At 74.8% G+C, this 55,405-nt stretch carries 56 protein-coding genes and 2 tRNA genes (2 of these 58 only partly in view); 33 read left to right on the top strand and 25 right to left on the bottom strand.

All coding sequences use genetic code 11. The features are described 5' to 3' along the window. Positions 1-243: the end of an MFS transporter gene (locus tag GA0070558_RS07075; RefSeq protein ID WP_091277007.1), read on the top strand. Its footprint begins 1,026 nt before the window's first position; only the last 243 of its 1,269 coding nucleotides appear in the window; its start codon lies beyond the left edge, outside the window; it ends in the stop codon at positions 241-243. A gap of 60 nt (positions 244-303) precedes the next feature. On the opposite strand, the gene GA0070558_RS07070 is transcribed toward GA0070558_RS07075, so the two are convergent. Next, complete coding sequence (locus GA0070558_RS07070) at positions 304-546, bottom strand: mycoredoxin (RefSeq protein WP_043965836.1); 243 nt, start codon at positions 544-546, stop codon at positions 304-306. Between the two features lie 88 nt (positions 547-634). Between GA0070558_RS07070 and GA0070558_RS07065 the strand changes: the two genes are divergently transcribed. The 3 genes from GA0070558_RS07065 (at position 635) to GA0070558_RS07055 (ending at position 3,676) form a co-directional block, all read left to right on the top strand. Then, positions 635-2,797 (top strand): ATP-dependent DNA helicase UvrD2, encoded by a 2,163-nt coding sequence (locus GA0070558_RS07065; protein WP_091277004.1) that lies wholly within the window; start codon positions 635-637, stop codon positions 2,795-2,797. 126 nt (positions 2,798-2,923) lie between these two features. Next, positions 2,924-3,178, top strand: a complete 255-nt coding sequence (locus tag GA0070558_RS07060; RefSeq protein ID WP_091277001.1) for a hypothetical protein — start codon at positions 2,924-2,926, stop codon at positions 3,176-3,178. A gap of 132 nt (positions 3,179-3,310) precedes the next feature. Next, complete coding sequence (locus tag GA0070558_RS07055) at positions 3,311-3,676, top strand: WhiB family transcriptional regulator (RefSeq protein WP_043965842.1); 366 nt, start codon at positions 3,311-3,313, stop codon at positions 3,674-3,676. A gap of 403 nt (positions 3,677-4,079) precedes the next feature. Here the strand turns inward: GA0070558_RS07055 and GA0070558_RS07045 are convergent, their stop codons facing one another. The 3 genes from GA0070558_RS07045 to GA0070558_RS33290 all read right to left on the bottom strand — a co-directional run bounded on the left by GA0070558_RS07045 (position 4,080) and on the right by GA0070558_RS33290 (position 7,121). After that, a complete protein-coding gene (locus GA0070558_RS07045; protein WP_091276997.1) occupies positions 4,080-5,411 on the bottom strand; it encodes an ABC1 kinase family protein in 1,332 nt (443 codons plus the stop codon). Positions 5,412-5,695: 284 nt separating this feature from the next. After that, positions 5,696-6,748, bottom strand: coding sequence for a ThiF family adenylyltransferase (locus tag GA0070558_RS07040; RefSeq protein WP_091276995.1), 1,053 nt, complete (start codon positions 6,746-6,748; stop codon positions 5,696-5,698). A gap of 205 nt (positions 6,749-6,953) precedes the next feature. Beyond that, positions 6,954-7,121 carry a DUF5679 domain-containing protein gene (locus GA0070558_RS33290; RefSeq protein ID WP_007464795.1) on the bottom strand — a complete coding sequence of 56 codons (168 nt, stop codon included), beginning with the start codon at positions 7,119-7,121 and terminating at the stop codon, positions 6,954-6,956. A 514-nt stretch (positions 7,122-7,635) separates the two neighbouring features. Here GA0070558_RS33290 and GA0070558_RS07035 point away from each other — a divergent pair. Both GA0070558_RS07035 and GA0070558_RS07030 read left to right on the top strand, forming a co-directional pair. Next, on the top strand, positions 7,636-8,166 hold the full coding sequence (locus tag GA0070558_RS07035) for a M48 metallopeptidase family protein (RefSeq protein ID WP_043965850.1): 531 nt from the start codon (positions 7,636-7,638) through the stop codon (positions 8,164-8,166). A 290-nt stretch (positions 8,167-8,456) separates the two neighbouring features. Further along, positions 8,457-9,065 (top strand): hypothetical protein, encoded by a 609-nt coding sequence (locus tag GA0070558_RS07030; protein WP_091276992.1) that lies wholly within the window; start codon positions 8,457-8,459, stop codon positions 9,063-9,065. 221 nt (positions 9,066-9,286) lie between these two features. Here GA0070558_RS07030 and GA0070558_RS07025 read toward each other — a convergent pair whose 3' ends face one another. Continuing rightward, positions 9,287-10,522 (bottom strand): zinc-dependent metalloprotease, encoded by a 1,236-nt coding sequence (locus GA0070558_RS07025; protein ID WP_052503872.1) that lies wholly within the window; start codon positions 10,520-10,522, stop codon positions 9,287-9,289. A 181-nt stretch (positions 10,523-10,703) separates the two neighbouring features. Between GA0070558_RS07025 and GA0070558_RS07020 the strand changes: the two genes are divergently transcribed. The 5 genes from GA0070558_RS07020 (at position 10,704) to GA0070558_RS07000 (ending at position 15,706) form a co-directional block, all read left to right on the top strand. Continuing rightward, positions 10,704-11,717 (top strand): YlbL family protein, encoded by a 1,014-nt coding sequence (locus GA0070558_RS07020; protein ID WP_176734128.1) that lies wholly within the window; start codon positions 10,704-10,706, stop codon positions 11,715-11,717. Between the two features lie 122 nt (positions 11,718-11,839). Continuing rightward, on the top strand, positions 11,840-14,830 hold the full coding sequence (locus GA0070558_RS07015; protein WP_256091796.1) for a UPF0182 family membrane protein: 2,991 nt from the start codon (positions 11,840-11,842) through the stop codon (positions 14,828-14,830). Positions 14,831-14,902: 72 nt separating this feature from the next. Further along, positions 14,903-14,976 (top strand) — tRNA-Met (locus GA0070558_RS07010). 171 nt (positions 14,977-15,147) lie between these two features. After that, positions 15,148-15,221: transfer RNA gene (locus tag GA0070558_RS07005), tRNA-Met, on the top strand. A gap of 233 nt (positions 15,222-15,454) precedes the next feature. Next, complete coding sequence (locus GA0070558_RS07000) at positions 15,455-15,706, top strand: hypothetical protein (RefSeq protein ID WP_043965858.1); 252 nt, start codon at positions 15,455-15,457, stop codon at positions 15,704-15,706. Between the two features lie 43 nt (positions 15,707-15,749). On the opposite strand, the gene GA0070558_RS06995 is transcribed toward GA0070558_RS07000, so the two are convergent. Next, entirely contained in the window at positions 15,750-17,081 is a 1,332-nt protein-coding gene (locus GA0070558_RS06995) for an ABC transporter substrate-binding protein (RefSeq protein WP_256091795.1), read from the bottom strand. A 129-nt stretch (positions 17,082-17,210) separates the two neighbouring features. Between GA0070558_RS06995 and GA0070558_RS06990 the strand changes: the two genes are divergently transcribed. Further along, entirely contained in the window at positions 17,211-18,044 is an 834-nt protein-coding gene (locus GA0070558_RS06990; RefSeq protein ID WP_077938440.1) for a phosphoribosylaminoimidazolesuccinocarboxamide synthase, read from the top strand. A gap of 48 nt (positions 18,045-18,092) precedes the next feature. Here GA0070558_RS06990 and glpK read toward each other — a convergent pair whose 3' ends face one another. Then, positions 18,093-19,580 carry a glycerol kinase GlpK gene (gene glpK / locus GA0070558_RS06985; RefSeq protein ID WP_091276985.1) on the bottom strand — a complete coding sequence of 496 codons (1,488 nt, stop codon included), beginning with the start codon at positions 19,578-19,580 and terminating at the stop codon, positions 18,093-18,095. A 65-nt stretch (positions 19,581-19,645) separates the two neighbouring features. Continuing rightward, positions 19,646-20,104 (bottom strand): ATP-binding protein, encoded by a 459-nt coding sequence (locus tag GA0070558_RS06980; RefSeq protein ID WP_077938442.1) that lies wholly within the window; start codon positions 20,102-20,104, stop codon positions 19,646-19,648. Positions 20,105-20,184: 80 nt separating this feature from the next. On the opposite strand from GA0070558_RS06980, the gene macS reads away from it, so the two are divergent. Further along, a complete protein-coding gene (gene macS / locus GA0070558_RS06975) occupies positions 20,185-21,336 on the top strand; it encodes a MacS family sensor histidine kinase (protein WP_369523370.1) in 1,152 nt (383 codons plus the stop codon). Positions 21,337-21,431: 95 nt separating this feature from the next. Next, positions 21,432-22,097, top strand: a complete 666-nt coding sequence (locus GA0070558_RS06970) for a response regulator (protein ID WP_077938462.1) — start codon at positions 21,432-21,434, stop codon at positions 22,095-22,097. A 67-nt stretch (positions 22,098-22,164) separates the two neighbouring features. Here GA0070558_RS06970 and GA0070558_RS06965 read toward each other — a convergent pair whose 3' ends face one another. The 3 genes from GA0070558_RS06965 to GA0070558_RS06955 form a co-directional block, all read right to left on the bottom strand. Next, the gene (locus tag GA0070558_RS06965) at positions 22,165-22,737 is read right to left on the bottom strand and encodes a DUF5709 domain-containing protein (RefSeq protein WP_091276982.1); all 573 of its coding nucleotides are present in this window, start codon (positions 22,735-22,737) and stop codon (positions 22,165-22,167) included. A 95-nt stretch (positions 22,738-22,832) separates the two neighbouring features. After that, entirely contained in the window at positions 22,833-23,612 is a 780-nt protein-coding gene (locus tag GA0070558_RS06960; protein WP_091276978.1) for an ATP-binding protein, read from the bottom strand. Then, positions 23,612-24,610 carry an SDR family oxidoreductase gene (locus GA0070558_RS06955; protein ID WP_091276974.1) on the bottom strand — a complete coding sequence of 333 codons (999 nt, stop codon included), beginning with the start codon at positions 24,608-24,610 and terminating at the stop codon, positions 23,612-23,614. The genes GA0070558_RS06960 and GA0070558_RS06955 overlap by 1 nt, the downstream gene beginning before the upstream one ends. A 174-nt stretch (positions 24,611-24,784) precedes the next feature. Here GA0070558_RS06955 and GA0070558_RS06950 point away from each other — a divergent pair, with 174 nt between their 5' ends. Continuing rightward, positions 24,785-25,987 (top strand): glycosyltransferase, encoded by a 1,203-nt coding sequence (locus GA0070558_RS06950; RefSeq protein WP_091276970.1) that lies wholly within the window; start codon positions 24,785-24,787, stop codon positions 25,985-25,987. 118 nt (positions 25,988-26,105) lie between these two features. Here GA0070558_RS06950 and GA0070558_RS06945 read toward each other — a convergent pair whose 3' ends face one another. The 4 genes from GA0070558_RS06945 to aroA form a co-directional block, all read right to left on the bottom strand. Then, complete coding sequence (locus tag GA0070558_RS06945; RefSeq protein ID WP_176734134.1) at positions 26,106-26,975, bottom strand: hypothetical protein; 870 nt, start codon at positions 26,973-26,975, stop codon at positions 26,106-26,108. A gap of 59 nt (positions 26,976-27,034) precedes the next feature. Then, complete coding sequence (hisN, locus tag GA0070558_RS06940; RefSeq protein WP_091276964.1) at positions 27,035-27,853, bottom strand: histidinol-phosphatase; 819 nt, start codon at positions 27,851-27,853, stop codon at positions 27,035-27,037. A gap of 51 nt (positions 27,854-27,904) precedes the next feature. Continuing rightward, positions 27,905-28,843 carry a ribosome small subunit-dependent GTPase A gene (gene rsgA / locus GA0070558_RS06935; RefSeq protein WP_091277194.1) on the bottom strand — a complete coding sequence of 313 codons (939 nt, stop codon included), beginning with the start codon at positions 28,841-28,843 and terminating at the stop codon, positions 27,905-27,907. Positions 28,844-29,006: 163 nt separating this feature from the next. Beyond that, entirely contained in the window at positions 29,007-30,308 is a 1,302-nt protein-coding gene (aroA, locus tag GA0070558_RS06930; protein ID WP_091276960.1) for a 3-phosphoshikimate 1-carboxyvinyltransferase, read from the bottom strand. Between the two features lie 148 nt (positions 30,309-30,456). Between aroA and GA0070558_RS06925 the strand changes: the two genes are divergently transcribed. From GA0070558_RS06925 to rsrA, 5 genes are all read left to right on the top strand, one after another. Further along, the gene (locus tag GA0070558_RS06925; RefSeq protein ID WP_091276956.1) at positions 30,457-31,164 is read left to right on the top strand and encodes an SOS response-associated peptidase; all 708 of its coding nucleotides are present in this window, start codon (positions 30,457-30,459) and stop codon (positions 31,162-31,164) included. A 199-nt stretch (positions 31,165-31,363) separates the two neighbouring features. After that, on the top strand, positions 31,364-31,756 hold the full coding sequence (locus GA0070558_RS06920; protein WP_077938451.1) for a WhiB family transcriptional regulator: 393 nt from the start codon (positions 31,364-31,366) through the stop codon (positions 31,754-31,756). A gap of 156 nt (positions 31,757-31,912) precedes the next feature. Further along, positions 31,913-32,530, top strand: coding sequence for an alpha/beta hydrolase family protein (locus GA0070558_RS06915; protein WP_091276952.1), 618 nt, complete (start codon positions 31,913-31,915; stop codon positions 32,528-32,530). Positions 32,531-32,759: 229 nt separating this feature from the next. Next, the gene (locus GA0070558_RS06910; RefSeq protein WP_091276949.1) at positions 32,760-33,593 is read left to right on the top strand and encodes a sigma-70 family RNA polymerase sigma factor; all 834 of its coding nucleotides are present in this window, start codon (positions 32,760-32,762) and stop codon (positions 33,591-33,593) included. 1 nt (position 33,594) lies between these two features. Continuing rightward, on the top strand, positions 33,595-33,882 hold the full coding sequence (rsrA, locus tag GA0070558_RS06905) for a mycothiol system anti-sigma-R factor (RefSeq protein WP_074472685.1): 288 nt from the start codon (positions 33,595-33,597) through the stop codon (positions 33,880-33,882). Positions 33,883-33,999: 117 nt separating this feature from the next. Here rsrA and GA0070558_RS35160 read toward each other — a convergent pair whose 3' ends face one another. Continuing rightward, positions 34,000-34,074, bottom strand: coding sequence for a 50S ribosomal protein bL37 (locus GA0070558_RS35160; RefSeq protein WP_369752275.1), 75 nt, complete (start codon positions 34,072-34,074; stop codon positions 34,000-34,002). Positions 34,075-34,360: 286 nt separating this feature from the next. Between GA0070558_RS35160 and GA0070558_RS06900 the strand changes: the two genes are divergently transcribed. Together GA0070558_RS06900 and GA0070558_RS06895 are read left to right on the top strand one after the other, a co-directional pair. After that, entirely contained in the window at positions 34,361-34,576 is a 216-nt protein-coding gene (locus GA0070558_RS06900) for a biotin/lipoyl-binding carrier protein (RefSeq protein ID WP_077938454.1), read from the top strand. Further along, positions 34,573-35,085 carry a GNAT family N-acetyltransferase gene (locus tag GA0070558_RS06895; RefSeq protein ID WP_091276946.1) on the top strand — a complete coding sequence of 171 codons (513 nt, stop codon included), beginning with the start codon at positions 34,573-34,575 and terminating at the stop codon, positions 35,083-35,085. The genes GA0070558_RS06900 and GA0070558_RS06895 overlap by 4 nt, the downstream gene beginning before the upstream one ends. Positions 35,086-35,214: 129 nt before the next feature. Here the strand turns inward: GA0070558_RS06895 and GA0070558_RS06890 are convergent, their stop codons facing one another. Next, positions 35,215-35,778: a TetR/AcrR family transcriptional regulator gene (locus tag GA0070558_RS06890; protein WP_091276944.1), complete on the bottom strand. Its 564-nt coding sequence runs from the start codon at positions 35,776-35,778 to the stop codon at positions 35,215-35,217. 112 nt (positions 35,779-35,890) lie between these two features. On the opposite strand from GA0070558_RS06890, the gene GA0070558_RS06885 reads away from it, so the two are divergent. After that, positions 35,891-37,480, top strand: coding sequence for an MDR family MFS transporter (locus tag GA0070558_RS06885; protein ID WP_091276941.1), 1,590 nt, complete (start codon positions 35,891-35,893; stop codon positions 37,478-37,480). 66 nt (positions 37,481-37,546) lie between these two features. Here GA0070558_RS06885 and GA0070558_RS06880 read toward each other — a convergent pair whose 3' ends face one another. Then, positions 37,547-39,376, bottom strand: a complete 1,830-nt coding sequence (locus tag GA0070558_RS06880) for a tetratricopeptide repeat protein (RefSeq protein WP_091276939.1) — start codon at positions 39,374-39,376, stop codon at positions 37,547-37,549. A 225-nt stretch (positions 39,377-39,601) separates the two neighbouring features. Between GA0070558_RS06880 and GA0070558_RS06875 the strand changes: the two genes are divergently transcribed. Then, positions 39,602-40,633 carry an SIS domain-containing protein gene (locus GA0070558_RS06875; protein ID WP_091276937.1) on the top strand — a complete coding sequence of 344 codons (1,032 nt, stop codon included), beginning with the start codon at positions 39,602-39,604 and terminating at the stop codon, positions 40,631-40,633. A 174-nt stretch (positions 40,634-40,807) separates the two neighbouring features. Beyond that, on the top strand, positions 40,808-42,655 hold the full coding sequence (locus GA0070558_RS06870; protein WP_091276934.1) for a histidine kinase N-terminal domain-containing protein: 1,848 nt from the start codon (positions 40,808-40,810) through the stop codon (positions 42,653-42,655). A gap of 216 nt (positions 42,656-42,871) precedes the next feature. On the opposite strand, the gene GA0070558_RS06865 is transcribed toward GA0070558_RS06870, so the two are convergent. After that, complete coding sequence (locus GA0070558_RS06865; RefSeq protein WP_439709571.1) at positions 42,872-44,545, bottom strand: glycosyltransferase family 39 protein; 1,674 nt, start codon at positions 44,543-44,545, stop codon at positions 42,872-42,874. A gap of 454 nt (positions 44,546-44,999) precedes the next feature. Here GA0070558_RS06865 and GA0070558_RS06860 point away from each other — a divergent pair, with 454 nt between their 5' ends. The 4 genes from GA0070558_RS06860 to GA0070558_RS06850 are packed head-to-tail and all read left to right on the top strand — an operon-like array spanning position 45,000 to position 48,392. Then, positions 45,000-46,712, top strand: coding sequence for a nitrite/sulfite reductase (locus GA0070558_RS06860; protein ID WP_077938465.1), 1,713 nt, complete (start codon positions 45,000-45,002; stop codon positions 46,710-46,712). Continuing rightward, entirely contained in the window at positions 46,709-46,867 is a 159-nt protein-coding gene (locus GA0070558_RS33285; protein WP_176734126.1) for a hypothetical protein, read from the top strand. Before GA0070558_RS06860 ends, GA0070558_RS33285 begins: the two co-directional genes overlap by 4 nt. Continuing rightward, on the top strand, positions 46,864-47,628 hold the full coding sequence (locus GA0070558_RS06855; protein WP_043965904.1) for a phosphoadenylyl-sulfate reductase: 765 nt from the start codon (positions 46,864-46,866) through the stop codon (positions 47,626-47,628). Before GA0070558_RS33285 ends, GA0070558_RS06855 begins: the two co-directional genes overlap by 4 nt. Before the next feature lie 2 nt (positions 47,629-47,630). Then, positions 47,631-48,392 carry a sirohydrochlorin chelatase gene (locus GA0070558_RS06850; protein ID WP_077938466.1) on the top strand — a complete coding sequence of 254 codons (762 nt, stop codon included), beginning with the start codon at positions 47,631-47,633 and terminating at the stop codon, positions 48,390-48,392. Positions 48,393-48,527: 135 nt separating this feature from the next. Here GA0070558_RS06850 and GA0070558_RS06845 read toward each other — a convergent pair whose 3' ends face one another. Further along, positions 48,528-48,785: a WhiB family transcriptional regulator gene (locus GA0070558_RS06845; RefSeq protein ID WP_007072794.1), complete on the bottom strand. Its 258-nt coding sequence runs from the start codon at positions 48,783-48,785 to the stop codon at positions 48,528-48,530. Between the two features lie 450 nt (positions 48,786-49,235). Beyond that, positions 49,236-50,186 (bottom strand): diacylglycerol/lipid kinase family protein, encoded by a 951-nt coding sequence (locus GA0070558_RS06840; protein WP_091277190.1) that lies wholly within the window; start codon positions 50,184-50,186, stop codon positions 49,236-49,238. On the opposite strand from GA0070558_RS06840, the gene GA0070558_RS06835 reads away from it, so the two are divergent. After that, a complete protein-coding gene (locus GA0070558_RS06835) occupies positions 50,185-50,619 on the top strand; it encodes a hypothetical protein (RefSeq protein WP_439709570.1) in 435 nt (144 codons plus the stop codon). The two genes, GA0070558_RS06840 and GA0070558_RS06835, sit on opposite strands and share 2 nt — an antisense overlap. A gap of 62 nt (positions 50,620-50,681) precedes the next feature. Here GA0070558_RS06835 and GA0070558_RS06830 read toward each other — a convergent pair whose 3' ends face one another. The 3 genes from GA0070558_RS06830 to sodN are packed head-to-tail and all read right to left on the bottom strand — an operon-like array spanning position 50,682 to position 52,053. Beyond that, positions 50,682-51,086 carry an ATP-binding protein gene (locus GA0070558_RS06830; protein WP_043965908.1) on the bottom strand — a complete coding sequence of 135 codons (405 nt, stop codon included), beginning with the start codon at positions 51,084-51,086 and terminating at the stop codon, positions 50,682-50,684. A gap of 32 nt (positions 51,087-51,118) precedes the next feature. Next, the gene (locus GA0070558_RS06825) at positions 51,119-51,652 is read right to left on the bottom strand and encodes a GNAT family N-acetyltransferase (RefSeq protein ID WP_077938468.1); all 534 of its coding nucleotides are present in this window, start codon (positions 51,650-51,652) and stop codon (positions 51,119-51,121) included. Next, positions 51,649-52,053, bottom strand: coding sequence for a superoxide dismutase, Ni (gene sodN, locus GA0070558_RS06820; RefSeq protein WP_091276928.1), 405 nt, complete (start codon positions 52,051-52,053; stop codon positions 51,649-51,651). The genes GA0070558_RS06825 and sodN overlap by 4 nt, the downstream gene beginning before the upstream one ends. Before the next feature lie 53 nt (positions 52,054-52,106). Here sodN and GA0070558_RS06815 point away from each other — a divergent pair, with 53 nt between their 5' ends. The 3 genes from GA0070558_RS06815 to GA0070558_RS06805 all read left to right on the top strand — a co-directional run bounded on the left by GA0070558_RS06815 (position 52,107) and on the right by GA0070558_RS06805 (position 54,856). After that, positions 52,107-52,496, top strand: coding sequence for a S24/S26 family peptidase (locus tag GA0070558_RS06815; RefSeq protein WP_091276925.1), 390 nt, complete (start codon positions 52,107-52,109; stop codon positions 52,494-52,496). A gap of 142 nt (positions 52,497-52,638) precedes the next feature. After that, complete coding sequence (locus GA0070558_RS06810; RefSeq protein WP_077938469.1) at positions 52,639-53,817, top strand: NAD(P)-dependent malic enzyme; 1,179 nt, start codon at positions 52,639-52,641, stop codon at positions 53,815-53,817. A gap of 76 nt (positions 53,818-53,893) precedes the next feature. Further along, positions 53,894-54,856 carry a zinc-binding dehydrogenase gene (locus GA0070558_RS06805; RefSeq protein WP_176734125.1) on the top strand — a complete coding sequence of 321 codons (963 nt, stop codon included), beginning with the start codon at positions 53,894-53,896 and terminating at the stop codon, positions 54,854-54,856. Between the two features lie 73 nt (positions 54,857-54,929). On the opposite strand, the gene GA0070558_RS06800 is transcribed toward GA0070558_RS06805, so the two are convergent. Then, positions 54,930-55,405: the final stretch of an alpha/beta hydrolase family protein gene (locus GA0070558_RS06800; RefSeq protein ID WP_091276922.1), read on the bottom strand. 496 nt of this gene lie beyond the right edge of the window; 476 of the gene's 972 nt are visible here — the last part of the coding sequence; its start codon lies off the right edge, out of view; its stop codon occupies positions 54,930-54,932.

Raw genomic sequence — 55,405 nt, 5'->3', positions numbered from 1 at the left:
GAGGCGCTGGTCAGCGGGCCGCAGGCGATCTCTATCGGGGCCGGCGCGCTGCTCGTCGGCGTGCTCGACTACCGGGTGCTGTTCGTGCTCGTCGGCGTGGTCACCACCGCAGCCGGCGTCTTCCTCTGGCGGGGCCGCCGGCTCTCCGCGCCGCCCGCGCCCAGCGTGCCCCGGATCCCGCTGCAACGCCGGCCCGCCGCCGGGGCCGAGCCCGAGCCGCAGGTGGCGCACCCCACCCGCTGACGCGCGAAGGTGGCCGCCCCGAGCTGCGGGGCGGCCACCTTCGGGCGGCGCGGGTCCGGCTCAGCCGGGCAGACCGGCGAGGTGCTGCTTGACCTGGGTGATCGACGGGTTGGTGAGCGCGCTGCCGTCGGCGAAGCGCAGCGTCGGGACGGTCTGGTTGCCGCCGTTGACGCTCATCACGAACTCGGCCGCCTTCGGGTCCTGCTCGATGTCGACCACCTGGTAGGCGATGCCCTCCCGGTCGAGCTGCGACTTGAGCCGGTGGCAGTAGCCGCACCACGGGGTCGAGTACATCGTCAACATGATCGCGTCCTCCAAGGTCCGTTCCGCCCGTCCGGTCAGGCCAGGCTAACCGCTGCAACATCCGGGACAGCTGAGATGATTCCTCGCTGTGGGGGTTCACTCAGGCTCGGAACGGGTGCTCGCCGGGCTGGACCCGGAGCAGCGCGCCGCGGTGACCGCCCCGGCCGGCCCGGTCTGCGTCCTGGCCGGCGCCGGCACCGGCAAGACCCGGGCGGTCACCTCCCGCATCGCCCACCGCGCCCTGACCGGCGAGGTCTCCGGCCGGCACGTGCTCGCGGTGACCTTCACCGCCCGCGCCGCCGCCGAGCTGCGGGCCCGGCTCACCGCGCTCGGGGTCGGCGGGGTGCAGGCGCGCACGTTCCACGCCGCCGCGCTGCGGCAGGTGCGCTACTTCGCGCCCCGCCTGCTCGCCGGGCGGGCGATGCCGGAGCTGCTGGACAGCAAGGCGCGGATCGTCACGCTCGCCGCCGCCCGGGTGGGCCTGCGCGCCGACCGGGCCGCCGCCCGGGACCTGGCCGGCGAGATCGAGTGGGCCAAGTCGTCCCTCGTGGAGCCGGGGGAGTACGTGATCGCCGCCGCCAAGGCGCTGCGCGACACCCCGCACGAGCCGGCGAAGGTGGCCGAGGTCTTCGTCGCGTACGAGAAGCTCAAGCGGGCCAACGGCGTGATCGACTTCGAGGACATGCTGCGCGCCGCGGTCTGGGGCATCGAGGAGCACCCGGACGTCGCCGAGCAGGTCCGGGGGCAGTACCGGCACTTCGTGGTCGACGAGTACCAGGACGTCAACCCGTTGCAGCAGCGGCTGCTGGAGGCGTGGCTCGGCGGCCGGGACGACGTGACCGTGGTCGGCGACGCCAGCCAGACCATCTACTCGTTCACCGGGGCCACCTCGGCGTACCTGGTCGACTTCCCCCGCCGCCACCGGGGGGCGACCGTCGTCCGGCTGGTCCGCGACTACCGCTCCACCCCGCAGGTGGTCGGCCTGGCCAACGCGGTGATCTCCCAGGCCCGGGGCGCCGAGGCGCGGCTGCGCCTGGAACTGGTCGGGCAGCGCCCGCCGGGCCCCGAGCCGGAGCTGCGGATCTTCACCGACGAGCCGGCCGAGGCCGCCGCCGTGGCGACCCGCTGCAAGGCCCTGGTCGACGCCGGCACCCCGGCCCGGGAGATCGCCGTGCTGTTCCGCACCAACGCCCAGTCCGAGGCGTACGAGAAGGCGCTCACCGAGGCCGAGGTGCCGTACGTGGTGCAGGGGGCCGAGCGGTTCTTCGAGCGGGCCGAGGTGCGCCAGGCGATGGTGGCGCTGCGGGCCGCCACCCGCTCGATCCCCGGCGAGACCCCGCTGCGCGACGCCGTGGTGGAGGGGCTCGCGGCGGTCGGCTGGACCCCCGACGCCGCCCCGGCCGGCGGCGCGGCCCGGGAACGCTGGGAGGCGCTCGCGGCCCTGGTGCAGCTCGCCGAGGAGCACGCGGCCAGCCCGCCCGTGCTGCCGATCGGGGAGGCCGCCGCCGTGCAGCGCCTCGTGACGCTGGCCGACTTCAACGACGAGCTGGCCCGCCGCGCCGCCGCGCAGCACGTGCCGACCGTCGAGGGGGTGACCCTGGCGTCCCTGCACTCCGCGAAGGGCCTGGAGTGGGACGCCGTCTTCCTGGTCGGGCTCTCCGAGGGCACCCTGCCCACCACGTACGCGCGCACCGCCGAGCAGGTCGAGGAGGAGCGCCGGCTGCTCTACGTCGGCATCACCCGCGCCCGGCAGCGGCTCTGGCTGTCGTACGCGGTGGCCCGGTCGCCGGGCGGCCGGGCCCGGCGGCCGTCGCGGTTCCTGCCCCAGCTCGACCGCTCCGGCGGTCCGACGGAGCGGGCCGGCGCGGCGGCGCCCAAGCGGGCCGAGCGTCGCCGCAACCAGGTGGTTTCCTGCCGGATCTGCGGCGCGACGCTGCTCGCCGGCCCCGACCGCAAGCTCGGCCGCTGCCCCACCTGCCCCTCCGACATCGACGAGGAGCTGTACGAGCGGCTGCGCGACTGGCGGGCCCGGGTGGCCGCCGCGCAGAAGGTCCCCGCGTACGTGGTCTTCACCGACGCCACCATCACCGCGCTGGCCGAGCGGCGGCCCGGCCGGGCCGAGGAGTTGATCGCGATCGCCGGCATCGGCCCCCGCAAGATCGGCCTGTACGGCGAGCCGGTGCTGGCCCTCGTGGCCGGCGCGGCGGTCGACGAAGTCTGCCCAGAGAAAACTTTGGAAATCGACCCGTAAATTCGTTTGCCCTCGCCCTGGGGCGAGGAATAGCCTCAGGACACACCTCGCGAGCAGCGCCATTCCGGCTGCTCACGGGGGTGGAGACCCAGTCGGCATCGAGGAAACGTCAGGGAGGTGGCACCAATGGAGATCTACATCAACGAGCGTCCGCTGGCGCTGCCCGCTGCCGTCGTTCCGCTGTCGGCTGTCCGGGTGGCCCCGGCCGCTCGACCGTCGGCTCCGTGGGCGCACCAGGCCCGGGTTCAGGCCGAGCTGAACCTGACCGTCGCGCCGCTCACCGAAGCCGAGGGGACCAGTGGCTTCACGGGCATGGGCATCGACGGCGCCAAGCAGCGCACTGATGTCCGCGGCGTTCCACCTCGAGGTAGACCGGTCTGATCACCAGACCAACCGGCTCACCTCGAGGCCGCGGAACCCGCTACCGGGATCCGCGGCCTCAGTTTTTTGCCCCGCCGAAGTACGTCGGAAATCCGATCCACGAGATCGAAGTGAGAGAGAGGTGACCGGGAGATGAGTCTGGCGTTGGCCCCCGTCGACCTGAGCGTCGAGCTGGAGGCGAACCTGCCCTGCCGGAAGTTCGACCCCGACCTGTGGTTCTCCGACCAGCCCGCCGAGCTGGAGTTGGCCAAGTCGCTCTGCGGGGACTGCCCGCTGCGCGTCGAGTGCCTCGCCGGCGCGGTCGAGCGGGCCGAGCCCTGGGGCGTCTGGGGCGGCGAGATCTTCGAGCGTGGCGCGGTCGTCCCGCGCAAGCGGCCCCGGGGCCGCCCGCGCAAGGAGGACGTCGCGCGGGACGCCGCACTGAAGGTCGAGGCTGAGGCGCGACTGGCGGCCAGTGGGCTGTCCGCGTCGCGTCACGCCGTCCGGTTGGCTGCCTGACACACCCGATCCGCACCACCCCCCGCCGGTGTCCACCGGCCCGAGCACATCAGAGAAGGTCGATACCCATGCTGCACATGCCCCACGGAGCCGTCGAGATGCAACTACTCCACGAAGCGTTGTCCCGGGCCCGAATGCCCCGGCCTCAGGCCGGTCGCACCACCACGAGCACTGAGGCAACCCGCACCATCCGAACCGCCCGTACCGTCGCGATGAGCAGCCGCAGCCAGTCGGCGCGCGACCTGGGCGTCTACTAACCGATCACCACACCCGCGCGGGGCGGGTCGGCCGCCGGCCGACCTGCCCCGCGTCGTCGTGCCGGCTCAGCCGGCGGTGCTCACCGTGCCGGCGCAGCCGGCCGTGCCCGTCGTGCCGGCTGAGCCGGCGGCCTCACCGCCCCGGCTCAGCCGACCGGGGCGAAGCCCGGCAGCCAGCGCTCCAGGATCGACCGGTAGGGCGCCTTCGCCTCCAACTGGCACAGCACCCCGATCGAGCCGAGCGTCACCCGGTGGATCAGCAGGTACGACGGCGGCAGGTTCAGCTGCCGGCTGAGCTGGTACGCGGGCGAGCGCGGGCTGGCCAGCCGGGTCGCCTCGGCCCGCAGCCAGGCCCGGGTGAACCGGAACTCCTCCTCGGCCACCGGGTCCAGCATGGGCCGGATGAAGTCGAGCACGGCCTGGGCGTCGATCTGCTCCGTCCGGCTGACGAAGCCCTCCTCGCGCAGCCCGTCGACCACCGCGTCCGCCTCGCCGCGCAGGGCCAGCCCGGCCAGCCGGCCGATCGGCTCGGGCGTGCCCTCCGGCATGCGGGCCACCGCGCCGAAGTCGATGACGCCGAGCCGGCCGTCGGGCAGCAGCCGGAAGTTCCCCGGGTGCGGGTCGGCGTGCAGCAGCCCGGCGCGGGCCGGCGCGGACAGGTGCAGGATCGCCATGAGCCGCCCGGCCTCGTCGCGCTGCTCTTCGCTGCCCTCGCGGATGATCTCGGCGAGCGGCGTGCCCTCGATCCACTCGGTGACCAGCACCCGGGGGGTGGCGGTGAGCACCGTCGGGATGAAGATCTCGTCGTCGCCGGCGTACGCGGCGGCGAAGGCACGCTGGGACTCGGCCTCCAGCTCGTAGTCCAGTTCCTCGGTGATCCGCTCCCGCAGCTCGACCAGCAGCGGCTTGACGTCCAGACCCGGCTGGATCGCGCGGAACATGCCGCCCAGCCGGGAGAGCTGCTTGAGGTCGGCCAGCAGCGCGTCCCCGGCCCCCGGATACTGGATCTTGACCGCGACGTCCCGGGGCGCGCCGTCGTCCGGGTCCCGCCACACGGCCCGGTGCACCTGGCCGATGCTGGCCGCGGCGGCCGGGGTGTCGTCGAAGGAGACGAAGCGTTCCCGCCAGGCCGGGCCGAGCTGCTCGGCGAGCACCCGGTGCACGGTGGCCGCGGGCAGCGGCGGGGCGGCCTCCTGGAGCTTGGTGAGGGCCTGCCGGTACGGGGCGGCGATCTCCTCGGGCAGGGCCGCCTCGAAGACCGACAGCGCCTGGCCGAACTTCATCGCCCCGCCCTTGAGCTGGCCCAGCACGCTGAACAGCTGCTCGGCGGTGCGTTGCTGGATCTCGGCGGAGATCACGTCGGACGCCAGCCCGGTGACGCGCTTGCCCATGCCGAGGACGGTCCGGCCGGCGAAGCCGAGCGGCAGAGCGGCGAGCTTGGCGGTCCGGGACACGGCCCGGCGCGGGATGTCGGTCACCCGGCCATTGTTACCGACTCGGCGGCCTTGCGGCTGCTCCGCTGCCGGGCCGGGGCCGTCCGCCCCCGGATCGTGGCGGTCCGCCCCCGGATCGTGGTCGCCCGTGTCGCCGCCGGGCAGGGCCCGCCGGGTGGATCAGCGGCGCGGCCCGGCAGGGCGGCCCGGCACGGCGGCCCGTCGCGTGGGGGCGGCGCGTGGGTCAACGGCTCGACCCGGCCCGGTGGCCCGGCGCGATGGCCCGGCGCGGTGGCCCGGCGCGTGGGCGGCCGGAACGGGGGCGGGAGTCAGCGGCTCGGCCCGGCGCAACGGCAGGACGGGTGGGGCGGCCAGGTCCGCCGGCGTAGCCGGCCCGGTCCGGCGACCTGCACGGCGCAGCCGAGGGTCTCCGGGGTGCCGCCGTCGAGGTGTGCCAGCGCCTCGGCGGCGGCGTACCCGGCTGCGGCGAGCAGGGTCGCCGCGCCGCCGGCCTGGTCCGGGGTGTCGGTGGCGAGCTGGGCGGCGAGCGTCGGCCAGCCCGGGTCCCGGTCCGTCCGGTGCAGGTCGACGCAGCGCAGGCAGGGCCCGATCGGCGGACGGACCAGCGGCCCGACCGTGGGCACCCCCTCGCGGAGGCCGAGCAGCAGGTGCGGCTGACGACGCTGGGCGAAACCGGCCGCGACGAGGGCCGCCGGCCGGTCGAGGCCGAGCAGGAGCACGAGATCGGGTCGACCGCCGCGCAGCGGGCGGGTGGCGGTGCCGGGGGCGACCCGGTCCACCGCGTCGCGTACGGCGGCGGCGAGCGGCCGGCCCAGGTCGGCGGCGGCGAGACCCGTGCCCACCAGGTCGGCCGGGCACACCGGCCCGGCCAGGTCCGGGCGTACGTGCCCGACCCCGGCCTGGGCGAGCGCGACGGCGACCGGTGCGCCGAGCCGTCCGGCGCCGGTGACCAGCACCCGCGCGGCGCGGCGCCGCCGCAGCACCTGGGCCGGTGTGCCGGGCAGCGCGGGCGCGGCGAACGCCAGCGCCCCGGCCTCCGCGCTGAGCCGCCGCCGCGCCGGCCCCGCGAGGTCGCGGGGCAGCAGCGTGTGCGCGGGTACGACCAGCCCGGCGGCGCACAGCGCGTCGACGAGCCCGCGCGCCTCGTCCCGTGGCACGTCGGCCCCGGCGGCGTGGGCGAGGACGAGGCGCTCGCTGCGGGTGCCGTCGAGCAGGTCGAGCACCCGGACGGCGCGGGGGTTGGCCACCTCGACGAGGACGGCCCGGCCCGGCTCCAGCCCGAGCTGGAGGGTGTGCCGGTCCCGCCAGAGGCGGGTCAGGCCGGGCAGCAGGGTGGGGCGGGGCAGCGGTTCGCGGTCCATGACGACGAATCGTGACCGAGTCCCTGCTTTCCGTCGATCGTTGTCCACAGGTGCGCACCCGCCTACGCAGGGTTATCCACAGCGAATGGCGGGTTATCCACAACTCGCCGGTAACTGTGTCGGGTGACCGACACGGGCGCGCACCGGCAACGCGACGGGGGAGGGCGACCGGTGGCCGCCCTCCCCCGTGCCGGACCCGAACGGGTCAGACCTTCGCCTTGCCCAGGATGCGGTTCACTGTTGTGCCGCACACCGGACACTTGCCCTTGGCCATGTTCATCCCGGTCTTCGAGACCTCGACGTGCCCCTCGAAGTCCCGCTTCTCCTTGCACTTGACGCAGTAACCGTTGTAGGTCTGGGCCTGGTCGGCCACGGTTGTCCTCCTCGTCTCGTCCGCCGGTCAATCCGGTTCCGGCGGGTTGCCCGGCGGCGGGCCACGGGGGGCGCCGACGCCGGGACTTCTCCGCGGCCACGCTCGTGACCGCTGGTCCGCGGACCCTACCCAGGTGCGGGCGGTTCCATGTCAGCTGTGCTTCGACACTGTGAGCAAGTCGACGTCGAGAGTGTGCATGCCGAATTACGTCGGATAAGTCAGTTTCGCGGGGACACGCCGGGTGAACCCCCTCAGATCGCCCGAGAGGCGGCCCCCGGCGGGCGGCCGGCGGCGTGATCACATACCGTGGGGCGGAGGCGCGCGGCTTCCCGACGCGGCCACCACGAACCGTGACGGAGCCCCTCCGTGACGGTCCGCAAGGTTTTTTTTCGGGACTCCTGGTCACCAACCATGACTTTCCGGGCGCGTGTCGTGGTGTTGACTCTTGCGGACCCCTGGTCAGTACCCATTAGCTTTCCTTCGTGACAGCAATCCAAGGCTGCGCGGCCCGCTGATGGCAGGGGCGCGGAAGCCGGTCGTCGAAGTACGGCGCAGCCAGCGCCGGCGACGCACGGTGTCCGCCTACCGCGACGGGGAACGGGTCGTGGTGCTGATCCCCGACCAGTTCTCCCGGGCCGAGGAGACCGAGTGGGTCGACCGGATGCTGGCCCGGCTGGCGGCCCGCGAGGGGCGCCTGGTCCGCACCGACGACGAGCTGTTCGGCCGCGCCACCCGGCTGCGCGGCCTCTACCTCGCCGAGTACGGCGACCAGGCCGTCCCGGTGAGCGTCCGCTGGGTGACCAACCAGAACGGCCGGTGGGGCTCCTGCACCCCCGCCGACCGCACCATCCGCATCTCGCACCGCATCCAGGACATGCCCGACTGGGTGATCGACTACGTCCTGCTGCACGAGCTGGCCCACCTCATCGTGCCCAGCCACAACGCCCGGTTCTGGGCGCTGGTCGGGCGCTACCCCAAGGCCGAGCGCGCCCGCGGTTACCTGGAGGGCGTGGCCGCCGCCTCCGGCACCCCCCTGACCGACTGACCCACCCACCCACCCACCCCACCCCACCTGTACCCCGCCCGCGCCCCGCCCGCGCCCGCCCCGCCACCCGCGCCCCCAGCCCGCGCCGATCTTGCAGCTGGGGCCCCGGCGAATGGTGTGAAACGGGCTTTCGGGGGGCCGAAAGTGCAAGATCGGCGCGGGAGTGGGGCTGGCGGGGCGGGCTGCGGGGCGGCGGGTGGGTGGCGGGTGGGTGGCGGGTGGGTGGGGTGGCGCAGGGTGGGGGTGCGGGGTGGGGTGGGTCTCCGGTGGGGCTCGTCTAGGGTCGGGGCGTGGCCCGACGTGTGGTGGTGGCGTTGCTCGGACCGGTGGCGTGGACGCCCCCGGGGATCGACCCGGCGGCCTGGCGGGCCGCGCTCGCCGAGGACGTGGTGGACCTGCTCGCCACCCTCCAGGAGGTCGAGACCGCGATCGCGGCCGTCCCGGCGGACCGTGCCCTGGCCGAGTCCGTCACCTGGCCGGGCATGGCCGTGTACGAGGTGCCCGCCGCCACCGGCACCGCCGTCCTCGCCGCGCTGGCCGGGGCCGGGTACGACGAGGCTGCCGTCGTCGCCGCCGACGCCCCGGACCTGCCCGGCCTGACCGTCGGCAAGCTGCTCCGCCCGCTGACCACGCGGCCGGTGGCCCTCGCCCCGGTCGAGGGCTCCGGCACCGGCCTGCTCGGCGTCGCGTCCCGGCTGCCCGTGCCCGCGTGGCTGCCCGAGGTCGACCTGGACGTCGCCCACCCGGCCGAGGTGCGCCGGGCCGCCCCGCGCCCCGGGGACGTGGCCGTCACCGCCGCCTGGCGGCGGATGCGCGGCCCAGCCGACCTGGCCGCCCTGGATCCCGCCGTGGAGGGCTGGGAAACCACCCGCGCCCTCCTCTCATCCCCCCACCCCTGACGCCCCACCCACCCCAACACCCGGCCCGCCCGCCCACCCCAACACCCGGCCCGCCCGCCCACCCCAACACCCGGCCCGCCCGCCCACCCCAACACCCAGCCCGCCCGCCCAGCCCGCGGTGATCAAGAGGTTTGCGTCATCGTGAAGATCGACTTTGACACTTTTCTCTTGATCACCGGGCCGAGGTGGGGCGGGGGCAGGGTGGGGTGGGGTGGGGTGGGTTAGGGGCGGGGTGGGGAGTCGGGGGAGTCCGGGGGTTCCGGGGTGCCGGGGGTGGGCGGGGGTTGCTCCTGGGGGCCGCCCGGGGCGGTGAAGTCGAAGGTGGCCAGCTCGTCGTCGAGGTCGAGCCGGGCCGTGGCGAACGCCACCGGGTCGGTGAAGTCGTCGTCGGAGGGGAGCAGGTCGGGGTGGCCCCAGACGGCGTCCCGGCCGGCGATGCCCCGGTGCTCGGTCAGCGCCGCCCACAGGGTCGCCGCCTCGCGCAGCCGGCGCGGGCGCAGCTCCAACCCGACCAGCGCCGCGAACGTCTGCTCGGCCGGCCCGCCGGCCGCCCGTCGACGGCGGAACGCCTCGCCGAGGCGTACGACGTTGGGCAGGCGCTCACCGGCGGCGTCGTCCACCACGTGGCAGACCCAGCCCTCCACCAGGGCGAGCGCGGTCTCCAGCCGGGCCAGCGACGCCTTCTGCGCCGGCGTGTCCTCCGGGGTGAAGATGCCCTCCAGGGCGATCGCCTGCATCGACTCCGGGTCGGTCGGGTCGACCCGGCCCATCGCCTCCTCGATCGCCTCCCGGTTGACCCGGATCCCCGAGGCGTACGTCTCGACGGCGGTGAGCACGTGCCCGCGCAGCCACGGCACGTGCTCGAAGAGCCGCTGGTGGGCCGCCTCGCGCAGGGCCACGTACAGCCGGACCTCGTCCTCGGGCAGCTCCAGGCCCTGGCCGTACACCCGGATGTTGGCCGGGATCAGCGCGGCCGTGCCGGCCGGGCCGAGCGGCAGGCCGATGTCGCCGGCGGAGAGCACCTCGGCGGCGAGCGAGCCGAGGGCCTGGCCGAGCTGCCCGCCGAAGAGCGCGCCGCCCAGCGTCGCCACCATCGACTGCATCGGGCCGAGCTGGGCGCGCGCCTCCGGCGGCACCAGGTCGCCCATCGCGCCGACCATCCGGCTGGCCACCGGGTCGCACAGCTTGCGCCAGACGTCGAGCGTCTTGTAGATCCACTCGTTGCGGTTCCAGGCCAGCGAGGTGCGGATGCCCGTCGGCCAGGCGGTGGCCGGCTCCAGCCAGAGGTCGGCCAGGCGCAGCGCCTCCTCGACGGCGTGCCGCTCGTAGGGTGAGGCCGCCGGGTCCCCGGTGGCGGCGAGCTGACTGGCGGCCACCTGCCGGGCCAGGTCCCAGTTGACCGGTCCGCCGCCCTGCGCCGAGAGCAGGTGCTGCAACTGCGACATGAACTGCTGCATCGCCGCGGGATCGTTGGGGTCTGGTGGTTGCCCACCCGGGAGCGCGAAACCGAACGGAATATCAGGCACGACCTCTACGGTACGCGGGCTGCGCCCCAGGCAGCCGCCACCGGCGTTGCGCCGAGGGCGAAGTCCCCGTCACCCTCGGGCATCCCGCCGCGGCCTCGGTACGCTCACCGCCATGAGACGTCGCGGCGTGACCGTCCTCCTGGGTGCCCTGCTGACCGCCCTGCTCAGCTTCGGCGTGCTCAACGCGCCCATCCCGTACGTGGTGCTCGGCCCCGGCCCGACGGTCAACACGCTCGGCACCGTGGACGGCAAGGAGGTCATCCAGGTGACCGGGCGGGCGACGTCCACCTCCGCCGGCCAGCTGCGGTTGACCACGGTCGGCGTGCAGCCCACGGTGCGGCTGCGGTCCGCGCTGGCCGGCTGGTTCTCCGCCGACGAGGCGGTGGTGCCCCGCGAGCTGGTCTACCCGCCGGGGGAGACCCAGCAGGAGGTCGAGCAGCGCAACGAGGAGGACTTCCGCAACTCCCAGACCAGCGCCGAGACCGCCGCGCTGCGGGAGCTGGGCTTCCCCGTCCAGGTGCTGGTCAAGACCGTGACGGCGGGCGGCCCGTCGGAGGGGGTGCTCTCCCCGGGCGACATCGTCACCTCGGTCGACGGCACGCCGGTCACCAGCGCGGGCAAGCTCACCGAGCTGATCCGCGCGAAGCCGGCCGGCACCGGCCTGACCGTCGGCTACACCCGCGCCGGTGCCGCCGCCACGGCCCGGATCACCAGCCGGGAGTCCGACGGCCGGCCGCGCATCGGGGTCGAGATCGACCAGCAGCAGCCGCACCCGTTCACCCTCTCCATCGACCTCGGCGACATCGGCGGGCCGAGCGCCGGCCTGATGTTCGCCCTCGGGATCGTGGACAAGCTGGAACCGGCCGACCTCACCGGCGGGACGATCATCGCGGGCACCGGCACCATCGACGACGAGGGCCGGGTGGGCCCGATCGGCGGGATCGCCCAGAAGCTGGTCGGCGCGAAGGACTCCGGGGCGAAGGTGTTCCTGGTGCCGGAGGCGAACTGCGCGGAGGCGGTGCGTAACCCGCAGCCCGACCTGCCGTTGCTCAGGGTGGGGTCGCTGGCCGACGCGCTCACCGCCCTGGAGACCCTCCGCGCCGGGGGCCAGCCCACCCGCTGCTGACCGACGCGCCCGCCCGACCCGCCGCCCGGCGTGACCGTGGGCCGACACTCTCAGGAACACCCCGTACTCTGGGTGCCTGGTCGGAGCCGATCACATCGAGCGTGCGGAGCCAAACAGTGGTCATGCGTAGCAGCCCCCTGCCGAGGATGAGCCGGCGCGGACGCGTCACCATCGGAGTCCTGGTCGGGGTGTTCGTCCTCTTCACCCTCCTCGGTTGGGGGGTGCAGGCGTGGACGGACTGGCTGTGGTTCGACGAGGTGCGATACACACAGGTCTTCACCGGCGTGCTGGCCACCCGGCTGCTGCTCTTCCTCGTCGTCGGCCTCGCGATGGCGCTGGTCGTCGGCGGCAACCTCTGGCTGGCGCACCGGCTGCGCCCCAAGCTGCGGCCCCACTCGCTGGAGCAGGCCACCCTGGAACGCTACCGGATGGTGCTCGGCCCCCGGCTCGGCCTCTGGATCAGCCTGGTCGCCCTGGTGGTCGGCCTCTTCGCCGGGCTGTCGGCGCAGAGCCGGTGGAACCAGTGGCTGCTGTTCCGCAACGGCGGCGACTTCGGCGTCAAGGACCCGGAGTTCGGCGTCGACGTCGGCTTCTACGTCTTCCAGCTGCCGTTCTGGCGCTACGTGCTGGGCGTCGGCTTCACGGCGGTGGTGCTGGCCCTGCTCGGCGCGCTGGCCGTGCACTACATCTTCGGCGGCGTGCGCCTGCAGGGCGTCGGGGACCGGATGACCAACGCCGCGCGGGCCCACCTGAGCACGCTCGTCGCGGTCTTCGTCCTGCTCAAGGCCGTGGCGTACGTGCTGGACCGGCGCAGCATGCTGCTGGAGTACAACGAGGGCGCGAAGCTCTACGGCGCCGGGTACGCCGACATCAACGCGCTGCTGCCGGCCAAGGAGATCCTCGCCTACATCTCGGTCGTGGTCGCCATCGCGATCATCGTGTTCTCCAACGCGGTGATGCGGAACCTGGTGTGGCCGGGCATCTCGCTGGCCCTGCTCGGCGTCTCCGCCGTCGCCATCGGCGGCATCTACCCGTGGGCCGTGCAGACCTTCGAGGTCAAGCCGAGCGCCAAGGACAAGGAAGCGCCGTACATCGAGCGCAGCATCGACGCCACCCGGGCCGCGTTCGGGCTGGCCGACACGAAGATCCAGCCGTACGCGGCGAGCAACCTGGTGCCACCGGCGAGCCTGGGCACCGACGCCTCCGTGGTGCCGAACGTCCGGCTGCTCGACCCGCAGCTCGTCTCCGAGACGTACACCCAGCTCCAGCAGGTCCGGGGCTTCTACGACTTCGGCCCGAAGCTGGACATCGACCGGTACGCGGTGGACGGCAAGACCTCCGACTACGTGGTCGGCGTCCGGGAGGTCAACTACGGTGAGCTGACCGACCAGCAGAACACCTGGATCAACCGGCACACCGTCTACACCCACGGCTACGGGCTGGTGGCCGCGCCGGCCAACCAGGTGGTGTGCGGCGGCCAGCCGTACTTCGTCTCGGGCTTCCTCGGCGAGAAGACCCAGGAGGCGTGCTCCGCGCAGACCGAGCAGATCCCGGCCACCCAGCCGCGCATCTACTACGGCGAGCGGATGGAGCCCGAGGACTACGCGATCGTCGGGCAGGCCAACCCGGAGCGCAACGCCGAGTTCGACCGGCCGACCCAGACCGGCGGCGAGCAGTACTACACGTACACCGGCGAGGGCGGCGTCGAGATCGGCTCGTTCAGCCGCCGGCTGCTCTACGCCATCAAGGAGCAGGAGTCCAACTTCCTGCTCTCCGAGGCCGTCAACGAGAACTCGAAGCTGCTGTACGTGCGTAACCCCCGGGACCGGGTCGAGAAGGTCGCGCCGTTCCTCACCCTCGACGGCGACCCGTACCCGGCGGTGGTCGGCGGCCGGGTGCAGTGGATCGTCGACGGCTACACCACGGCCGCGACCTACCCGTACGCCGAGCGGGTCAACCTCCAGTCGGAGACCACCGACGAGCTGACCGGCCGGGGCACGTTCCAGCTCGCCCGGGAGAACGTCAACTACATCCGCAACTCGGTCAAGGCCACGGTCGACGCGTACGACGGCACGGTCCGGCTGTACGAGTTCGACCAGACCGACCCGGTGCTCAAGGCGTGGAACAAGGCGTTCGGCGGGGACTTGGTGCTGCCGAACGACAAGATCCCGGCCGAGCTGCGGGAGCACTTCCGGTACCCGGCCGATCTGTTCAAGGTGCAGCGCAACCTGCTGACCAAGTTCCACGTCACCGACCCGGGCGACTTCTACTCGGCGCAGGACTTCTGGCAGGTGCCGAACGTGCCGGACAACCCCGACGGCGGGCAGAAGCAGCCGCCGTACTACCTGTGGACGCAGTTCCCGGGGCAGGCCGCGCCGCGCTTCCAGCTCACCTCCGCCGTCACCCCGAACGGCCGGCAGAACCTCGCCGCGTTGATCTCCGGCTCGTACGTCGACGGCAAGCCGCAGCTGGAGGTGCTGGAGCTGCCCGACCAGACCCGGATCTCCGGGCCGGTGCAGGTGCACCAGCAGATGACCAACAACGCCAACATCCGGCAGCAGCTGAACCTGCTCTCCTCCAACCAGGCCCAGGTGCAGTACGGCAACCTGCTGTCGCTGCCGTTCGGCGACGGGATGCTGTACGTCGAGCCGGTCTACGTGAAGAGCAACCAGCAGGACGCGTATCCGCTGTTGCAGAAGGTGCTGCTCTCCTACGGCGACGGTGGCTCGTACGTGGTGCTGGCCAACAACCTGACCGACGGCATCAAGCAGCTCGTCGAGCAGGGCAAGCAGGCAGCCGAGGGCGGGACCCCGCCGCCGACCGGCGGCACCCCGCCCCCGGGTGACGGCAGCAACGCCCCGCCGCTGACCGGCGAGCTGGCCGAGGCGGCGGCCAAGGTGCAGTCGGCCATCGCCGAGGTCAAGGCCGCGCAGACGTCCGGCGACTTCGAGCGGTACGGCCGGGCGCTCAAGGCCCTGGACGAGGCGATGACGGCGTTCCAGCAGGCCCAGCAGGCGGCCAGCCCGGCCGCCCCGGCCGCGCCCTCGGCCTCGCCGTCCGCCTCGCCCAGTGGCGGCTCAGCTCCGTCGCCGTCGGCGCCGGCAGGGGGATGACCAGCGGTTACGCCCCGCCCCGTGGGCCGTTTTGCGGCCCGCGGGGGCGGTGGGTTAGGGTTAACGAGCCGACGCGGGGTGGAGCAGCTCGGTAGCTCGCTGGGCTCATAACCCAGAGGTCGCAGGTTCAAATCCTGTCCCCGCTACTCGTTCGGAAAGGCCCCGGAGTTCGCTCCGGGGCCTTTCGCGTGACAGCCTCCTGCGTGCTGGCGTTTCGCGGGGTGGCTTCTCGCATGCTGGCTTCTCGAATGGGGGCGGGCGGCTTTCGGGGGCCCGCTGATCTCCGCCGCGGGGATGGGCTAAGCTATGAAAGCCGACGCGGGGTGGAGCAGCTCGGTAGCTCGCTGGGCTCATAACCCAGAGGTCGCAGGTTCAAATCCTGTCCCCGCTACTCGTTCGCAAGGGCCCCGGAGTTCGCTCCGGGGCCCTTCGCTTTTCCTGCGCGCGAGGCTCCGTGTCTCCTCCTCGCGCGAGGCCCTGTCCAGCTCTCGGCCGCGAAGCTGGGGCGATGCCGTCCGGTCGCGCCGTCGGGCGATGCCGTCCTCGCGCAGTTGGGCGATGCCGTCGGGCGCGTCCCCGGCCGTCCCGCGTGCCCCACTTGCGTTCCTCGGCGAGGATGGGGGCATGTCTTCGTGGAACAAGTGGTGGGGCCGGCTCAGCACGGTCCTCGGTGCGGTCGTGCTGTCGGTCTTCGTCCCGGTCGCGGCCTGGGCGTCCACCGGCACGGGGGAGCTTGTGGTGGAGGCTGCCAAGCGGCGGTCCCGGGGCGGCGGCGTCGGCTTCCTCGGGCTGCTGTGCTGCCTGGTCGTCGTCGGCGGGATCGTCCTGCTGGTGCTGCTGCTCATGCGCAACCGGCGAAACCGCCCGCCGCGCTGACCCGTCCTGTCGGCGACGCCGGGCGACGGAACGGCGCGGGTGGTCAGGAGGCCAGGGCGGCCTCGGCCTGGGCGACGAACCGGGTGGTGGCCGCGCGGATCCCGGCCCGGCCGGAGCGGACGCCCTCGGCCGTCTCGACGAGCAGGGTCCGGACCCGGGCGTGCCCCTTCGGCGGCGGGCCGGGGGCCGGGCCGAGCTGGGCGGCCACGGCCTCCGCGAGGGCGGCGGCGGCCTGCTGCCCCGGGTCGGCCAGGCTCTCCCGCACATACCGGCGGATGGCGAGGTTGGGGCTCACCCCGCGTTCGTGGCCGAGGGCCAGGCCGGCCTCCATGTTGTTGGTGAGGAACTGGATGACGTCGGCCACCAGTGCGGGGTGCCGGGTGCCCCGGAAGCCCGCCCAGTACATCGAGGCGCGCGGCCACTGCGCCGCCGGTGGCCCGGGGAACGCGGCCAGGGCCAGCTCGTCCCTGGTCTGCCGCCGGAACTCGGGGAACTGGTGGGCCCAGGCGAACGACGCGGCCGTGTGGCCGGTCACCACCAGTTGCCGGGTCGGCTCTCCGCCGTCGGCCTGGTCCACCAGGGCGGCGCTCGGGGTGGCCTGCCGGGCCCGCGCGTTCTGCCACAGCTCGAACCAGTCGACCAGCTCGTTCGCGCCGAAGCCGAGCTGCCGGCCCTGGTACAACTCGGCGCCCCGGGACCGCAGCCACAGCCAGAGCGCCCGGTGGTCGCCGGACGGGTCCATCGTGCCGGCCACCCGGCCGTCGGCGGCCCGGGTGACCCGCGCCGCCCAGTCGACGTACGCGGGCCAGGACATGCCGGTGCGGGGCTCGGCGACCCCGAGCCGGCGCAGCAGGCTGCGGTTGTAGACGAGGGCGGCGGTCGTCTGGGCGGCGGCGACCGCCACCGTGCGCCCGTCCACCTCGCCGTAGCGCGCCAGGTCCGGCGGGAGCCCGCGCAGGTCGAGCCGGTGGTCGGCGACGTATCCGCCGAGGTCGAGCAGGATCTCCCGCCGGGCGTACTCGGCGAGGACGGTGTCGTCGAGCTGGATCAGGTCGGGCACGTTGCCGCCGGCGGCCTGGGTGGCCAGCCGGTCGTAGTAGCCGGGCAGGCCCTGCCAGGTGACCCGGAAGCTGACCAGGTTGTTGCGGGAGGAGTAGAGCCGCAGCGCCTTCTCGGTCAGCTCGGCCCGGGCGGCGGTGCCGTACCAGAAGACCGAGAGCTCGACCGGCCCGTCCTCGACCGGCCGGTCCTCCTCCCGGCTGCCGCAGCCCGCGAGGCCGGTCGCCGCGAACGGCGCACCGAGCAGCGCACCGAGCAGCCGCCGCCGGCCCGGGTCCGGGCCGGTGCGGGTCGGTGGGGTACGGGCGTCGGGCACGGGCGCTCCTGATCTTTCCAACGTGGGGTCGGACCATTTACACAGCCGGCGCGGGCGGGTGTCAACGGCCGTGCGGCCCGACGGGTGGCCGTCCCGGGGCGTCTGCCGGCCCGTGGTGTACTAGGGCGCGTGGAACTTCTGCACTCGGGCAAGGTCCGGGACGTCTACGCCGACGGCGACGACCTGATCCTGGTCGCCTCCGACCGGATCTCGATCTACGACGTGGTGCTGCCGACCCCGGTGCCGGACAAGGGCCGCCTGCTCACCGCGCTGTCCCTGTGGTGGTTCGAGCAGCTCGCCGACCTGGTGCCGAACCACGTCGTCTCCGCCACGGACGTGCCGGCGGAGTTCGCCGGCCGGGCGATCCGCTGCCGGCGGCTGGAGATGGTCCCGGTCGAGTGCGTCGCGCGGGGCTACCTCACCGGCGGCGGCCTCGCCGAGTACGAGCGCACCGGCGCGGTCTCCGGCGTGCGGCTGCCCCGGGGCCTGGTCGAGGCGTCGATCCTGCCCGAGCCGATCTTCACCCCGTCGACGAAGGCCCCCAAGGGCGAGCACGACGAGCCGATCTCCTACCAGCAGGTGGTGGACAAGGTCGGCGCGGAGACCGCCGCGCGGCTGCGGCAGATCACCCTCGACATCTACTGCCGGGGCGCGGAGCTGGCCGCCGACCGGGGCATCCTGGTCGCCGACACCAAGATCGAGCTGGGCTGGGCGGCGGACGGCACCCTCGTCCTCGGCGACGAGGTGCTCACCTCCGACTCGTCGCGGTTCTGGCCGGCCGAGTCGTACCAGCCGGGCCGGGCCCAGTTCTCCTACGACAAGCAGTACGTCCGCGACTGGGCGACCGGCGGCGGCTGGGACAAGCGGCCCCCGGCCCCCGAGGTGCCCGCCGAGGTGATCGAGGCGACCCGGGCCCGCTACGTCGAGGTCTACGAGAAGCTCACCGGCAGCACCTGGTCCTGACGCCCGCCGGCCCGGCGGCGGGCCGGTGCCGGGCCGACCGGTGCCGGGTCAGTCCACCCAGTCGAGGGTGCGCTGCACGGCCTTGCGCCACTGGCGCAGCTCCCGGTCCCGCTCGTCCGGGTCCATCGCGGCGGTCCACTGCGCGTCGGAGCGCCACTGGGCGCGCAGGGTGGCCAGGTCCGGCCAGAAGCCCACGGCGAGGCCCGCCGCGTACGCCGCGCCGAGGCAGGTCGTCTCCGTGATCCGGGAGCGGACCACCGGCACGTCCAGCACGTCGGCGAGGAACTGCATGAGCAGGCCGTTGGCGGTCATCCCGCCGTCGACCCGCAGCCGGCGCAGCGCCACGTCGGAGTCGGCGTTCATTGCGTCGACCACCTCGCGGGTCTGCCAGGCCGACGCCTCCAGCGCCGCCCGGGCCAGGTGCCCCTTGGTGATGTAGCCGGTGAGCCCGGCGACCACCCCGCGCGCGTCGCTGCGCCAGTGCGGGGCGAACAGCCCGGAGAACGCCGGCACCACGTAGCAGCCGCCGTTGTCGTCGACCGTGCGGGCCAGCTCCTCCACCTCGGCGGCGGTGGAGATCAGGCCGAGGTTGTCCCGCAGCCACTGCACCAGCGAGCCGGTGACCGCGATCGCGCCCTCCAGCGCGTAGGCGGCGGGCTGCCCCTCGATCCGGTACGCGAGGGTGGTCAGCAGCCCGTGCGAGGAGATCACCGGGCTCGCGCCGGTGTTGAGCAGCAGGAAGCTGCCGGTGCCGTACGTGCACTTGGCCTCGCCCGGGCCGAAGCAGGTCTGCCCGAACAGGGCGGCCTGCTGGTCGCCGAGGGCGCTGGCCACGGGCACCCCGGCGAGCGGCCCGTCGGTGGCGGTGCCGTAGACCTCGGCCGAGCTGCGGATCTCGGGGAGCATCGCGGCCGGCACGCCGAGCGCGTCGAGCAGCTCCGGATCCCAGTCGAGGGTGTCCAGGCCCATCAGCATGGTGCGGCTCGCGTTCGTCACGTCGGTGACGTGTCGGCCGGTCAGCTTCCAGATCAGCCAGCTGTCCATGGTGCCGAACAGCACCTCGCCCCGCTCGGCCCGCGCGCGCAGCCCGTCGACGTTGTCCAGCAGCCAGCGCAGCTTCGGGCCCGCGAAGTAGGTGGCCAGCCGCAGCCCGGTGCGCTCGCACAGCCGCTGCTCGCCGTACGCCTCGTCGAGCGCGCGCAGCTGCGGCCCGGTGCGGGTGTCCTGCCAGACGATGGCGTTGGCGACCGGCCGGCCCGTGGCGCGGTCCCAGACGACGGTGGTCTCCCGCTGGTTGGTGATGCCGACGGCGGCGATCCGTTCCGGGCCGGTGCCGGCCGCGTCGAGCGCCTCGCGGACGACGAGCCGCACGTTGTCCCAGATCTCCTCGGCGTCGTGCTCGACCCAGCCCGGCCGGGGGAAGTGCTGCCGGTGCTCGCGCTGGGCCACGGAGACGATCTCCCCGGCCCGGTCGAAGACGAGGCACCGGGACGAGGTGGTGCCCTGGTCGATGGCGGCGACGTACTCTCCGGTCACCGCAGCACCGTACCCGCCCCGCCGCCGGTCCGCCGCCCACCGCCGCCCGGCCGGGGCCCGGCGGGTCAGTCCGGGGCGCGCTCGCCGGCGCCGAGGGCCGGGGCGAGGGGCATGCCGATGCGGACCGTGGTGCCGGCCGGGCCGGTCTCGACGTCCATCGCGTCGCTCAGCTCCCGGGCCAGCCAGAGACCCCAGCCGCCCGCGGTGTCGGGCGCGGGGCGGCTCCGGTCGTCGAGCCGTCGGGAGCTGATCCCCCGGCCGTGGTCGGCGACCTCGCAGACCAGCCGCCCCGGCTGGCGCCACAGCCGCAGCCACCCCCGCCCGCCGCCGTGCCGCACCGCGTTGGTGAGCAGCTCGTTGACGGCCAGCACGAAGTCGTCCAGCCGTTGCCCGCGCAGCCCGACGGCGCGGGCGCAGGAGGTGACCGAGTGCCGGAGCTCGGTCACCTGGGCCTGGTCGAAGGCTTCGGCGATCAGGAGGGTGGTGTCGATGGGCACAACCGTACGCCGTGTCGGTCGGGGCAGCCATGATCGTCCGCCGTTCCCGGGGCAGGTGGCGGCGGGTCGCGTCCCGCCCGAAGGACGATCACGGCTGGGGAGGGGGCGTGTGGCATCGTGTCGGGGTGCCGTCGACGCCCGGTGGATTCGAGGTCCCGCTCTGGCGGGCCGTCGCGGTGTTCCGGTTCGCCGCCCTGGCGTACGTCGGCCTGATCGTCGCGCGCGACGCCCGCGGGTACGCCCACCCGCTGGTCGCCAGCGTCGTCCTGCTGGTGATGCTCGGCTGGACGGTGACCACCGCCCTCGGCTACGCCCGTCCCGCCCGACGGGGCTGGCCGCTGCTGGTCGCCGACCTCGCCGTCGTGGTCGGGGTGCTTCAGGTCAGCCCCTGGGCGGTCGGCCGGGCGGCCCTCGCGACCGGCGCGCCCAGCCTCGCCGTGGTGTGGCTGGCCGGGCCGGTGCTCGCCTGGGCCGTCTCCGGCGGCCGGCGGCGCGGCACCGTGGCCGCGCTGGCGGTGTGCGCGGCCGACCTGGCGGCCCGGGAGCGGATCGGCCAGTCCGCCCTCACCGGCTCGATCCTGCTGCTGATGGCCGGGGCGGTGGTCGGGCACGTCGCCCGGCTGGCGGTGACCGCCGAGCAGCGGCTGCACCGGGCGGTGGAGCTGGAGGCCGCGACCCGGGAGCGGGAACGGCTGGCCCGGGACATCCACGACTCGGTGCTCCAGGTGCTCGCGCTGGTGCAGCGGCGCGGCGCCCACCTGGACGGGGAGGCCGGCGAGCTGGCCCGGCTGGCGGGGGAGCAGGAGGCCGCCCTGCGCGCCCTGATCGCCGGGGCGGCGCCCCCCGGCGACGCCGACCCGGTGGGGCAGGACACCCTCGACCTGCGTGCCCTGCTCGGCCGGTACGCCTCGGCCACGGTCTCGCTGTCGGCACCGGCCACCGGCGTCCCGCTGCCCGCGCCGGTGGCCCGGGAACTGGCCGACGCGACCGGGGCGACGCTGGACAACGTGCGCCGGCACGCGGGTGGCCGGGCCTGGGTGCTCATCGAGGACGAGGGGGAGACGGTGACGGTCTCGGTACGCGACGAGGGCCCGGGCATCCCGGCGGGCCGGCTCGACGAGGCCGCCCGGCAGGGCCGGCTCGGGGTGGCGCAGTCGATCCGGGGCCGCGTCGCCGACCTGGGCGGCACGGTCACCATCACCTCCACGCCGGGAGCGGGCACCGAGGTCGAGCTGACCGTGCCGAGGACGCCCCGGTGAGCGCCGCCGACGCCCCGCCCCCGCCGACCGGCCCACGGTCGCCGGCCACCGGCCCGGACGCGCCCGCCGCGAACGCCCCGGCCGGCGTGCGGGTGATGGTGGTGGACGACCACCCGATGTGGCGGGAGGGGGTGGCCCGCGACCTCACCGAGGCCGGGCACCTCGTGGTCGCCACCAGCGGAGAGGGCCGCCAGGCCGTGCGGGTCGCCCCCGCCGCCCGGCCCGACCTGGTGGTGCTCGACCTGCAACTGCCGGACATCTCCGGGGTGGAGGTCATCCGGGGGCTGCGCGCGGCGCTGCCCGAGGTGCGGGTGCTGATGCTCTCGGCCAGCGGCGAACAACAGAGCGTCCTGGACGCGGTGAAGGCCGGCGCGACCGGCTACCTGGTGAAGTCGGCGGCCCCGGCCGAGTTCCTGGACGCGGTGCGCCGCACCGCCGCCGGCGAGCCGGTCTTCACCCCCGGCCTGGCCGGCCTCGTGCTCGGGGAGTTCCGCCGGCTCGCGGCGGGCGCGGGCGGCCCCGCCGCGAGCCGGGGCACCGCCGCGGTGGACCGCCACGCCGACGCGCCCCGGCTCACCGACCGCGAGACCGAGGTGCTGCGCCTGGTCGCCAAGGGGATGTCGTACAAGCAGATCGCCGAGCGGCTCGGGCTGTCCCACCGGACGGTGCAGAACCACGTGCAGAACACGCTCGGCAAGCTCCAGCTGCACAACCGGGTCGAGCTGACCCGCTACGCGATCGAGCGCGGCCTCGACGACTGAGGCGTCGGGGCCGGGCGCGACCGACCCGCAGGCCGGCGCAACCGGCCGGCCGGGCGCGGCGGGCCGGTCAGTGCGCGCCGGGCGGCCGGGTCTCGTGGATCGCCAGCTCCTCGGCGCTCGCCCCGCCGCCGGCGGATCCCGCGTCGTACGCGACGTTGTCGGTCTCCAGGTCGCTGTGCGCCCCCTCGTCCGGTTCCACCAGCCGGCCGACCTCGGCGTCGGCGACGCTGCCGAGCTGGCCGTGGTCGTAGACGGAGACGGGGGAGTGCGGGTCCGAGGTGGGGCCCGGGTCGATCACGTCGGCGTCGAGCTGCGCCTGGGCGGCGGCCTCCTCGCTGTCCGCCTCGGCCGCGATGTCCGGGTCGACCGGTCCGGCCAACGGGTCGTCGGCGGGGCGCTCGAAGCTCTCCCGCTGGAGCTTGTAGTCCAGCGACTCGCCGTCGAGCTGCTCCTCGGCAGTGGTGCCGTACCGGTCCACCGCCACGGGCGTGCGGTCGCCGGGCAGCTGGGCCGGCGCCGGGCCGTCCGCCTCGCGACCGGTCTCGACGTCGTCGTTGGCCGTCGAGTCGTCGTCGGCGGTGTCGGGCAGGCCGTCGGCCTCCGGGTCGGAGACGGGGGTCGGGTACTCGTCGTCGCGCATGGCTGATCACTACCCACTGCCCACCGCCCGTAACCGATCCGCCCGCCGGTGTCCGGGCCGGCACGTGGGGACCGCTGGGGCGGCGGTGACAGGAGTCAGCCCGGGTTGCGCGCGAGGTCCAACACGGCCCAGACGAGCTTGCCGTCGGGCAGGAGGGTGCTGCCCCAGCGGCGGGCCACCGTGTCGATCAGCAGCAGGCCCCGACCTCCGGCCAGGTGCGGCGGGGTCACCCCGGTGTAGCGCGGCTGCCGCCGCGACTGGTCGCGTACGCCGAGGTGCAGCGTGCCGTCGCCGGGGGCGAGCCGTAGGGTCATCGGGGTGCGCGCATGCGCCACCACGTTGTTGACCATCTCGGTCACCGCGATGCAGCCCGCCTCGGCCAGAGCGCCGATCCCCCACCGGGCGCAGCCGTCGGTGACCAGCGCCCGGGCCTGCCGGGCCGCGCCGACGACCGGTGGCAGCGCGGTGGTGGTCGCCGCGGCCATCGGGGACCGGGTCAGCGCCGCCGTCGCCTCCGCCAGGGTCGCGCAGACCAGCAGCCCGGGGCCCGCCGCCGCCCCCGTCGGGTCGACGACCAGCAGCCCCGCCGCCGGCCAGTCGGCGATCTCGCGGCGCACCTCGGCGAACAGCCCCCGGGCAGGGGCGGCCAGCCGCAGCCGGGTCAGGTCGACCACCACCGGGCCGGGGCGGTCGCAGAGCCGCACGAGCAGCGCGTCCCGGACGGCGGCGGTGCCGGCGGCGTCGAGCACCCCCGTCAGCCGGAGCACTCCGGACGACTCGTCCGTCTCCACCACGCAGCGCAGGTCGGTCGGCATGATCGTCCCATTGTGCGCCGTGGCGACGAACCGCGCATCCTGCCGGTCGGGGGAGTTCATCAGCGCGCCGTCCGGGTCCGCCGGGCCCGGGCCGCCAGCGTGCCGACCGCCGTGCCGGCCGCGGCGAGCCCGAAGGCGGTCGTCATCCGGACCAGTTGCCGCCGCCGGCCGTGCCACCCGCCGTCCCGCCGTGCGGCCGCGTCGGCGGCGAAGACGTTGCCGGCGCTGTCCGGCCGGCCGGCGGGCCCGAACTGGGTGCGGTGGACATACCAGCCGAGGACCCGTTCGGCCAGCGCGGGGGCCAGCCGCCACTGCGCGCCGAGCAGCCGGGCGGCGCCCCCGGCGTACGCCTCGCGGCGCGGCCGGCGCAGCACCCGGACGATGGTCTCGGCCACCAGCTCCGGCGGGTACACCGGCGGGGGCGGCACCAGCTCCCGACCCGTGTGGTTGGCGGCGTGCCGGAAGAACGGGGTGTCGATGCTCGCCGGCAGCACCGTGCACACGGAGACGTTCCCCCGCCCGGTGAGCCGCAGCTCCTGCCGCACCGTGTCGGCCAGCCCCCGGATGCCGTGCTTGGTGGCGTTGTAGGCCGACTGGTAGGGCATCGCCACCTCGGCCAGCACGGAGGCGTTGTTGACCAGGACCCCGCCGCCGGCCGCCGCGAGGTACGGCAGGGCGGCCCGCATGCCGTGCACGGTGCCGAGCAGGTTCACCTCCAGCACCCGGCGGAACTCCCGCACCGGTATCTCGTCGAACAGCCCGACCGCGCTCACCGCCGCGTTGTTGATCCAGGCGTCGATCCGGCCGAACTCCTCCGCCGCGCGGGCGGCGAGGATCTCCACGGCGACCGGGTCCGTGACGTCCGTGGGCACGACGAGCGCCTGGCCGCCCAGCTCCCGGCACCGCGCCGCCACCCGCTCCAGGGCGTCCTCGCTGCGGGCCGCGAGCGCCACGGCCGCGCCCCGTCGGGCGAGGGCGTACGCGGTGGCGGTGCCGATGCCGCTGGAGGCGCCGGTGAGCACGACGACGGCGTCGTCGAGGGTGCGGGTCAGAGGCATTCCACGCCCGTACCCCCGTGGGCCCCGCTCATGCCGACGGCCCGGACCGGATCGGCGGCCGGCGGCCCCGGCCCCGGGCGGGGACTTGCCAGGTTTCGGCTCCGAGCGGCGCGGTTAATGGGACCCTCTGACCGGGAGGACCCACCAGCTCAACCAACCGCATGGAGGTGACCCATGCGCGTCGGCCTAGTGTGCGCGCACTCCGGCCCGTCGCGGCCCGCCGACGGCCCGGTGGTCGGCACGCGCGAGCACATCGCGCGGGTCGCCGCCGAGCTGGCCGGGCGCGGCCACGACGTGCACGTGTACGAGCGCCGGGACGATCCCGCGCTGGCCGCCACGGCGGAGGTCGACGGCTACCGGGTGGAGCGGGTGCCGGTCGGCCCGGCCGCGCCGATGCCCACCGCCGAGCTGGTCGGGCACGTGTCGGAGTTCGGCCGGTGGCTGGCCGACCGGTGGGTCGGCGGGTGGTCCCCGGAGGTGGTGCACGGGCACTACTGGGTCGGCGGCCTGGCCGCCGCGCACGCGGTGCGCGAGACCGACATCCCCGTCGTGCAGACCTTCCACTCGCTCGGCGTGGAGCAGCTGCGCCACCTCGGCCCCGGCTACGACGGCCCCGGCACCCGCATCCCGCTGGAGCGGGCCCTGACCCGGGCGGTGGACATCGCGGTCGCCCAGTGCAACGACGAGGTCGACGAGCTGACCCGGATGGGGCTGCAACGCAGCTCGGTGGCGATGGTCCCCACCGGGGTGGACACCGACCAGTTCCACCCGGACGGCGAGGCGGCCCCGCGCGACCAGCGCTCGCGCATCCTCTCCGTGGGCGGCCTGACGCCCGGGCACGGCCACGACGACCTGATCCGGGCGATGCGGCTGGTCGGCGACGCCGAGCTGGTGATCGCCGGCGGCCCGCCGGCCGACCAGCTCGCCGGCCACGCCGAGGCGCGCCGGCTGCGCGAGCTGGCCGAGCGCACGGGGGTGGCCGAGCAGGTGACGCTGGTCGGCGCGGTGCCGCACGACCAGATGGCCACCTGGTACCGCTCGGCCGACGTGGTGGCCTGCACCCCGCACTACTCCTCCGCAGGCCGGGTCTCGCTGGAGGCGATGGCCTGCGGCGTGCCGGTCGTCGGGTACGCGATGGGCGGCATCGCCGACGCCGTCGTCGACGAGGTCACCGGGAAGCTGGTGCCGCCGGGCGACGTGCGGGCCCTCGGGATGACCCTGCGCCGGCTGCTCGCCGACAACGCGGGCCGGTTCGCGTACGGGCACGCCGCCGTGGACCGGGTCCGGTGCAGCTACACGTGGGAACGCACGGCCGGCGCGCTGGAGCGGCTCTACGAGCGGGTGGTGCTGCGGCGCAGGCCGGTCGAGGCGGCGTAGCCCGAACCGGCCCGGCACGCCCGAACCGGCCCGGCACGCCCGAACCGGCGCGGCGTGCCCGGACCGGCCCGGCGTGGAGGCTGCCGGGGCGGGCCGGTCAGCGGCGGGGGCGGGCCGGTCAGCGGCGGGGGCGGGCCGGTGCGCCGGCGGGAAGCATCCCCCGGGCGTGTTCCCGGGCCGCCACCTCGTGGTGGTGCTGCGGCTCGGCGTAGCGCGTCAGCCCGATCACCGCGGCCAGCGTGGCCAGGAAGCCGAGGGCGGCCAGCCACTCCCGGCCCGGCCAGATCTTGTCGTTGAGCAGGAGCAGCCCGACGATCGCGGCGGGCACCGCCCCGGCCGCGTCCATCGCGGCCACCGCCGCCGTGGTCGAGCCGCGCTGCATGGCCAGGCCGAGCAGGAGCTGACCGACCAGCGAGTGGGCCACCAGCAGGTAGAGCAGCGGGTCCCGGACGAACCCCTCCACGGTCGTCACGGCGGCCAGCGGGCGGGCGGCCACCGCCGCGGCGGAGAAGGCCAGCCCGGCCAGCGAGCCGAGCGCCACCGACCCGGGCGAGCCGTGCAGCCGTACCGCGAAGAAGCCGACCACGGCGATCACCGCGAGCGCCGCCGCCAGCGCGACCAGGCCGGCGGGCCCGAGCGGCCGGGACTGCGCCGGCTGCGCCGACAGCACCAGGCCGGTGACCCCGACGACGAGCAGCACCAGCAGCGCGACCTCGGCGGTGGGCAGCCGCCACTTGAGCACCAGCACGCCGAGGATCGCGGTCACCCCGAGCCCCGCCGCCACACTGGCCTGGACCAGGAACAGCGGCAGGTCCCGGCGGGCCAGGAAGGCCAGCACGAAGCCGCCGACCTGGCAGGCGAGGCCCACGAGGTACGTGCGGTGGCCGGCCAGCCGCAGCAGCAGCCCCGGATCGAAGGTGTGGTGCACGGTGGTCCGCGCCGCGGCGACGGACTGGAGCAGGTTGGCGAAGCCGTACGCGACGATCATCGCCGCCAGGAAGCACCAACCGGAGGACACCACCTGGCGAGGATAGAGGCTGGCGGCGCTCAGCGCTCGGCCGGCCGACCCAGCCTCGCCAGGATGTCGGCGTGCAGCGGCCCGTTGCTGGCCACGGCGCTGTTCTCCACCGAGGCGTCGCCGCCCGGGGCGGGCCGCCCGGCCAGGTCGGTGAACGTCCCGCCCGCCTCGGTCACGATCGGCACCAGCGCGGCGACGTCCCACAGGGACAGTTCCGGCTCGACCATCACGTCCAGGGCACCCTCGGCGAGCAGCATGTAGCCGTAGAAGTCGCCGTAGGCCCGGCTGCGCCAGGTGTCCCGCATGAGTTGGAGCACCGGCTCCAGCAGGCCGGCGGACTCCCACCCCGACAGCGACGAGTAGCAGAAGCTGGCGTCGGCGAGGCGGGTCACCGCCGACACCCGGATCGGCGTGCCGTGCGCGGCGTCCGGGCCGGCGTACGCGCCCGCGCCGAGCGCGCCCCACCAGCGGCGGCCCAGCGCCGGCGCGGAGACCAGCCCGAGCACCGGCCGGTCGCCCTCCAGCAGGGCGATCAGGGTGGCCCAGATGGGCACCCCCCGGACGAAGTTCTTGGTGCCGTCGATCGGGTCGACCACCCAGCGCCGCCCGCCCGGGGTGGCCGGGGGCTGCCCGCCGTACTCCTCGCCGAGCAGGCCGTCGCCGGGGCGGTGCGCCGCCAGCAGCGCCCGGATCTCCCGCTCCACGGCGGTGTCGGCGTCGGAGACCGGGGTCAGGTCCGGCTTCGCCTCCACCCGCAGGTCGAGGGCCCGGAACCGGGCCGTGGAGATGGCGTCCGCGGCGTCGGCGAGCAGGTGGGCGAGGGCGAGGTCGTCGGCGTACCCGGTCATGCCGCAAACGGTAGCGGCGGTCCGGTCACGCTCCTGCCGGCGGGTCGCCGGTCACGACCCCTCCAGCGGGTCGCCCGGGTTGCGCTGGTCGGGCTCGCGGCTGTCGCCCTCCCCGGACCGGGAGGCCAGCAGCCGGCGGTACGAGGCGAGCCGGCGCTCGTCGGCCTTGCCGGCGGCCACCCACGCGTCCAGCGCGCAGTCGGCCTCCTCTGCGGTGTGCTGGCAGTTCGCCGGGCAGTCGACAGTGCCCTCCACCAGGTCGGGGAAGCCGTGCAGCAGGCTGTCGGCCGAGACGTGCGCCAGCCCGAAGCTGCGCACCCCCGGGGTGTCGACGATCCAGCCCGGGTCGGCGACGATGCCGGGGCGGGGCGGCAGCCGCAGCGCCACCGCGCTGGTCGAGGTGTGCCGGCCCCGGCCGATCGCGCTGACCACCCCGACCGCCCGGTCGGCGTCCGGGACGAGGCGGTTGACCAGCGTCGACTTGCCCACCCCGGAGTGGCCGACCAGGACCGACACCCGGCCGGCGAGCAGGTCGCGCAGCGCGTCGAGGTCGGCGTCGGGGCGCAACAGCACGTACGGCAGCTCCAGCTCGGCGTAGTAGCCGAGCACCTGCTCCGGGCCGGCCAGGTCGGCCTTGGTGAGGCAGAGCAGCGGCTCGATGTCGGCGTCGTACGCGGCGACCAGGCAGCGGTCGATGAACCCGGTGCGCGGCGGCGGGTCGGCCAGCGCGCTGACGATGACGAGCTGGTCGGCGTTGGCCACCACGACCCGCTCCAGCCGCCCCTCGGCGGTGCTCTCGTCGTCGTCGGCGGTGCGCCGCAGCACCGAGGTGCGCTCGGCGATCCGGACGATGCGGGCCAGCGCGCCGTCCGCCCCGGAGGTGTCCCCGACCAGGCCCACCCGGTCGCCCACCACCACCGACTTGCGGCCCAGCTCCCGGGCCCGCATGGCGGTCACCAGCGGGGCGTCGGGGCCGGCGTCGGGCAGCACGCACGTGTAGCGGCCCCGGTCCACGGCGATGACGAAGCCGTCGACGGCGTCGGCGTGCCGGGGTCTCGTGCGGGTGCGCGGGCGCGACGACCTCCCGGGCCGGACCCGTACGTCGTCCTCGTCGTACTCCCGCCGCTTCGTCGCCAGGACGCCCTCCGCCGTGTCAGCTCTCTCCGGTCACCATCGCCGACCATAGCCCGGGGAACTCCGGCATGGTCTTCGAGGTGCACGACACGTCGTCGAGCTCGATGCCGGGGACCGCCAGGCCGGTCACCGCGGCGGCGTGCGCCATCCGGTGGTCGTGGTACGTCCGGAACTGCCCGCCGTGCAGCGGCCGGGGCCGGATCTCCAGCCCGTCGGCCGACTCGGTGAGGTCGGCGCCGAGGCCGGTGAACTCGCGGGCGAGCGCGGCGATCCGGTCGGTCTCGTGCCCCCGGATGTGTGCCACGCCGGTGAACCGGGACGGCGAGTCGGCGAGCACGGCGAGCGCGGTCAGCGCCGGGGTCAGCTCGCTGACGTCGGAGAGGTCGGCCTCGATGCCGTGCACCACGCCGGCGCCGCGCACGGTCAGCCCGTCGGTGGTGAGGACCACCTCGCCGCCCATCCGGTGCAGCAGCGTGCGGAGCTGCTCGACGGGCTGGGCGCTGCCGCGCGGCCAGCCCCGCAACGTCACCTCGCCGCCGGTGACCAGCGCCGCGGCGAAGAACGGCACCGCGCCCGACAGGTCGGGCTCGATCTCCCAGCCCCGCCCGGTCAGCGGCCCCGGCTCGACGACCCAGACGTCGGGGGTGCCGTCGTCGACGGCCGCCCCGGCGGCCCGCAGCATCTGCACGGTCATCCGCAGGTGCGGCGCGGACGGCACCGGCGGGCCGACGTGCCGGACCACCACGCCCCGGTCGAAGCGCGGCGCGGCCAGCAGCAGGCCGGAGACGAGCTGGCTGGAGGCGGAGGCGTCGATGACCACCTCGCCGCCGGCCACGCTCCCGGTGCCGAAGACGGTCAGCGGGAGGCTGCCGGTGGCCGGGGACTCGACCCGCACCCCGAGGGAGCGCAGCGCGTCGATCAGCGGGCCCAGCGGGCGGGTGCGGGCCTGCGGGTCGCCGTCGAAGGTGATCCGCCCCTCGGCGAGCCCGGCGACCGGGGGCACGAACCGCATGATGGTGCCGGCGAGGCCGACGTCGACGTGCGCGGGGCCGGCCAGCGGGTGGGGCCGGACCAGCCAGCGGTCGTCGTCGGTGATCGACATGTGCGCGCCGAGGGCCCGCAGGCCGCCGGCCATCAGTTCGGTGTCGCGGGCGCGCAGCGGCCCGGCGATGGTGGAGGGGCCGCCGGCCAGGGCGCTGAGCACCAGCGCGCGGGCGGTCATCGACTTGGAGCCGGGCAGCCGCAGCGTGGCAACCACCGGGTCGGACGCGGTCGGAGCGGTCCACGGCCGTAGCGGCCGGGTCGCGGTCGTGTTCCCCACGGTCACATTCTGCCGTGCCCCGGCCGCCGCCGGACGGCCGCCGGGCGCGCTCCCGGTGGGCGGGACGGCCGTCCCGGGGGCGGGCCCGCGACCGGGACGGCCGTCGGCGGGACAGCCGAACGCGGCCCGGGGCGTTAGCGTGTGCCCCATGTGCGGGAGGTACGCCACGACCCGGAGCGCGGTCGACCTGAGTGCCGTGTTCGAGTCGTCCGACGAGACGCAGGGCCGGGCCCGGTCGAGCCACAACGTCGCCCCCACGACGACCGTGCCGTTGGTGCGGCTCACGCCGGAGGGCCACCGTGCCCTGTCCGCCGCCCGCTGGGGGTTCCTGCCGCCCTGGTCGACGTCGCCCGCGGCCGGGGCCCGCATGATCAACGCGCGGGCGGAGACGGTGGCCACCAGCCGGGCGTACGCGCCGGCGTTCGCCCGTCGGCGCTGCCTCGTCCCGGCCGACGGCTGGTACGAGTGGGTCCGGCGGCCCGAGGGCGGTCGGCAGCCCTACTTCATGACCCCGGCCGACTCGTCGGTGCTCGCCCTGGCGGGCATCTGGTCGGTCTGGGAGGGGCCTGCGGGGCCCGTGCTCACCTTCAGCGTGCTGACCACGGCGGCGGTGGGCGAGCTGGCCCGGGTGCACGAGCGGATGCCCCTGCTGCTGCCCCGGGGCCGGTGGGCGTCCTGGCTGGGCCCGACCGACGAGCCGGCGGACCTGCTGACCCCGCCCGATCCCGGGTGGCTGGCGGGGCTGGAGATCCGGCCGGTCGGCTCGGCGGTCGGCAACGTCCGCAACGACGGCCCGGAGTTGATCACGCGGGTGCCCGCCCCGGCCGCCCCGGCCGACGAGGTGACGCTTTTCTGACAGTCGCCCGGGGCATTGTCGCGTGCTGATTTGCCAGAGTTGCGGGCGAATCGTCGGCCAAGCTTTTAGTCATCTTTACGGAAGACTCTTGTCCCGGTGTCTGAAAGTGCGATACAACACAGCGCCGGTAGTGGGTGACGATTCGTACGGTGCGAACGGCACTCATCGATCTTTCCGGTCCCACGGGGGAGGTGGGTGGATGACACGGGCGCGTATGCCCCGCCCGCACGAGGTGGCTGCCGCACGACGGGATCCGCGACTGTTGCGGGCGTTGCGTGAACGGCGGCACGACGAAGCCTGGCGCACCAGAGGCACCTGCCAGAGCGTGGATCCGGAGACGTTCTTTCCGGCGCCCAACGAGCCGGCCGACGCGGCCGTCGCGCTCTGCCGCAGTTGTGACGTGCAGGGATCGTGCCTGGCCTGGGCGCTGGAGGTCGGTGACTGCCACGGTGTGTGGGGCGGCACCACACCGCGCGAGCGTCGGGCCATGCTGGTCGCCTGGCGCAGCGAGGTCGACCCAGACCCGGACGCGGCCGACGAGGCCGGCCCGCCGGTGCGGGACCGGCTGCTCACCCTGGTCCCGCTGAGCTGACCGCCCCGGCCGTCCCGCCCACCGGCAAGGGCGGGACGGCCGGCGGCGGTCCGACCAGGGTGGTCCGACCAGGGTGGGGCGGCCGTGGTGCCTGCCTCCGGGCGGCGTCGGTGCGGTGCGCCGTCGGCTCGCGGCGGTGACCCGCAGAATGGGCCCGTGCGAGACGCGGACGAGATCGTCACCCCGCGCGGACCGGCCCGGGCCGACACCGACCTGCCCGCCGGCCCGCCGAAGGCGCTGCTGGTGCTCGGGCACGGTGCGGGCGGTGACGTCGACGCGCCGGACCTGGGCGCGCTACGGGACGCGGCGGCCCCCGCCGGGCTCGTCGTGTGCCGGGTGACCCAGCCCTACCGGGTCGCCGGCCGGCGCGCGCCGGCCCCCGCCGGGCACCTCGACGAGGCGTGGACGGCGGTCCTGGCCGAGCTGCGCCGACGGCACCCCGCCGTGCCCACGCTCGTGGTCGGTGGCCGGTCCAGCGGCGCCCGGGTGGCCTGCCGCACCGCGACCGCCGTCGGCGCGGACGCGGTGGTGGCCCTGGCGTTCCCGCTGCATCCGCCGGGTCGGCCGGAGCGCTCCCGGGCGGCGGAACTGGCCACCGGGCTGCCGACGCTGGTGGTCAACGGCGACCGGGACCCCTTCGGCGTGCCCGAGCCCGGCCCGGGGGTGCGGGTGGTGGTCCGGCCCGGCGAGCGGCACGACCTGGCCGGCGATCCGGCCGGGACGGCCGCGGTGGTCGTCGACTGGCTGCGCGCGCGGGGCTGGGCGTCGCCCTGAGGCGCCCCGGGCCGTGACCCGGGGCCGTACGCCTCGTTGTCTCCGATGGTGTCGGAGGCCCGGTCCGGGCGGCCGGCACCGTCCCTCCCAGGCCCTTCCTGGTCCCAGCGCCGACACCCGCCGGAGTCGGGGCCGGGACCAGGAACGGGGCCGGCGGGCCGGAATGCCGGGGCCCGCGCCCCGCGTTACCCCCCACGGAAGAGACTTCTGCTTCAGGGGGGTGTGACCGGTGCCGACCGAGACGCGGAGCCGGGAACGGGACGAACGGGAGGCGCAGCAGCTTAGGAGGCTGCTGGGCGGACCGGAATGGCCCGTGGTGGCGGGGCCGGTCGGGCCACGGTGGCCCGCCGTGGTGAGGACCAGCACACCGGCCGAAAGTGAATCTGCGGGCAGTGTCAGGCGCGTATCCTCGGCGGGAAAGCATCCGACGCGAGGGGATGTGCGGTTGACCACCGAGAAGACGGACGAGCGCAGGGCCCGCTTCGAGCGGGACGCGATGCCATTCGTCGACCAGCTCTACGCTGCCGGGCTGCGGATGACCCGCAACCCGGCGGATGCCGAGGACCTGGTCCAGGAGACGTACCTGAAGGCGTACGCGGCCTTCCACCAGTTCGAGCAGGGCACGAACCTGAAGGCCTGGCTGTACCGGATCCTGACCAACACCTACATCAACTCCTACCGCAAGCGGCAGCGCCAGCCCATCCAGGCGCCGACCGAGGAGATCACCGACTGGCAGCTCGCCGAGGCCGAGTCGCACACCTCCAGCGGGCTGCGTTCGGCCGAGACCGAGGCGCTGGACCGGCTGCCGGACAGCGACGTCAAGGAGGCCCTCCAGCAGTTGCCGGAGGAGTTCCGGCTGGCGGTCTACCTCACCGACGTCGAGGGCTTCTCCTACAAGGAGGTGGCCGACATCATGGGCACGCCCATCGGCACGGTGATGTCGCGGTTGCACCGGGGTCGTCGTAATCTGCGCAAGCTGCTCGAGGGCTACGCCGCCGAGCGCGGTTTCAGCGCTGCGCGGTCCCCGAAGGGCTCGACCGCCGCCGCCGGCCGGGAGGTGTGATGTGAGCTGTGGGAAGCCGCACGAGACGGACTGCCGTGAGGTGCTCGCCGAGGTCTACTTCTACCTCGACCTGGAATGCGCCGAGGAGCGCCGCACGCTGATCCGGCGGCACCTCGACGAGTGCGGGCCGTGCCTGCGCGAATACGGCCTGGAGCAGGAGGTGAAGGCGCTGGTGGCCCGCTGCTGCGGCAACGAGACCGCGCCCGAGCAGCTGCGCGAGCGGCTGCGGGTCCGCCTCACCGAGCTGGTGGTCTTCGAGACGAGCGAGTCCCGCGAGCTGGCCGACTGACGGCCGGCGCGCCTGGACGTGCCGGTGGCCCGGGTCGGGATCCGACCCGGGCCACCGGCGTCTCCGGCCGTGGCCGGCGAAGGGCACTGAGCGGTCGGCGGTCGCCCGCCGCGCGACTCAGGAGTTGGGGCGCTTGCCGTGGTTCGCGCTGCTCTTCTTGCGGGCCTTCTTCTTGCGGGCCTTCTTCGCCATGCTGACCTCCTCGGGTGCTGGTCGGTGTCCGCCGGCGGCGAGCGCGGCGGTGGTCGCGTACCGGTCGCCCGGTCACCCGGGGCCGACCCGCTGATGCTAGTGCGGCCCGCGGCGGCCGTGGTCCGCCGGGGCACCGGTGGCGGGCCCGGTTCTCCGTCGACCGGCCCGGTTGCGGTGGCCCGCGCGACGGGTACCGCATGTCGGGGGCCGCCGACGCGCCCCGCGACGGTCCGGCACGTGATTGGATACCGATCGCAGACACTGGCGCAAGAGGGAGGACCCGGAGATGGCCGACGAGATCCGCGCCGAGATGGTGGCGAACGTGTGGAAGGTCGTCGCGTCGGCCGGGGACACCGTGTCCGAGGGGGACACGCTGGTGATCCTGGAGTCGATGAAGATGGAGATCCCCGTCGTCGCCGAGTCCGACGGCGTCGTCCAGCAGCTCGCCGTCAACGAGGGTGACGTGGTGCAGGACGGTGACCTGATCGCGGTGATCGGTTGACCGGCCTGCGGGTCAGGCGGGCCACCCCGGCCGACTTTCCGGCGGTGGCCCGGCTGACCGTGGCCGCGTACGAGGCGGACGGGCAGCTCAAGGGCGAGCACGGCTACGGTGTCGTGCTCGCCGACGTGGCGACCCGGGCGGAGAGCGGCGAGGCGCTGGTCGCCGTCGACGGGGCCACCGGCGAGCTGCTCGGTTCGGTCACGTTCGTGCTGCCCGGCACCCCGTACGCCGAGCTCTCCGGCCCCGGCGAGGCCGAGTTCCGGATGCTGGCCGTGGACCCGGCGGCCCAGGGCCGGGGGGTCGGTGCGGCGCTGGTCGAGGCGTGCCTGTCCCGCGCCGCCGCGCTGGGCTGCTCGGCGGTGGTGATCTGCGTGCGCGGCGGGCTCGCCGAGGCCGCCCACCGGCTCTACGAGCGGCTGGGCTTCGTCCGCACGCCGGAGCGGGACTGGTCTCCGCTGCCCGGAGTGGACCTGCTCGGCCTGCGGCGGGAGCTGCCCGGCCCGAGCTGATCCCTGCGCCCGGTCGCCCCGCTCACGGCCAGCCCTGAGCCTGGTCGGCCCTGAGCCTGGTCGGCCCCGCTCGCGCCGCTGCGCGGACCCCGCTGCCGACGGCGCCCGGGTCGGCCGTGTGGCGGCGGCTCAGCCCTCGGCGATGCGGGCGAGCAGCTCGTCGGCCACCTCCAGGGCGATCTTCCGCCGCTCCTCGTCGGTGATGCGCGGGGCGCGGATGGCGAACCAGCTGCTGTGCACGGCGAACAGCGACAGGGCGGCGCGCAGCTGGGCCTCGGGCGACTCGTCGCCCCGGGCCAGCGCGTCGGCCAGCCGGAACATCCGGTCGCGCATCTGCTGCCCGGCGGCCAGGCTCCTGAGCGCGGTCTGGTTCTGCTCGAAGAAGCGCATCACCGAGGGCTGCTCGGTGGCGAACATGCTGTCGGCGTAGCCGGCGATCAGCTCCCGCCGCGTCGCCAGCGTGGCGGGCTGCCCGTCGGCCCAGGCGATCAGCGCGTCCATCCGGTCCAGCCGCTCCTCGACGAAGCTGCTGACGATCTCGTCCTTGCTCTTGAAGTGGTAGTAGAGGGCGGCCTTCGTCACGTTCAGCCGCTCGGCGATCTCGCGCAGCGAGGTCTTCTCGTAGCCCTGCTCGGTGAAGAGTTCGAGGGCCACGGCCTTGATGCGCTCCCGCGTGCCTGTGCTCTCTCTCACCCGAACCACCCAACTCGCTTGACGACCAGTTGCCTCCCAACTTACCGTGCGGCTAGTAAGGTAACTAGCCGGCCGGCAAGTAAGTCGGTCACATCCCGGGGGGAGCTTACCGATGAGTCAGGAAGTCGAGGGCGCGGAGCGACGACCCAACATCCGGGTCGTCCTTTTCGGCCTCATGATCGCGATGATGCTCGCGATGCTCGACAACATGATCGTCAGCACCGCGCTGCCGCGCATCGTCGGCGAGTTCGGCGGGGTGGACCACTTCACCTGGGTCGTCACCGCGTACGTGCTGGGCACCACCGTCTCCACCCCCATCTGGGGCAAGCTCGGCGACCTCTACGGCCGCAAGGCGGTCTTCCTGACCTCCGTGGGCATCTTCCTGGTCGGCTCCGCGCTGTGCGGGATGGCCGGCTCCGGCGTGTTCGGGGGCGCCGACAGCGGCATGATCGAGCTGATCGCCTTCCGGGCCGTCCAGGGCCTCGGCGCGGGTGGGCTGATGGTCGGCGTGATGGCGATCATCGGCGACCTGGTCCCGCCCCGGGAACGGGGCCGCTACCAGGGCATGATGGCCGGCATCATGGCCATCGCCATGGTCGCCGGGCCGCTGGTCGGCGGCTTCATCACCGACAACCTCTCGTGGCGCTGGGCGTTCTATGTCAACCTGCCGCTCGGCGGCATCGCGCTGCTGGTGCTCGCCACCACCATGCACCTGCCGAAGTACCGCACCGAGCACCGGATCGACTGGCTCGGCGCGGGGCTGCTCTCGGTCGGCATCACCGCGATCGTGCTGATCACCACCTGGGGCGGCAGCTCCTACGACTGGGCCTCGCCGCAGATCCTCGGCCTGTCCGCCCTGGCCCTGGTGAGCCTGGTCGTGTTCGGCTTCGTGGAGCGGCGCGCGGCGGAGCCGATCCTGCCGCTGGGGCTGTTCGCCAACCGCAACTTCGCGCTGATCTCGATGATCGGCTTCCTGCTCGGCTTCGCCATGTTCGGGGCGATGAACTTCCTGCCGCTCTACCAGCAGACCGTGCAGGGGGCGTCGGCCACCAACAGCGGCCTGCTGCTGCTCCCGCTGATGTTCGGCATGCTGGTGGTCTCGCTGGTGGTCGGCCGGGCGATCACGAGGACCGGCCGGTACCGGATCTTCCCGATCGTCGGCGGCGTGGTGATGACCCTCGGCCTGGCCCTGCTGACCCGGCTCGACGTGGGCACCGGCAAGGCGGAGTCCTCGCTCTACATGATCGTCCTCGGCGTCGGCATGGGCTTCCTCATGCAGACCTCGATGCTGATCGCGCAGAACAGCGTCGAGCAGAAGGACCTCGGCGCGGCCAGCGGCGCGGCCACCTTCTTCCGCTCCATCGGCGGCTCGTTCGGCATCTCGCTGTTCGGCGCGATCTTCGCCAACCGGCTCGCCGGCTCGCCCGCCGGGTCCGCGTTCAGCGGCGGGGGCGGCGAGGGCGGCCAGATCGACCTCGACAAGCTCAAGGAGCTGCCGGCGCAGGCCCGGGAGCTGGTGCTCGGCGGTCTCGCCGACGCCATCTCGCACGTCTTCTGGTGGGCGGTGCTGTTCACCGTGCTGGTGCCGGTGCTGGCCTGGTTCATCCGGGAGATCCCGCTGCGCTCGACGAACGACGCCCCGCCGGCCGCCACGCCGGAGGAGCAGGCCGAGACGGCCCTGGGCAAGGCCGCGGCGGTCTGACCGGCCACGGCCGTCCGCCCCGACCGGGGCGGGCGGCCCGGGTCGGCAGCGCCGCCGGGGCCGGCCTCAGCCCCGGCGGCGGGTGAGGCGGTCCCAGAGGCGGCGCAGCCGGCCCGGTCGGGACCGGTCCGCCGCCGGGCCGGAGATCAGCTCGCCGGCCAGCGCGGCCGTGGCCGGGTCGAGGGCCGGGGTGGCCAGCGCCAGGTACGCCAGCGAGACCGCGATCGGCACGCTCCGGTCCCGGGCCACCGCCGCCGCGTCGGCGAGCCGGTCGGCCACCACGCCGGCCACGTCCTCGCGGACCGAGGGGTCCACCCAGGCGGCGGTGACCAGGGCGAACAGGGCGGCCTCGGTGATCCAGTCCTCCACCCCCCAGACCAGCTCGACCAGCGTCCGGCGACGGGTGGAGGACGCCCACGGCTCGTCCGTGCGGTGGTGCAGCAGGCCCAGGCACGCCCACACCTGCACGCAGCGCACCCAGAGCGACGGGTCCTGCCCGGCCAGCACCCGGCCCAGCCCGGTCGGCGGGGCCGCGGGCGGGTGCACCAGCAGCCCGAGCAGGTCGGGCAGCCCCAGCGTGGCCAGGCCGACCGCCGCGTCGTACGCCGCCGGAGGGTGCGGCCACGCCGGGTGGGCGAGCTGCCGGATGCGGTCCGCCGCCTCGGCCGAGGGCGCCGGCACCGCCGGGGCGGCGACGGTGCCGTCCCAGCGCCACAGCGGCCGGTCGGTGGCCCGGCGGGGCTCGCGCGGATCCGGCTCGGCCACCTCCGCCACCTCGACCCGCAGGTCGGGCGCGGCCGCCGCCACGGTGCGCAGGGCGCTCGGCGGCTCCAGTGTCTCCAGCCGTACGGTCGCGCCGAGGGCGTCCTGCTCGGCGGCCAGGGCGTGGCGCAGCACGGCGACCGCCGCCCCGGCGGCCGGGGTGACCTGACCCAGCCACGGCCGGCTGCGGCAGCACTCGGCGAGGTCGCCGTGCTCGTGCGAGTCGTCGGGATGGTCGCGGACGAAGTCGGCCAGCGCCACCAGGTGCGCCACGTCGCCGTCGCGCTGGAAGCGCAGCCGGTGCGCGGTGTGCACGGCGCAGTCGAAGGCGGGGTTCCGGGCGAGGGCACGGTCGGTCCACTCCAGGGCCTCGTCGAGCCGGCCGGTGTCGGCCAGCGTGCCGGCGATGTCGGCGTAGACGGCGAGGTCGTCCGGGTCGTGGTCGACGGCCCTGCCGAGCGCGGCGAGGGCCTCCCGGGTGCGGCCGGCGCTGCGGTACGCGTACCCGAGCCAGACCTCGCCGAGCTTCGACGGGCGCACCCGTACGCCGCGGCTCGCCCAGCGGACCGCCAGGGTGACCTCGCCGAGGCGCCGGGCCAGCGCGGACGCCGCGCCCAGCAGCAGGGCGTGCTCGGGATGGACGGTGACCGCGTTGCGGGCCAGGGTGAGGTACGGCGTCAGGGGCGCCCGGTCGGCGCGCGGCACCGGGTCGGGCGTGGCGGCGCACACCTGCATCAGCACCTGGGCGATGCCCTCCGGGTCGAGCCGCTCGGGCAGCTCCGGTGCCGTCACCCAGGGCACCCCGGCCCAGTCGGCGCTGCGGTCGTGCCCGGTGGCGGCGGCCAGCAGCTCCAGCCCCTCGGCGGGCCGCCCCGCCGCGGCGAGCAGGTGCGCCCGGGCCACCACCGTGCCGACGAAGGCGCGCTGGTGCAGGGGGAACAGGTCGAGGCCGCCGCCGCTGACGGCGGCCAGCCGGGCCAGCGTCTCGTGCACCTCGGGCAGGGTGGGCGACCGGGTCAGCGCGCCGGCGACGTGCCCGGCGGCGTGCGCCAGGTCACCCTCGTCCAGCGCGAGCCGGGCCAGGGCCAGCTCCTCCTCCGCCGACAGCGGGGGATCGTCCCTTCCCTCGGACACGTGGGCCTCTCGGTGGTAGGTGCGGGTGGCCGGGCGGCGGATGCGTCCCCCGTCGCAGTGTCGCCGGGTCGGGCAAGCGTAGGTGATGTTGGCTCGGCTTGGTGATCCACTGCGCAATGCTGCTCGCAAGATTGTTCACGTACGCCAAAACATGCAAGACTGAGCAGGGAACGCGCGGCAATCGCGCAGGGAAAGGGGCACTCCGTGACGCGTGCAGGGGCCGGCATGGCCGCCGACATCTCCGAGCAGCCGGCCGGCTACGAGCGGCTGCTCTCCGCCGAGCACGCCGGGGCGATCGCCGAGGTGGCCGCCGTCGTCGCGCAGCGCCGCCCCCGGCACGTGGTCTTCACCGCCCGGGGCACCTCCGACCACGCCGCCCTCTACGGGGCGTACCTGACCGAGATCCGGCTCGGCCTGCCCGCCGGGCTCGCCTCGCCCAGCGCGGTCACCCTCTTCGGCGCGCGTCCCGACCTGTCCGACGCGCTGGTCGTCGGCGTCAGCCAGAGCGGCGGCTCACCCGACCTGGCCGAGGTGCTGCGCACCGCCCGCGCGTCCGGCGCGCTCACCCTCGCCGTGACCAACAACCCCGACTCGCCGCTGGCCGGGATCGCCGAGCTGAGCGTCGACATCGCCGCCGGACACGAGCGGGCCGTGGCGGCCACCAAGACGTACACGGCGGAGCTGCTCGCCCTGCTGCTGCTCGTGGAGGGCGTCCGGGCCGGCAACGGGGCGCTGCCCGCCGCCGAGCGCGCCGCCCTGGCCGCCCTGCCCGAGCTGGCCGCCCGCACCCTCGACGACCCCACCCCGGCCCAGCTCGCGCCCCGCTACCGGTTCGCCGCCCAGCTCGTCACCACCGGCCGGGGATACGCGTACCCGACCGCCCGGGAGGCGGCGCTCAAGCTGATGGAGACCTCGTACCTGCCGGCGCTCGCCTTCTCCGGCGCGGACCTGCTGCACGGCCCGCTCGCGATGACCGACCCGGACGTGCCGGTGCTGGCCGTGGTCGGCTCCGGCCCCGGCGGCCGGTCCATGGGCGAGGTGCTGCCCCGCCTCGGCGAGCGCCGCGCCGACGTGGTCGTGGTCGGCTCGGCCGACGTGCAGGGGGCCACCCGGATGGCCGTCCCCGAGGTCGACGAGCGGTACGCCCCGCTGCTGGACATCCTGCCGTTGCAGCGCCTCGCCCTGGCGCTGGCCCTGGCCCGGGGCGAGGACCCCGACGCGCCGCGCGGCCTGAAGAAGGTCACCGCGACGATGTGAGCGCCCCGGGCCGGCCGGCGGACGTGGGCGGGCCGGGGGAGATGAGCCGGCCGGGCCGGCGGACGTGGGGCGGGCCGGCGGAGGTGAGCCGGGCGGGCCGGCGCGCGGGTCGACCGGTGTGAGCCCGGCCGGCCAGCGGGACGGGGCCCGCCTGGGCGTGGCACGCTGTGCATCGTGTCCACGTTGCGCGACCTCGCCGAGGAGCACACCCAGCTCCGCCCCGCCGACATCGACCACCTGCACCGGATCGCCGGAGACTGGCAGCTGCTGTCCGACCTGTCCTTCGCCGACCTGCTGCTGTGGGTGCCGGTGGACCGCGACGGCACCTTCCTCTGCGTGGCCCAGGTCCGCCCGACGACCGCGCCCACCGCGTACCAGGACGACCAGGTGGGGCGGATCGTCGGCGGGCCCGAGGTGGCCCACCTGGAGGTCGCGTACGGCCAGGGCCGGATCTGGCGGGAGGGCGACCCGGTCTGGTACGGCGACGTGCCCGCCCGGCACGAGGCGATCCCGGTCCGGTTGCGCACCGCCGACGGGGAGGCCGGCGAGGTGATCGCGGTCGTCGGCCGGGACACCAACCTCTCCACCGCCCGCACGCCCAGCCAGCTCGAACTGAACTACCTGACGACCGCCGACGACCTCGCCCAGATGATCGCCGACGGCACGTTCCCGCCGCCCCGGCACCCCGGGGAGACGACGTCCGCGCCCCGGGTCGGCGACGGCCTCGTCCGGCTCGACGCCGGCGGCAAGGTCACCTACGCCAGCCCCAACGCGCAGTCCGCGTACCGGCGGCTCGGCTTCGCCGCACACCTGGTGGGGGAGGACCTGGCCAAGCTGCACCGCCGGCTGGCCGGCGACCCCCTGGAGGGCACCGAAGCGGCCAACGGCATCCTCGCCGCGCTGCGCGGTGAGGGCCCGCCCCGGCGGGAGATCGACGCCCGGGGCGCGACCATGCTCACCCGGGCCCTGCCGCTGATGCCCGCCGGGGTGCCGATCGGCGCGCTGGTCCTGGTCCGCGACATCACCGAGGTACGTCGCCGCGACCGCGCCCTGATCACCAAGGACGCCACCATCCGGGAGATCCACCACCGGGTGAAGAACAACCTGCAGACCGTCGCCGCGCTGTTGCGCCTCCAGGCCCGCCGGGTGGCCATGCCGGAGGCCAGGGTCGCCCTGGAGGAGTCCGTACGCCGCGTCGCCTCCATCGCCCTGGTGCACGAGACGCTCTCCATGTCCAGCGACGAGGCGGTCGAGTTCGACGGCATCGTCGACCGGGTGGCCAGCGCGGCGACCGAGGTCGCCGCGACCGAGCAGACCGTCGGCATGCGCCGCCGGGGCAGCTTCGGCGTGCTGCCGGCCGAGATCGCCACCTCGCTGGTCATGGTCCTCAACGAGTTGCTGCTCAACGCCGTCGAGCACGGCTTCCCGCCGGCCGCTGAGTCCCCGACCGGGCCTCCGGCTGTGCCCACGACCGGATCCTCGGCCGGATCCTCGACCGGGGCGGAGGTCAGCGGCGGTGCTGGGGCGGAGGCCAGCGGCGGTGCCGGGGCCGCTGGGGTGGGCGTCGGGTCTGGGTCCGCCGGGCTTGCCGGCGCTTCCGGGGCGGCCGGGGCGACCGGGGGCGCAGCGGTGGCCGGTGGAAGTGGTTCCGGGTCGGCTGGCGCTTCCGGGACGGCCGGGGTTTCCGGGTCGGCTGGCGGTTCCGAGTCGGGCGGGGGTTCCGGGTTGGCCGAGGGGTCCGGGTCGGGCGGGGTCCTTCCGCAGGCCGCCGCCGGGGTCGAGTCGACGGTGCCACCCGAGGTGGTCGTGTCGGCACACCGGTTCCGCAAGCAGCTGCACGTCACCGTCGCCGACAACGGGCGTGGCCTGCCGGCCGGGTTCGACGCCGAGCGCGGCAGCCGGCTCGGGCTCCAGATCGTCCGGGCGCTGGTGACCGGCGAGCTGCGCGGCACCATCGAGCTGCGCAACGGCGCGGAGGGCGGCACCGAGGCGGTACTGGTGGTCCCCCTCGTCCGCTCCTGACGCCCAGGTGCCCCGCACCGCCCTGCTCCGCGCCGCGCCGCCTCGCGCCGTCCTGCCCCGCGCCGCCCCGCCCGTCGGGCCGAGGCCGCTTGATCGACTCCATGTCGGCGACATGGTGGCATCCCACCGCCCCGGATACCGCCATGTCGCCGACATGACGCGGGCGATCCCGGGGCGGCCGGACGGCCGAGGGGCCGGGCAGCCGGGCAGGCCGGCTCAGCGGGTGAGTAGTGCCACGGTCAGGCCGGGGCGCTGCCAGACCCGCTCGACGGCGAAGCCGTCGTCCCGTAGCGCCGTCCCTTTCGCGCCGGGTACCGCGGCGACCGGGTCCGTTCGCCGGCCGGCGACCACCAGCCAGACCCGCCGCGCCCCGGCCAGGCAGGCGGCCGGGTCCGGGCACTCGTCGGCCCAGTAGTCGCCGCGCGCGTCGCGGCCCCGTACGGCCAGCGCGTCCCGGGGCTGCCGGTCGCCGAGGTGGTAGCCGATGCCGAGGTCGGTGAAGAGCCAGCCGTCCCGGGGCGAGAAGACGATCACGTCACCGGGCCGGCGGCCCGCGTCGACCACCCGGGCCGCCCCCCGGTAGTCGACCAGCGCGCCCCGTGGCCACTCGTGGCTGTGCCGCAGCGCCGCCTGGTCGGGCAGGCCGAGCAGGCCGGCGAGGAGCACCACGGCCAGCGCCGCCGGCAGCACCGCCGTGGCCAGCGCCGCCCCGGCCAGCAGGCAGACGAACGGCACGACGAAGAACAGGTAGCGCGGCACCCACAGCGGTACGGCCAGCCCGGCCAGGAAGACCAGGGCCACCGGCAGGACGAGGCAGGCGGCGGGAAGCAGCCCGGCCCGGCCCGACCGGGCGGCACCCAGGGCGGCCAGACCCAGCAGCAGCCCGCCCACCGCGCCGCTCTGGGTCAGCGCGCCGGGCAGGGCGACAAGGTCGGCGGGGCGGGCCTGGTCCACCCAGTCGAGCTGCCGTCCCCGCTGCCCCGCCGCCAGTAGCACCAGGGGGGTCAACACGACCGCCGCCGGCAGGAGCGCGAGCAGCCAGCCCCACACCGGTCGACGCGACCGGCGGCCGGCGTCCGGGCGAAGGCCGGCCCGGTCGGCGGCACCATGGGCGGCCAGGTGGGCGGTGCCCGGGACGGCCCGGTCGGCGCTGCCTGGTGCGTCCCGGTCGGCGGTGACCGGAATGGCCCGGTCGGCGGCGCCGTGGGTGGCCCGGTCGGCGGTGCCCGGAGCGGCCCGGTCGGCGGCGCCGTGGGTGGCCCGGTCGGCGGTGCCCGGGACAGCGCCAGAGGAGGTGCGGCCGGCGGCCAGCACGGCTGCCGCGTGGGCGGCGAGCAGGGTGAGAGCGACCAGGTGGGCCAGGCCGAGGGCGGCCACGGCCGCGGCGTACCCGGCCCAGCGCCGCCAGCCGGGCCGCTCCAGCGCTCGGACCAGCAGCAGTGTCGCCAACACCGCGAAGAGGGCGACGAAGGCGTACGGGCGGGCCTCCTGGGCGTACCGGGAGGTGCCGGGCAGGGCCGCGAACAGCAGGCCACCGGTCAGGCCGGCGGGTCGCCCGAGCAGCCGTGCGCCGAGCGCGGCGGCGAGCCCGGCCGTTCCCGCCATGGCCAGCGCCGACGGCAGCCGCAGCGCGGCGGGGGAGTCCCCGCAGAGCGTCACCCAGCCGTGCATGAACAGGTAGTACGGCCAGGTGGCCGCGTCGATGGTGCCGGCCATCCGGGCCAGGTCGCCCAGCGGCCGGGTGGCGGCGCTCCAGGTGGCCAACTCGTCGCGCCACGGCTGGGCCGAGCCGATCTCCGCGCCGGTGACCGCCAGCGTCGCCAGGGTCGGCCACAGCCAGACCGCGCCGAGCCACCCCGGCAAATGCCGCCTTACAGGCAATCCGCCCACGATGCCGAGCCTTCCACACCCGAACGGCCCACGCCCCCACCCCGGCCCCCAACCCGGTGATCAAGAGGAAAGCGTCACCGTCGAGATCAACTCTGACGCTTTCCTCTTGATCACCGGGGCGAGGGGTGCTTGGCCTGTTCGGGGGCGGTGTCGGCGCGGTGGCGCATCGGTGGCCCGTGATGTGGGATCACACTCACGGTCGGTGGTAGGTCCACCGCCGGTGTGCGAGCATGGTCGCATGCTTGCCGCTGTCGTCCGTCGCTTCGTGGCCCGTCGCCACGTCGACTACGGCCGCGTGCGCAGCGCCATCTGTCCGGCCCACTGACGACGCCCGACCCATCCGTCTCGGGCGCGTAGTCGCGCCGGCCGTCCGACACCGCTGTCCACGGCCCCGTCCCACGGGCCGGCCGCGCGCCCGCGTCCAGAGGCACAGCAGACAACGGAGGACGCCGCGATGGCGGTCAGCAGCACCCCCGCCCGACCCGAGGCACCCACGGCACCCGTCGCGCGGGCGCCCCGCCGCCCCCGTGGGGAGGGCCAGTGGGCGCTCGGCCACCGCGAGCCGCTCAACGCCAACGAGCGGATCAAGAAGGACGACGATCCGCTGAACGTCCGGGCCCGGATCGAGAACATCTACGCCCACGGGGGCTTCGCCTCGATCGACCCGCAGGACCTGCGCGGCCGGTTCCGCTGGTGGGGCCTCTACACCCAGCGCAAGGCCGGCATCGACGGCGGGCGCACCGCCGTGCTGGAGCCGCACGAGCTGGAAGACGAGTTCTTCATGCTCCGCGTCCGGGTCGACGGCGGCCAGCTCACCCTGGACCAGCTCCGGGTGGTCGCGGACATCTCCCGGGAGTTCGCCCGGGACACCGCCGACATCACCGACCGGCAGAACATCCAGTACCACTGGATCCGGGTCGAGGACATGCCGGAGATCTGGCGTCGGCTGGAGTCGGTGGGCCTGCAGACCACCGAGGCGTGCGGCGACTGCCCGCGCATCGTGCTCGGCAGCCCGGTCGCCGGGGTGGCCGAGGCCGAGCTGCTCGACCCCACCCCGGCGCTGGAGGAGATCGTCCGGCGGTACGTCGGCGACAAGCGCTTCTCCAACCTGCCCCGCAAGTTCAAGACGTCGATCTCCTGGCTGGTGGACACCCCGTACGAGGCGAACGACATCGCCTTCCTGGGCGTCGACCACCCGGAGCACGGCCCCGGCTTCGACGTCTGGGTCGGCGGCGGCCTGTCCACCAACCCGATGCTGGCCAAGCGGCTCGGCGTCTGGGTGCCGCTGACCGAGGTGCCGGACGTCTGGGCCGGCGTGGTCGGCATCTTCCGCGACTACGGCTACCGCCGGCTGCGCAACCGGGCCCGGCTGAAGTTCCTCGTCGCCGACTGGGGCGTGGAGAAGTTCCGCGAGGTGCTGGAGAAGGAATACCTGGGCCGCACGCTGCTCGACGGGCCCGCCCCGGAGCTGCCCGCCAAGCCGGTCGACCACATCGGGGTGCACCGCCAGCGCGACGGGCGCGCCTACGTCGGGGCCGCCCCGGTGGTGGGCCGGGTCTCCGGCACGCAGCTCGCCCGGCTCGCCGACGTGGTCGAGGCGCACGGCAGCGGCCGGGTGCGGCTCACCCCGTACCAGAAGCTCCTGGTCCTGGACGTGCCCCCGGAGCAGACCAACTCGCTGGTGGCCGAGCTGAGCACGATCGGCCTTGAGGCCCGGCCGTCGGCCTGGCGGCGCGGCACGATGGCCTGCACCGGCATCGAGTTCTGCAAGCTGGCCATCGTCGAGACGAAGGCGCGCGGGGAGGAGCTGGTGGCCCGGCTGGAGGAGCGCCTGCGCGACTTCGACGCGGACATCTCCATCCACCTCAACGGCTGCCCGAACGCCTGCGCCCGCACCCAGGTCGCCGACATCGGCCTCAAGGGGCAGCTCGTGGTCGGCCCGGACGGCCGCCAGGTCGAGGGCTTTCAGGTGCACCTGGGCGGCGGCCTGGGCATGGCACAGGGCCAGACCGCCGGTTTCGGCCGCAAGCTGCGCGGCCTGAAGACCACCGCCGACGAGCTTCCGGAGTACGTGGAACGGCTCGCCCGCCGCTACCTGGCGAGCCGGACCGAGGGCGAGTCCTTCGCCAACTGGGTGATCAGGGTAGACGAGGAGGAACTCCGATGAGTGAGACTCGTTCCGCGCCGCTGTACTGCCCCTACTGCGGCGAGGAGGACCTGCGGCCGAGCGAGGCCGGGCACGGCGCGTGGGAGTGCCACGCCTGCGCCCGGGTGTTCACGGTGAAGTTCACCGGCCTGCTGACCGAGGCGGTGACCCGGTGACCGCCCTGGTGTCGGCCGCGACCCTGGGGCTGGTCGGCCCCGGCGGCCCGACTCCCGCCGATCCCGCCCGGCGCAGCCCGCAGGAGCTGCGGGAGCTGGCCGAGCGGGCCGGCCGGGAGCTGGAGGGCGCTCCGGCGCTGGAGATCGCCCGCTGGGCGGCCGAGACGTTCGGCGACCGGTTCTGCGTGACCAGCTCGATGGCGGACGCCGTGCTGGCCCACCTGGTCTCCCGGGTCGCGCCCGGGGTCGACGTGGTCTTCCTCGACACCGGCCTGCACTTCCCGGAGACGCTGCGGGTGCGCGACGAGGTGGCCCGCCGGCTGCCCGTCAACGTCCGGTCGATCCGGCCCCGGCTCACCGTCGGCCAGCAGGACGGCGAGTACGGTCCCCGGCTGTTCAACCGTTCGCCGGACGACTGCTGCCAGCTGCGCAAGGTCGAGCCGCTGGAGCGGGCGCTGGCCGGGTACGACGCCTGGGCCGCCGGGCTGCGCCGCGACGAGTCGCCGACCCGGGCCAACACGCCGGTGGTGACGTTCGACGCCCGCCGGGGCAGGGTGAAGGTGAACCCGATCGCCGCCTGGAAGCAGGCCGACGTGGACGCCTACATCGCCCGGCACGACATCCCGGTGAACGAGCTGTTCAAGCGCGGCTACGGCTCGATCGGCTGCTGGCCCTGCACCCGCCGCACGAAGGCGGGGGAGGACCCCCGGGCCGGTCGTTGGGCGATGTTCGAGAAGACCGAGTGCGGGCTGCACCTCTGACCGTGTCCGGCCCCCGGGTGCGGTCGGTCGCGGCCGGCGACCCGGTGGTCCTGGTGGCGCACGGCAGCCGGGACCCTCGGGCGGCCGAGGCGACCCGGGCGCTGGCCCGGGCGGTCGCGGCCGTCCGCCCCGGCGTGGCCGTGTCGGCGAGTTGGCTGGACCACACGGACCCGGGGCCGACGGAGGTGCTGCGGTCGCTGGCGGCGGCCGGGCATCCCCGGGCGGTGCTGGTGCCGCTGCTGCTCACCGCCGCGTACCACCGGCGGGTGGACGTCCCGGCGGCGGTCGCGGCGGCCCGGGAGTCGGGCCCGCCGATCGACGTGCGCGTCTCCGACGTGCTCGGCCCGGCCGACGGCGTGGTCGACGGGGCGCTGCTGGCCGGGCTGCGGCGGCGGCTGGCGGAGGCGGAACCCGGCCGGTTCGACGCGCTGGTACTCGCCGCCGCGGGCACCCGGGATCCCCGGGCGCGGGGCTCGGTGGGCCGGGTCGCGGCGGCGCTCGGCGCGGAACTCGGGGTGCCCTGCCGCGTGTCGTACGCCTCGGCGGCCCCGCCGGACGCGGGCGCGGCGGTGTCCCGGCTGCGCGCGGCGGGCGCGCGGCGGGTGGCCGTGTCGGCGTACTTCCTGGCCCCGGGGCTCTTCCACGACGCGGTGCTGGCGGGGGCGCGGGCGGCCGGCGCGGTGACCGTCTCCGGGCCGCTCACCGACGCCCCGGAGCTGGCCGATCTGGTGCTGCGTCGGGCGGACGCCGCGCCCGTCGAGTGATCCGGGCGGCCCGACGCGCGGGCCGGGCGGCTGCGGCCCCGGCGAGGGCGCAGCGGGGCGCGAGGGCTCCGCACAGCAGAACGCCCCGACAGGGGTTGCCCTGTCGGGGCGTGGAGCTGTGGTGCGTGCAGTAGGTCAGGCGGAGTGAGCGCGCAGCACCCGGAGGCCACCGCGGCGCTTGACGGCGCGCCGCTCCTCCTCGCTCATCCCGCCCCAGACGCCGGCGTCCTGACCGGACTCAAGTGCCCACTGGAGGCACTGGTCGGTCACGGAGCAGCGCCGGCAGACGGCCTTGGCCTGCTCGACCTGCAGGAGAGCCGGACCGGACGTCCCGATCGGGAAGAACAGCTCCGGGTCCTCGTCGCGGCAGACAGCATGGTGACGCCAGTCCATGGCGGCAACACTCCTCATTCTGGATGGGTGGCAGATATTGCGTTGGTGCGTTTTCCTTTATGCATCCGCACGCCGATGGTCACGGTTCGCATCCATCAATTCGGCGCTGCGTGAGCAGGCTCTGGTAGCCACTGGGACCTGCTCGAACACCTCAACACAATGAGCATGTCCAAGCAATGTCCCGGTAACTCAAGTTCGCTTGTGAATACTTTCACGAACTCACGCGATGTCAAGGGTGACGCTCGGAAAAACTCCGAGCGGTGAGCAAGCTCACGACCCCTTTGTCCGGTTTGCAGGGAGTCCTGGTTACCCGGCGTACCACAGTCGAGGATCAATATAGTACAGTCTGCGTGACATTGCTGACATTTCCGGCACCTCACCCTCGGTGTGGCGGCCACCGCATCGACAGCGGTGGGGGGACCGCGCTCGACCAAGGGCTGTACCCGAGACCTAGCAGATTACTCTCAGTGCGGCCGGAACGGATGCGAATCTGACTTTTTTCCGCTCGCCGAGATAGTCCCCGTCGAGCTGGAAAGCCTGAGGACGGCTCGCGACCAGGGTGAACTCGGCCAGGTCGTGCAGCTGCAGCACCTGACGCCCTCGCGGATTGGGCGTGTGGGAGAAGAACTGGGTCACTGTGCGTGCCGTGCTCGCCACGCGGAGCTGCCGCATGGCCAGCACGTCGAGCCCGAGGTCGAAGGACGCCGCCGGATTCGGGTTGATCTCCCGCTCGCCCAGGTACGTCCAGGGCGCGGTGTTCTGGATGATGACCGTGGCCAGATCACCCTCGGTAACCTCGCCGGGTCGCTCCAGTGAGATCGTCGGATGGCGGCGGTCCGAGCCGAGGAAGTACTGGTTGACCGTCGAGCGCAGATAGAGCGCCGGCGTGGAGACCCGGCCGCGCCGGCGGGCCTGCTCCACCCGGTGGATCACCGCCGCGTCGAGGCCGAAGCCCGCGCAGAAGGTGAAGTAGCGGTCGTCGGCCCGGCCCAGCCCGATCGTGCGGGACCGCCCGAGCCGCAGCCCCTCCAGGATCATGCTGGTGCCCTCCGGCCACTCCCGGGGCAGGCCGAGCGCGCGGGCGAACACGTTCGTGGAGCCCCCGGGGACGGTGGCCAGCGCCGGCAGCCGCTCGGCGGGGCTGCCCCCGGTGCGGATCGTCGGCGGCTCGGCCGCCATCAGGCCGTTGACCACCTCGTTGACCGTGCCGTCGCCCCCGAGCGTCACCACCAGGTCGACGCCCTCCTCGGCCGCCTCCCGGGCGAGGTCCATGGCGTGACCCCGCCGGCGGGTGTACCGCACCGACAGGTCGACTTCGCTGCGCAGCGCCCGGACCAGGACGTCCCGGCTGCGTTCGCTGGTGGTGGTGGCCTTCGGATTGACCACCAGGACGGCCCGCATGGGCGGCACTGTACCGCGCCCCACCACCGGTATCGTGGCGCGCGTGACCATCGACTCGGACCAGGACCCGACCACGCTGCGCTGGGCGGTCCGGCTGCTTCGGGCGGAGGCGGCCGCCCTCGGCCTGGTCGCCGCCTGGCTCGTCTGGGCCGACCTCACCGCCACCACCACCGACCTGCCGTCGGCGCTGCTGGTGACCGCGTTCGCCCTCGGCGGCGCGGCCGCCCTCTGGGCGCTCGGCGGGGCGCTCGGCCGCCGCCGCGCCGGGGCCCGCGCCCCGGCGATCGTCCTGCAACTGATGCTGCTGCCGATCGGCTGGTACATGATCCAGGGCGGGCTCGGCTGGCTCGGCGTGCCGCTGATGGCGCTCGGCCTCGGCGTCAGCGCGCTGCTCGTCAGCCCGCCGACCACCCGGGCCCTCGGCCTCGCCTGAGCCGGCGGGCGCGGGCCCGCCGGGCGGCCCGTGGCGGGCGAGAAGAGCCGGCGCGGCGGGGGTCAGTAGCCGGCGCGGCGGGTCAGCAGGGAGATGGTGGCCCGGCCGTTGGCCGCGCTCGCCGAGGCGGCCGTGGTGAGGGCCGTCAGCACCTTCCAGGCGAACGACGACTCGGAGGGCAGCGTCGCCCCGCGCACGGTCGGCACGGTCACCTCGACGGTCAGGGCGTCCTCGGTCACCTGGAACCGGCACTCCAGCTCGGCGTCGCGGGTGGCGATCGCGAGGAGCATGGCGCACGCCTCGTCCACGGCGATCCGCAGGTCCTCGATCTCGTCGAGGGCGAACTGGAGACGGGCGGCGAGGCCGGCCGTGGCGGTGCGGAGCACGCCGAGGTAACCGCCGTCGGCGGGCACCGTGAGGTGCACGATGTCGTCGTCGGTGGCTGGCTGGCCGGTCAGTTGAGTCACGCCTCATCCCCCCGGTGGGGGACTCTACCCCGTCAGGCGGACGGACGCGTGGGCGCGGCGCTCGCCGGTGGCGTCGCGCCGGCCGCGAGCGCGGTCAGGGCCGCCCCCGTCAGCCGGTACGGCACCCACTCCGCCATGGGGGACGCGCCGATCGAGGCGTAGAACCGGGCCGCCGGGTTCCAGTCGATCATCGACCAGTCGAGCCGTCGGTAGCCCCGCTCGACGCAGATCGCGGCCAGGGTGGCCAGCAGCCGCCGGCCCGCACCGGTGCCCCGCGCCTCGGGGCGGACGTAGAGGTCCTCCAGGTAGATGCCGTGCACGCCGGCCCAGGTGGAGAAGTTGAGGAACCACAACGCGAAGCCGAGCGGCCGGTCGGCCCCGTCGACGGCCACGTGCCCGAAGAGCGCGGGCGCCGGGCCGAACAGGGCCTCGGTGAGCTGCCCGGCGGTCAGGTGGCACTCGTCGGCGGCCCGCTCGTACGCGGCCAGCTCGTGCACCATGGCGACGACGGCCGGCACGTCCTCGGGACGCGCCGGCCGTACCGTCGGTGTGGACCCGGGGGTCACGCCTGCTTGGTCTCCCAGAAGATCTTCGAGATCTCCTCGATCTTCGCCAGCAGCTCCTCGGCCTTGGCCGGGTCGGCGCTGCCCTTGGCGCCGGTGGCGCCCGCGAGCTTGGTGGCCTCGTTGAACAGGGTGTGCAGGTTGGGGTACTTCTCGAAGTGCGCCGGCTTGAAGTAGTCCGTCCACAGCACCCACAGGTGGTGCTTGACCAGCTCGGCGCGCTGCTCCTTGATGATCAGCGCCCGGGTGCGGAACTCGGGGTCGGTGTTCGCCTGGTACTTCTCGGCGATCGCCTTGATCGACTCGGCCTCGATCCGGGCCTGGGCCGGGTCGTAGACGCCGCACGGCAGGTCGCAGTGGGCGCTGACGGTGACGCTCGGCATGAGGATGCGCGGAAGTCGCATCGGGATCCTCCATGGGAAGTTTGCGATGATCCAGGACGACATTACTCCTGGAGATGCTGCCCAGCGGTGCGGAGGTGAAACAGGTGCCCGCCGACACTCCCGCCGCCGACCGGCTGCGGGGGCCGCTCACGGCCGTACTGGTGACCGGCCCGTCGATGGCACCCACCCTGCGCCACGGCGACGCCGTGCTGGTGCGGCGCGGGGGCCGCCCGATCCGCCCGGGCGACGTCGTGGTCGCGGTCTTCCGCAGCCGCCCGGAGCTGCTCGTGGTCAAGCGCGCGGTCCGTCCCGCCGACGGCGGCTGGTGGGTACGCGGCGACAACGACCTCGTCACCGACGACTCCCGGGCGTACGGCGTGGCCGACGTGCACGGCCGCGTCGTGGCCCGCTACTGGCCCCGGCCGGGCCGGCTGCCCCGCCCCGCCGGCTACCGGCGAGTATGACCCTACTCACATCCGACTTGTGCTCCCGACACTATGCTCGGCAGGTATCCGGGTGACCCCCGCACCGTGCCACCGCCGCTGGCCGCCTCACCTCGCGCTGGCGCCGGTCGCCTCGTCTACCCGACAGATTCCTGGAGTCACCATGTCTTCGTCCACCGTGGACCCCGCTGATCCCGTCTTCCAACTGCACGTCGGCGGCAAGCTGGCCGTCGCCTCCACCGTCCCGCTGAGCAGCCGCGAGGACCTCTCCCTCGCGTACACACCAGGGGTGGCCCGGGTGTGCGAGGCGATCGCCGCCGACCCGGCGCTGGCCGACGACTACACCTGGGCGGGGCACACCGTCGCCGTCGTCACGGACGGCTCGGCCGTGCTCGGGCTGGGCAACATCGGCCCGCGCGCGGCGCTGCCGGTGATGGAGGGCAAGGCGGTGCTGTTCAAGCAGTTCGCCGACGTCGACGCGGTGCCGGTCTGCCTCGACACCCAGGACGTGGACGAGATCGTCGCCGTGGTGAAGGCCCTCGCCCCCTCGTTCGGCGGGATCAACCTGGAGGACATCAGCGCCCCGCGCTGCTTCGAGGTGGAGCGCCGGCTCGACGAGGCGCTGGACATCCCCGTCTTCCACGACGACCAGCACGGCACCGCCATTGTCGTGCTCGCCGCGCTGCGCAACGCGGCCACGCTGCTCAACCGCAAGCTCGGCGACCTGCGGGTGGCGGTCAGCGGCGCGGGCGCGGCCGGGGTGGCGGTCACCCGGATGCTCATCGCCGGCGGCGTCGACCCGGCCCGGGTCGTCGTCTGCGACTCGAAGGGCATCATCGGCCGGCACCGCACCGACCTCACCGGCACCAAGGCGGACCTCGCGGCCGACACCAACGCCGAGGGGCGGTCGGGCGACATCGCGGAGGCGCTGCGCGGCGCCGACGTGCTGGTCGGCGTCTCCGGCGGCGAGATCTGCGAGGCGGCGGTGGCCGGGATGGCCCCCGGCGGGATCGTCTTCGCCCTGGCCAACCCGACGCCCGAGGTGCACCCCGAGGTGGCCGCCCGGCACGTCGCCGTCGTGGCCACCGGCCGCAGCGACTACCCCAACCAGATCAACAACGTGCTGGCCTTCCCCGGGGTGTTCCGGGGCGCGCTGGACGCCCGGGCGACCCGGATCACCGACGGGATGAAGGTGGCCGCCGCCGACGCGATCGCCGGGGTGGTGGCCGACACGCTCACCGCCGACGCGATCGTGCCGTCCCCGCTGGACCCGCGCGTCGCCCCCGCGGTGGCTGAGGCCGTCGCCGAGGCCGCCCGCCGCGACGGCGTCGCCCGCGCCTGACGTGCAAGGAGGGGCACCCTGTTAACGCTTTCGGTATAGCGGGGGCCCCTTCTTAACACCCCCACTCCTTGTTACGGTGCGGATCATGCGTGCCGCCTTCGCCTCGAGCTTCGACGCCGACAACCCGCTCGCCGCGCTGACCGTCGGCGAGCAGCCCGAGCCGACCCACCCCGAGGACGACTGGGTGACCGTGCAGGTGCGGGCCAGCTCGATCAACCACCACGACCTGTGGTCGCTGCGCGGCGTCGGGCTCGGTGCCGACCGGCTGCCGATGATCCTCGGCTGCGACGCCGTCGGCACGGCCCCGGACGGCACCGAGGTGGTGGTCTTCCCGCTGGTCGTCGACCCGGGTGACCCGCGCGGCATGTCCATCCTCTCCGAGCACTTCCCCGGCACCTTCGCCGAGCGGGTGGCCGTACCCCGGATGAACCTGCTGCCCCTGCCGGCGGGCCTGTCGGCGACGGACGCCGCCTGCCTGCCGACGGCCTGGCTCACCGCGTGGCGGATGCTGACCACCAAGGGCCGGGTCGACGAGGCCGACGCCGTGCTGGTCCAGGGCGCGGGCGGCGGCGTCGCGACGGCCGCCGTCGCGCTCGCCGTCGCGCTCGGCAAGCGGGTGTACGCGACCAGCCGCGACGCCGGCAAGCGGGAACGGATCGCGCAGCTGGGGGCGACCGCGCTGGAGCCCGGCGCCCGGCTCCCCGAGCGGGTCGACGTGGTGATCGAGACGGTCGGCGAGGCGACGTTCGACCACTCCCTGAAGTCGGCCGCGCCGATGGCCCGGATCGTGGTCTCCGGTGCGACGGCCGGGCACGAGCCGAAGGTCAACCTGCGGCGGGTCTTCGCCATGCAGCTGGAGATCCTCGGCACCTCGATGGGCACGCCGGGGGAGCTGACCGAGCTGCTGACGTTCTGCGCCGAGCACGAGGTGCGCCCAGTGGTGGACAGCGTGGTGCCGTTCAGCCGGATCGAGGAGGCGTTCGCCCGGCTGCACTCGGGCGCGGCGTTCGGCAAGATCGTCATCGACCACACGGCGTGAGGCCGGCCGCCTGCCGGGAGCTTGTTAGGAGGGGGCCCTTCCTATACCGAATGCGTTAACAGGGGGCCCTTCCTTACAGGCGGTCGTCGAGGGTGGCCACGCCGCCGCGGGTGGCCTCGTCCGGCAGCCGGCGCTTGGCCGCCGCGTCCCCGTACAGGGTCCAGCGCAGGAACTCGACGCAGGTGTCCGAGACCACCCGCAGGGCCGCGCCGTCGGTGAGCAGGGCTCGCCCGTGGTCGCCCTTCGGCAGGCTGAGCATCGCCTTCGGCCAGGGCACCCTGTCGTACGCGGCCCTGCCCGAGGCGTAGTCGACCACCTCGTCGGCCTCGCCGTGCACGAACAACTGCGGGGCGGCGGCCCCCGCGAACGCGGTGCCCACGCCGAGGCCGGTGCCGGCGAAGACCACCCCGGCGTCCAGTCGGTCGTCCCGGCCGGCGGTGAACAGGCCGATCGTGGTCACCCCACCGGCCGAGTGCCCCGCCGCCGCCACCCGGTCGGTGGCGAGCCGGCCGCGCAGCGGGTCGCCCGCCTTCGCGTCCAGGGCGAGCA

The sequence above is a fragment of the Micromonospora haikouensis genome (genome assembly GCF_900091595.1).
Lineage (GTDB): Bacteria > Actinomycetota > Actinomycetes > Mycobacteriales > Micromonosporaceae > Micromonospora > Micromonospora haikouensis.
The sequence above is the reverse complement of the archived record's forward strand: the minus strand, read 5'-3'. Positions and strand labels throughout refer to the sequence as shown.

Bases quoted from the DNA above. Each gene is read 5' to 3' on its own strand.
- GA0070558_RS06845 (WP_007072794.1), bottom strand. From the start codon at position 48,785: ATGGACTGGCGTCACCATGCTGTCTGCCGCGACGAGGACCCGGAGCTG.
- GA0070558_RS07040 (WP_091276995.1), bottom strand. From the start codon at position 6,748: ATGGACCGCGAACCGCTGCCCCGCCCCACCCTGCTGCCCGGCCTGACC.
- GA0070558_RS06900 (WP_077938454.1), top strand. From the start codon at position 34,361: ATGGCCGACGAGATCCGCGCCGAGATGGTGGCGAACGTGTGGAAGGTC.
- GA0070558_RS07055 (WP_043965842.1), top strand. From the start codon at position 3,311: ATGAGTCTGGCGTTGGCCCCCGTCGACCTGAGCGTCGAGCTGGAGGCG.
- GA0070558_RS06960 (WP_091276978.1), bottom strand. From the start codon at position 23,612: ATGAACTCCCCCGACCGGCAGGATGCGCGGTTCGTCGCCACGGCGCAC.
- GA0070558_RS07020 (WP_176734128.1), top strand. From the start codon at position 10,704: ATGAGACGTCGCGGCGTGACCGTCCTCCTGGGTGCCCTGCTGACCGCC.
- GA0070558_RS06875 (WP_091276937.1), top strand. From the start codon at position 39,602: ATGGCCGCCGACATCTCCGAGCAGCCGGCCGGCTACGAGCGGCTGCTC.
- GA0070558_RS06965 (WP_091276982.1), bottom strand. From the start codon at position 22,737: ATGCGCGACGACGAGTACCCGACCCCCGTCTCCGACCCGGAGGCCGAC.
- GA0070558_RS06970 (WP_077938462.1), top strand. From the start codon at position 21,432: ATGGTGGTGGACGACCACCCGATGTGGCGGGAGGGGGTGGCCCGCGAC.
- GA0070558_RS06810 (WP_077938469.1), top strand. From the start codon at position 52,639: ATGTCTTCGTCCACCGTGGACCCCGCTGATCCCGTCTTCCAACTGCAC.
- GA0070558_RS06950 (WP_091276970.1), top strand. From the start codon at position 24,785: ATGCGCGTCGGCCTAGTGTGCGCGCACTCCGGCCCGTCGCGGCCCGCC.
- GA0070558_RS06920 (WP_077938451.1), top strand. From the start codon at position 31,364: ATGACACGGGCGCGTATGCCCCGCCCGCACGAGGTGGCTGCCGCACGA.
- GA0070558_RS06835 (WP_439709570.1), top strand. From the start codon at position 50,185: ATGGGCGGCACTGTACCGCGCCCCACCACCGGTATCGTGGCGCGCGTG.
- GA0070558_RS07015 (WP_256091796.1), top strand. From the start codon at position 11,840: ATGCGTAGCAGCCCCCTGCCGAGGATGAGCCGGCGCGGACGCGTCACC.
- GA0070558_RS07000 (WP_043965858.1), top strand. From the start codon at position 15,455: ATGTCTTCGTGGAACAAGTGGTGGGGCCGGCTCAGCACGGTCCTCGGT.
- GA0070558_RS07070 (WP_043965836.1), bottom strand. From the start codon at position 546: ATGTTGACGATGTACTCGACCCCGTGGTGCGGCTACTGCCACCGGCTC.
- hisN (WP_091276964.1), bottom strand. From the start codon at position 27,853: ATGACCGGGTACGCCGACGACCTCGCCCTCGCCCACCTGCTCGCCGAC.
- GA0070558_RS06945 (WP_176734134.1), bottom strand. From the start codon at position 26,975: ATGATCGTCGCGTACGGCTTCGCCAACCTGCTCCAGTCCGTCGCCGCG.
- GA0070558_RS33285 (WP_176734126.1), top strand. From the start codon at position 46,709: ATGAGTGAGACTCGTTCCGCGCCGCTGTACTGCCCCTACTGCGGCGAG.
- GA0070558_RS06885 (WP_091276941.1), top strand. From the start codon at position 35,891: ATGAGTCAGGAAGTCGAGGGCGCGGAGCGACGACCCAACATCCGGGTC.
- GA0070558_RS06840 (WP_091277190.1), bottom strand. From the start codon at position 50,186: ATGCGGGCCGTCCTGGTGGTCAATCCGAAGGCCACCACCACCAGCGAA.
- GA0070558_RS07025 (WP_052503872.1), bottom strand. From the start codon at position 10,522: ATGCAGCAGTTCATGTCGCAGTTGCAGCACCTGCTCTCGGCGCAGGGC.
- sodN (WP_091276928.1), bottom strand. From the start codon at position 52,053: ATGCGACTTCCGCGCATCCTCATGCCGAGCGTCACCGTCAGCGCCCAC.
- GA0070558_RS06815 (WP_091276925.1), top strand. From the start codon at position 52,107: ATGCTGCCCAGCGGTGCGGAGGTGAAACAGGTGCCCGCCGACACTCCC.
- GA0070558_RS07060 (WP_091277001.1), top strand. From the start codon at position 2,924: ATGGAGATCTACATCAACGAGCGTCCGCTGGCGCTGCCCGCTGCCGTC.
- GA0070558_RS06955 (WP_091276974.1), bottom strand. From the start codon at position 24,610: ATGCCTCTGACCCGCACCCTCGACGACGCCGTCGTCGTGCTCACCGGC.
- GA0070558_RS06860 (WP_077938465.1), top strand. From the start codon at position 45,000: ATGGCGGTCAGCAGCACCCCCGCCCGACCCGAGGCACCCACGGCACCC.
- GA0070558_RS06925 (WP_091276956.1), top strand. From the start codon at position 30,457: ATGTGCGGGAGGTACGCCACGACCCGGAGCGCGGTCGACCTGAGTGCC.
- GA0070558_RS07035 (WP_043965850.1), top strand. From the start codon at position 7,636: ATGGCAGGGGCGCGGAAGCCGGTCGTCGAAGTACGGCGCAGCCAGCGC.